The 55,816-nt window shown below is 71.3% G+C and carries 58 protein-coding genes and 2 pseudogenes (2 of these 60 running past the window's edge); 27 read left to right on the top strand and 33 right to left on the bottom strand.

Annotated features, from left to right (window positions below):
• Positions 1 to 843, bottom strand: partial view of an aromatic amino acid ammonia-lyase gene (locus BMY74_RS26190; protein WP_177229922.1) — the 5' portion only. The gene continues 654 nt to the left of window position 1, outside the view; the window shows 843 of its 1,497 coding nt (coding positions 1–843); the start codon lies at positions 841 to 843; the stop codon falls past the left edge of the window.
• Positions 844 to 906: 63 nt separating this feature from the next.
• Here BMY74_RS26190 and BMY74_RS26185 point away from each other — a divergent pair, with 63 nt between their 5' ends.
• The 6 genes from BMY74_RS26185 to BMY74_RS26160 are packed head-to-tail and all read left to right on the top strand — an operon-like array spanning position 907 to position 8,933.
• Positions 907 to 2,448, top strand: a complete 1,542-nt coding sequence (locus BMY74_RS26185; protein ID WP_089920599.1) for an NAD(P)-binding domain-containing protein — start codon at positions 907 to 909, stop codon at positions 2,446 to 2,448.
• Positions 2,435 to 3,808 (top strand): class I adenylate-forming enzyme family protein, encoded by a 1,374-nt coding sequence (locus BMY74_RS26180; RefSeq protein WP_218159750.1) that lies wholly within the window; start codon positions 2,435 to 2,437, stop codon positions 3,806 to 3,808. Before BMY74_RS26185 ends, BMY74_RS26180 begins: the two co-directional genes overlap by 14 nt.
• 11 nt (positions 3,809 to 3,819) lie before the next feature.
• Complete coding sequence (locus tag BMY74_RS26175) at positions 3,820 to 5,358, top strand: NAD(P)-binding domain-containing protein (protein ID WP_089920908.1); 1,539 nt, start codon at positions 3,820 to 3,822, stop codon at positions 5,356 to 5,358.
• A complete protein-coding gene (locus tag BMY74_RS26170) occupies positions 5,355 to 6,350 on the top strand; it encodes an alpha-hydroxy acid oxidase (protein ID WP_089920597.1) in 996 nt (331 codons plus the stop codon). The genes BMY74_RS26175 and BMY74_RS26170 overlap by 4 nt, the downstream gene beginning before the upstream one ends.
• On the top strand, positions 6,344 to 7,639 hold the full coding sequence (locus BMY74_RS26165) for a cytochrome P450 (RefSeq protein ID WP_245786365.1): 1,296 nt from the start codon (positions 6,344 to 6,346) through the stop codon (positions 7,637 to 7,639). Before BMY74_RS26170 ends, BMY74_RS26165 begins: the two co-directional genes overlap by 7 nt.
• Positions 7,640 to 7,655: 16 nt before the next feature.
• Positions 7,656 to 8,933, top strand: a complete 1,278-nt coding sequence (locus BMY74_RS26160) for a cation:proton antiporter domain-containing protein (protein WP_089920593.1) — start codon at positions 7,656 to 7,658, stop codon at positions 8,931 to 8,933.
• On the opposite strand, the gene BMY74_RS26155 is transcribed toward BMY74_RS26160, so the two are convergent.
• The 3 genes from BMY74_RS26155 to BMY74_RS26145 are packed head-to-tail and all read right to left on the bottom strand — an operon-like array spanning position 8,905 to position 12,623.
• Positions 8,905 to 10,017, bottom strand: coding sequence for a glycosyltransferase (locus BMY74_RS26155; RefSeq protein WP_089920591.1), 1,113 nt, complete (start codon positions 10,015 to 10,017; stop codon positions 8,905 to 8,907). The two genes, BMY74_RS26160 and BMY74_RS26155, sit on opposite strands and share 29 nt — an antisense overlap.
• Positions 10,018 to 10,053: 36 nt before the next feature.
• Positions 10,054 to 10,917, bottom strand: a complete 864-nt coding sequence (locus tag BMY74_RS26150) for a hypothetical protein (protein WP_089920589.1) — start codon at positions 10,915 to 10,917, stop codon at positions 10,054 to 10,056.
• Between the two features lie 53 nt (positions 10,918 to 10,970).
• Complete coding sequence (locus BMY74_RS26145; RefSeq protein WP_089920907.1) at positions 10,971 to 12,623, bottom strand: choice-of-anchor B family protein; 1,653 nt, start codon at positions 12,621 to 12,623, stop codon at positions 10,971 to 10,973.
• A gap of 133 nt (positions 12,624 to 12,756) precedes the next feature.
• Between BMY74_RS26145 and BMY74_RS26140 the strand changes: the two genes are divergently transcribed.
• From BMY74_RS26140 to BMY74_RS26130, 3 genes are all read left to right on the top strand, one after another.
• A complete protein-coding gene (locus BMY74_RS26140; RefSeq protein ID WP_089920587.1) occupies positions 12,757 to 14,202 on the top strand; it encodes a phenylacetate--CoA ligase family protein in 1,446 nt (481 codons plus the stop codon).
• A gap of 131 nt (positions 14,203 to 14,333) precedes the next feature.
• The gene (locus BMY74_RS26135; RefSeq protein ID WP_218159748.1) at positions 14,334 to 14,762 is read left to right on the top strand and encodes a peptidase inhibitor family I36 protein; all 429 of its coding nucleotides are present in this window, start codon (positions 14,334 to 14,336) and stop codon (positions 14,760 to 14,762) included.
• A gap of 181 nt (positions 14,763 to 14,943) precedes the next feature.
• Positions 14,944 to 15,867: an ArsR/SmtB family transcription factor gene (locus tag BMY74_RS26130; protein WP_245786364.1), complete on the top strand. Its 924-nt coding sequence runs from the start codon at positions 14,944 to 14,946 to the stop codon at positions 15,865 to 15,867.
• On the opposite strand, the gene lnt is transcribed toward BMY74_RS26130, so the two are convergent.
• From lnt to BMY74_RS26105, 5 genes are all read right to left on the bottom strand, one after another.
• Complete coding sequence (lnt, locus tag BMY74_RS26125; protein WP_245786363.1) at positions 15,844 to 17,313, bottom strand: apolipoprotein N-acyltransferase; 1,470 nt, start codon at positions 17,311 to 17,313, stop codon at positions 15,844 to 15,846. The genes BMY74_RS26130 and lnt overlap by 24 nt on opposite strands.
• Positions 17,300 to 18,712 (bottom strand): polyprenol phosphomannose-dependent alpha 1,6 mannosyltransferase MptB, encoded by a 1,413-nt coding sequence (mptB, locus tag BMY74_RS26120; protein ID WP_089920581.1) that lies wholly within the window; start codon positions 18,710 to 18,712, stop codon positions 17,300 to 17,302. Before mptB ends, lnt begins: the two co-directional genes overlap by 14 nt.
• A gap of 99 nt (positions 18,713 to 18,811) precedes the next feature.
• Positions 18,812 to 20,344 (bottom strand): sigma-70 family RNA polymerase sigma factor, encoded by a 1,533-nt coding sequence (locus BMY74_RS26115; RefSeq protein WP_218159747.1) that lies wholly within the window; start codon positions 20,342 to 20,344, stop codon positions 18,812 to 18,814.
• 405 nt (positions 20,345 to 20,749) lie between these two features.
• Complete coding sequence (locus tag BMY74_RS26110) at positions 20,750 to 21,517, bottom strand: SDR family NAD(P)-dependent oxidoreductase (protein ID WP_089920577.1); 768 nt, start codon at positions 21,515 to 21,517, stop codon at positions 20,750 to 20,752.
• Between the two features lie 48 nt (positions 21,518 to 21,565).
• On the bottom strand, positions 21,566 to 22,147 hold the full coding sequence (locus tag BMY74_RS26105) for a TetR/AcrR family transcriptional regulator (RefSeq protein ID WP_089920575.1): 582 nt from the start codon (positions 22,145 to 22,147) through the stop codon (positions 21,566 to 21,568).
• A gap of 53 nt (positions 22,148 to 22,200) precedes the next feature.
• Here BMY74_RS26105 and BMY74_RS26100 point away from each other — a divergent pair, with 53 nt between their 5' ends.
• Positions 22,201 to 23,223 carry an alpha/beta hydrolase gene (locus BMY74_RS26100; protein WP_089920573.1) on the top strand — a complete coding sequence of 341 codons (1,023 nt, stop codon included), beginning with the start codon at positions 22,201 to 22,203 and terminating at the stop codon, positions 23,221 to 23,223.
• On the top strand, positions 23,220 to 23,696 hold the full coding sequence (locus BMY74_RS26095; RefSeq protein ID WP_342718059.1) for a GNAT family N-acetyltransferase: 477 nt from the start codon (positions 23,220 to 23,222) through the stop codon (positions 23,694 to 23,696). The genes BMY74_RS26100 and BMY74_RS26095 overlap by 4 nt, the downstream gene beginning before the upstream one ends.
• Here the strand turns inward: BMY74_RS26095 and BMY74_RS26090 are convergent.
• Positions 23,689 to 24,528, bottom strand: a complete 840-nt coding sequence (locus BMY74_RS26090) for an MmyB family transcriptional regulator (RefSeq protein ID WP_089920572.1) — start codon at positions 24,526 to 24,528, stop codon at positions 23,689 to 23,691. The genes BMY74_RS26095 and BMY74_RS26090 overlap by 8 nt on opposite strands.
• A gap of 99 nt (positions 24,529 to 24,627) precedes the next feature.
• On the opposite strand from BMY74_RS26090, the gene BMY74_RS26085 reads away from it, so the two are divergent.
• Positions 24,628 to 25,377, top strand: a complete 750-nt coding sequence (locus BMY74_RS26085) for an SDR family oxidoreductase (protein ID WP_089920570.1) — start codon at positions 24,628 to 24,630, stop codon at positions 25,375 to 25,377.
• A 40-nt stretch (positions 25,378 to 25,417) separates the two neighbouring features.
• On the opposite strand, the gene BMY74_RS45780 is transcribed toward BMY74_RS26085, so the two are convergent.
• Genes BMY74_RS45780 through BMY74_RS26070 form a run of 4 tightly spaced genes read right to left on the bottom strand, consistent with a single transcriptional unit; the run spans position 25,418 to position 27,088 of the window.
• Positions 25,418 to 25,663 (bottom strand): hypothetical protein, encoded by a 246-nt coding sequence (locus BMY74_RS45780; protein WP_218159746.1) that lies wholly within the window; start codon positions 25,661 to 25,663, stop codon positions 25,418 to 25,420.
• Positions 25,664 to 25,683: 20 nt separating this feature from the next.
• Entirely contained in the window at positions 25,684 to 26,307 is a 624-nt protein-coding gene (locus BMY74_RS26080; RefSeq protein WP_218159745.1) for an NmrA family NAD(P)-binding protein, read from the bottom strand.
• A complete protein-coding gene (locus tag BMY74_RS26075; protein ID WP_089920567.1) occupies positions 26,304 to 26,801 on the bottom strand; it encodes a PaaI family thioesterase in 498 nt (165 codons plus the stop codon). Before BMY74_RS26075 ends, BMY74_RS26080 begins: the two co-directional genes overlap by 4 nt.
• Positions 26,801 to 27,088, bottom strand: coding sequence for a putative quinol monooxygenase (locus BMY74_RS26070; protein WP_089920565.1), 288 nt, complete (start codon positions 27,086 to 27,088; stop codon positions 26,801 to 26,803). The genes BMY74_RS26075 and BMY74_RS26070 overlap by 1 nt, the downstream gene beginning before the upstream one ends.
• An 89-nt stretch (positions 27,089 to 27,177) precedes the next feature.
• Here BMY74_RS26070 and BMY74_RS46290 point away from each other — a divergent pair, with 89 nt between their 5' ends.
• Entirely contained in the window at positions 27,178 to 27,678 is a 501-nt protein-coding gene (locus BMY74_RS46290; protein WP_245786362.1) for a winged helix-turn-helix transcriptional regulator, read from the top strand.
• The gene (locus BMY74_RS46285; RefSeq protein ID WP_245786361.1) at positions 27,678 to 28,337 is read left to right on the top strand and encodes a GNAT family N-acetyltransferase; all 660 of its coding nucleotides are present in this window, start codon (positions 27,678 to 27,680) and stop codon (positions 28,335 to 28,337) included. The genes BMY74_RS46290 and BMY74_RS46285 overlap by 1 nt, the downstream gene beginning before the upstream one ends.
• A gap of 105 nt (positions 28,338 to 28,442) precedes the next feature.
• Here BMY74_RS46285 and BMY74_RS26060 read toward each other — a convergent pair whose 3' ends face one another.
• Positions 28,443 to 28,868 carry a pyridoxamine 5'-phosphate oxidase family protein gene (locus BMY74_RS26060; RefSeq protein WP_089920563.1) on the bottom strand — a complete coding sequence of 142 codons (426 nt, stop codon included), beginning with the start codon at positions 28,866 to 28,868 and terminating at the stop codon, positions 28,443 to 28,445.
• A gap of 84 nt (positions 28,869 to 28,952) precedes the next feature.
• On the opposite strand from BMY74_RS26060, the gene BMY74_RS26055 reads away from it, so the two are divergent.
• Complete coding sequence (locus BMY74_RS26055; RefSeq protein ID WP_089920561.1) at positions 28,953 to 29,309, top strand: 5-carboxymethyl-2-hydroxymuconate Delta-isomerase; 357 nt, start codon at positions 28,953 to 28,955, stop codon at positions 29,307 to 29,309.
• A gap of 71 nt (positions 29,310 to 29,380) precedes the next feature.
• Here BMY74_RS26055 and BMY74_RS44325 read toward each other — a convergent pair whose 3' ends face one another.
• On the bottom strand, positions 29,381 to 29,665 hold the full coding sequence (locus BMY74_RS44325; protein WP_143091710.1) for a hypothetical protein: 285 nt from the start codon (positions 29,663 to 29,665) through the stop codon (positions 29,381 to 29,383).
• 113 nt (positions 29,666 to 29,778) lie between these two features.
• Here BMY74_RS44325 and BMY74_RS26045 point away from each other — a divergent pair, with 113 nt between their 5' ends.
• Positions 29,779 to 30,048, top strand: coding sequence for a hypothetical protein (locus BMY74_RS26045; RefSeq protein ID WP_177229921.1), 270 nt, complete (start codon positions 29,779 to 29,781; stop codon positions 30,046 to 30,048).
• 652 nt (positions 30,049 to 30,700) lie between these two features.
• Here BMY74_RS26045 and BMY74_RS26040 read toward each other — a convergent pair.
• The 6 genes from BMY74_RS26040 to BMY74_RS26015 form a co-directional block, all read right to left on the bottom strand.
• Positions 30,701 to 31,141 (bottom strand): copper resistance CopC family protein, encoded by a 441-nt coding sequence (locus BMY74_RS26040; RefSeq protein ID WP_089920557.1) that lies wholly within the window; start codon positions 31,139 to 31,141, stop codon positions 30,701 to 30,703.
• Complete coding sequence (locus tag BMY74_RS26035) at positions 31,138 to 31,746, bottom strand: DUF1775 domain-containing protein (RefSeq protein WP_089920555.1); 609 nt, start codon at positions 31,744 to 31,746, stop codon at positions 31,138 to 31,140. The genes BMY74_RS26040 and BMY74_RS26035 overlap by 4 nt, the downstream gene beginning before the upstream one ends.
• Before the next feature lie 65 nt (positions 31,747 to 31,811).
• Complete coding sequence (locus tag BMY74_RS26030; RefSeq protein WP_089920553.1) at positions 31,812 to 32,396, bottom strand: hypothetical protein; 585 nt, start codon at positions 32,394 to 32,396, stop codon at positions 31,812 to 31,814.
• Between the two features lie 11 nt (positions 32,397 to 32,407).
• Positions 32,408 to 32,848, bottom strand: coding sequence for a hypothetical protein (locus BMY74_RS26025; protein ID WP_143091709.1), 441 nt, complete (start codon positions 32,846 to 32,848; stop codon positions 32,408 to 32,410).
• A gap of 238 nt (positions 32,849 to 33,086) precedes the next feature.
• The gene (locus BMY74_RS26020) at positions 33,087 to 33,833 is read right to left on the bottom strand and encodes a lipase family alpha/beta hydrolase (protein WP_218159744.1); all 747 of its coding nucleotides are present in this window, start codon (positions 33,831 to 33,833) and stop codon (positions 33,087 to 33,089) included.
• Between the two features lie 190 nt (positions 33,834 to 34,023).
• On the bottom strand, positions 34,024 to 34,812 hold the full coding sequence (locus tag BMY74_RS26015) for a DeoR family transcriptional regulator (RefSeq protein WP_177229920.1): 789 nt from the start codon (positions 34,810 to 34,812) through the stop codon (positions 34,024 to 34,026).
• A gap of 153 nt (positions 34,813 to 34,965) precedes the next feature.
• Between BMY74_RS26015 and BMY74_RS26010 the strand changes: the two genes are divergently transcribed.
• Both BMY74_RS26010 and BMY74_RS26005 read left to right on the top strand, forming a co-directional pair.
• The gene (locus BMY74_RS26010; protein ID WP_089920547.1) at positions 34,966 to 35,724 is read left to right on the top strand and encodes a DeoR family transcriptional regulator; all 759 of its coding nucleotides are present in this window, start codon (positions 34,966 to 34,968) and stop codon (positions 35,722 to 35,724) included.
• Between the two features lie 200 nt (positions 35,725 to 35,924).
• Positions 35,925 to 37,058 (top strand): hypothetical protein, encoded by a 1,134-nt coding sequence (locus BMY74_RS26005; protein WP_089920545.1) that lies wholly within the window; start codon positions 35,925 to 35,927, stop codon positions 37,056 to 37,058.
• On the opposite strand, the gene BMY74_RS26000 is transcribed toward BMY74_RS26005, so the two are convergent.
• Positions 37,017 to 38,030 (bottom strand): IclR family transcriptional regulator, encoded by a 1,014-nt coding sequence (locus tag BMY74_RS26000; protein WP_218159743.1) that lies wholly within the window; start codon positions 38,028 to 38,030, stop codon positions 37,017 to 37,019. The genes BMY74_RS26005 and BMY74_RS26000 overlap by 42 nt on opposite strands.
• A gap of 986 nt (positions 38,031 to 39,016) precedes the next feature.
• On the opposite strand from BMY74_RS26000, the gene BMY74_RS25995 reads away from it, so the two are divergent.
• Positions 39,017 to 40,156 (top strand): DICT sensory domain-containing protein, encoded by a 1,140-nt coding sequence (locus BMY74_RS25995; RefSeq protein ID WP_143091708.1) that lies wholly within the window; start codon positions 39,017 to 39,019, stop codon positions 40,154 to 40,156.
• A gap of 45 nt (positions 40,157 to 40,201) precedes the next feature.
• On the opposite strand, the gene BMY74_RS25990 is transcribed toward BMY74_RS25995, so the two are convergent.
• Complete coding sequence (locus BMY74_RS25990; protein WP_089920543.1) at positions 40,202 to 40,837, bottom strand: response regulator; 636 nt, start codon at positions 40,835 to 40,837, stop codon at positions 40,202 to 40,204.
• Entirely contained in the window at positions 40,834 to 42,039 is a 1,206-nt protein-coding gene (locus tag BMY74_RS25985) for a sensor histidine kinase (RefSeq protein WP_089920541.1), read from the bottom strand. The genes BMY74_RS25990 and BMY74_RS25985 overlap by 4 nt, the downstream gene beginning before the upstream one ends.
• A gap of 169 nt (positions 42,040 to 42,208) precedes the next feature.
• Here BMY74_RS25985 and BMY74_RS25980 point away from each other — a divergent pair, with 169 nt between their 5' ends.
• A complete protein-coding gene (locus tag BMY74_RS25980) occupies positions 42,209 to 43,291 on the top strand; it encodes an ABC transporter permease (protein WP_089920539.1) in 1,083 nt (360 codons plus the stop codon).
• A complete protein-coding gene (locus tag BMY74_RS25975; protein WP_089920537.1) occupies positions 43,288 to 43,971 on the top strand; it encodes an ABC transporter ATP-binding protein in 684 nt (227 codons plus the stop codon). Before BMY74_RS25980 ends, BMY74_RS25975 begins: the two co-directional genes overlap by 4 nt.
• Positions 43,972 to 44,049: 78 nt before the next feature.
• Here the strand turns inward: BMY74_RS25975 and BMY74_RS25970 are convergent.
• Positions 44,050 to 45,308 (bottom strand): annotated as a pseudogene (locus BMY74_RS25970) (MFS transporter).
• Positions 45,298 to 46,629: an FAD-dependent oxidoreductase gene (locus tag BMY74_RS25965; protein WP_089920898.1), complete on the bottom strand. Its 1,332-nt coding sequence runs from the start codon at positions 46,627 to 46,629 to the stop codon at positions 45,298 to 45,300. Before BMY74_RS25965 ends, BMY74_RS25970 begins: the two are co-directional and overlap by 11 nt.
• Before the next feature lie 98 nt (positions 46,630 to 46,727).
• Here BMY74_RS25965 and BMY74_RS25960 point away from each other — a divergent pair.
• Together BMY74_RS25960 and BMY74_RS25955 are read left to right on the top strand one after the other, a co-directional pair.
• Positions 46,728 to 47,563 (top strand): annotated as a pseudogene (locus BMY74_RS25960) (helix-turn-helix domain-containing GNAT family N-acetyltransferase).
• Positions 47,564 to 47,690: 127 nt separating this feature from the next.
• Positions 47,691 to 48,452 carry a sigma 54 modulation/S30EA ribosomal C-terminal domain-containing protein gene (locus BMY74_RS25955; RefSeq protein WP_143091707.1) on the top strand — a complete coding sequence of 254 codons (762 nt, stop codon included), beginning with the start codon at positions 47,691 to 47,693 and terminating at the stop codon, positions 48,450 to 48,452.
• A 143-nt stretch (positions 48,453 to 48,595) separates the two neighbouring features.
• Here BMY74_RS25955 and BMY74_RS25950 read toward each other — a convergent pair whose 3' ends face one another.
• Genes BMY74_RS25950 through sqr form a run of 4 tightly spaced genes read right to left on the bottom strand, consistent with a single transcriptional unit; the run spans position 48,596 to position 51,514 of the window.
• Complete coding sequence (locus tag BMY74_RS25950) at positions 48,596 to 49,432, bottom strand: hypothetical protein (RefSeq protein ID WP_143091706.1); 837 nt, start codon at positions 49,430 to 49,432, stop codon at positions 48,596 to 48,598.
• A 24-nt stretch (positions 49,433 to 49,456) separates the two neighbouring features.
• A complete protein-coding gene (locus tag BMY74_RS25945; RefSeq protein ID WP_089920534.1) occupies positions 49,457 to 49,924 on the bottom strand; it encodes a DsrE/DsrF/DrsH-like family protein in 468 nt (155 codons plus the stop codon).
• 22 nt (positions 49,925 to 49,946) lie between these two features.
• Positions 49,947 to 50,264, bottom strand: a complete 318-nt coding sequence (locus BMY74_RS25940; protein WP_089920532.1) for a TusE/DsrC/DsvC family sulfur relay protein — start codon at positions 50,262 to 50,264, stop codon at positions 49,947 to 49,949.
• The gene (gene sqr / locus BMY74_RS25935) at positions 50,264 to 51,514 is read right to left on the bottom strand and encodes a type III sulfide quinone reductase, selenoprotein subtype (RefSeq protein ID WP_089920530.1); all 1,251 of its coding nucleotides are present in this window, start codon (positions 51,512 to 51,514) and stop codon (positions 50,264 to 50,266) included. The genes BMY74_RS25940 and sqr overlap by 1 nt, the downstream gene beginning before the upstream one ends.
• 107 nt (positions 51,515 to 51,621) lie before the next feature.
• On the opposite strand from sqr, the gene BMY74_RS25930 reads away from it, so the two are divergent.
• Positions 51,622 to 53,319 (top strand): aminotransferase class V-fold PLP-dependent enzyme, encoded by a 1,698-nt coding sequence (locus BMY74_RS25930; RefSeq protein WP_089920528.1) that lies wholly within the window; start codon positions 51,622 to 51,624, stop codon positions 53,317 to 53,319.
• Positions 53,320 to 53,324: 5 nt separating this feature from the next.
• Here BMY74_RS25930 and BMY74_RS25925 read toward each other — a convergent pair whose 3' ends face one another.
• Positions 53,325 to 53,588, bottom strand: coding sequence for a metal-sensitive transcriptional regulator (locus BMY74_RS25925; protein ID WP_143091705.1), 264 nt, complete (start codon positions 53,586 to 53,588; stop codon positions 53,325 to 53,327).
• 104 nt (positions 53,589 to 53,692) lie between these two features.
• Here BMY74_RS25925 and BMY74_RS25920 point away from each other — a divergent pair, with 104 nt between their 5' ends.
• From BMY74_RS25920 to BMY74_RS25910, 3 genes are read left to right on the top strand one after another with little or no spacing between them, the layout of a single operon-like run.
• Positions 53,693 to 53,902 (top strand): hypothetical protein, encoded by a 210-nt coding sequence (locus BMY74_RS25920; RefSeq protein WP_089920526.1) that lies wholly within the window; start codon positions 53,693 to 53,695, stop codon positions 53,900 to 53,902.
• Between the two features lie 13 nt (positions 53,903 to 53,915).
• Positions 53,916 to 54,275 (top strand): thioredoxin, encoded by a 360-nt coding sequence (gene trxA / locus BMY74_RS25915; protein ID WP_089920525.1) that lies wholly within the window; start codon positions 53,916 to 53,918, stop codon positions 54,273 to 54,275.
• Positions 54,276 to 54,289: 14 nt separating this feature from the next.
• Positions 54,290 to 54,697, top strand: coding sequence for a DUF302 domain-containing protein (locus BMY74_RS25910; RefSeq protein ID WP_089920523.1), 408 nt, complete (start codon positions 54,290 to 54,292; stop codon positions 54,695 to 54,697).
• Here BMY74_RS25910 and BMY74_RS25905 read toward each other — a convergent pair.
• On the bottom strand, positions 54,669 to 55,816 hold the 3' portion of the coding sequence (locus tag BMY74_RS25905) for a HAMP domain-containing sensor histidine kinase (protein ID WP_089920521.1). Its footprint extends 184 nt past the window's final position; 1,148 of the gene's 1,332 nt are visible here — the last part of the coding sequence; its start codon lies beyond the right edge, outside the window — the gene reads right to left on this strand; the stop codon is at positions 54,669 to 54,671. The genes BMY74_RS25910 and BMY74_RS25905 overlap by 29 nt on opposite strands.

Here is a 55,816-nt window from a genome sequence, read left to right as displayed (position 1 = left end):
GCTGTAGGGCTCCTGCAAGGCGCGCAGGCCGCTGGGCTCGGTGCCGGCCAGCGTGGAGCGCATCCACGACGCCACCGCGGCGGCGCCGGGGTGGCCGAAGGCGGAGATCAGCCTGGGGTCGGCGAAGCCGGGGTCCGCGCCCAGGACGTCCACCAGAAGACAGGTCAGTGAGGCCAGCGCTCGGTGGGAGGCCCGTACCGAGGACAGGGCCAGGGCCGTGGCCGCGGTGGTGACGGACGTGCCGTTCACCAGGGCCAGGGCGTCGCGGCCGTCCAGCGACAGCGGTTCCAGGCCCGCGGAGGTCAGCGCCTCGAGCGCGGGCAGCCGGACGCCGTCGAGGTACGCGTGGCCGCGGCCGCGCAGGGCCTGGGCGGCGTAGGCCAGCGGGATGAGGTCGCCGCTGGCGCCGACGGAGCCGTAGCGCGGGACGGCCGGGACGAACGTGGTCGCGAACATCGCCGAGAGCCCCGCGACGACGTGCGCGGACACACCGGACAGGCCCTGGGCCAGCGACCAGGTGCGGACCAGGAGGGCGGCGCGGGTGATGTCGAGGGGCAGGTCGGGGCCCTGGCCCGCACCGAGGTGTGCGAGGGTGTTGTCGCACTGGTCCGCCTCGGTGGAGCGGCCCGCGAAGCCCACCAGGGCGCCGAACCCGGTCTTGGCGCCGTAGACGGGTCGCTCGTCGTCGGCCAGCACCGTGCGCAGGTACGCGCGCCCGCGTTCGACCCGGTCCAGCACCGAGGAGCCGACCAGCACGGGGTGTGGTGTCGAGGCGCGCCGCAGGTGCGCGACGGTCAGGGGCGAACCCAGGTCCACGGACGTGTCTGATGCGGTCGTGGTCACCTGACGGACGGTAGGCAGCCGATCTCAGAAAGTTCTGAGATCGCGTGGGTAGCTTCCCCGGTCATGGCGTACGACTACCTGATCATCGGCGCGGGACCGGCCGGTTTGCAGCTCGCCGCACTGCTCGAGCGCGACGGTCGCGACTACGCCGTCCTCGAGCGCGGCAGCGGGGCGGGCACGTTCTTCACCCGGTACCCGCGGCACCGCAAGCTCATCTCCATCAACAAGGTCCACACCGGGTTCACCGACCCGGAGCAGCGGATGCGGATGGACTGGAACTCGCTGCTGCTCGACGACCCCGAACTGCTGTTCACCCGCTACACGCCCCGGTACTTCCCGGACGCCGACGACATCGTCCGCTACTTCCAGGACTGCGCGGCCGGCCTGAACGTGCAGTACGACATCGATGTCACGCGCATCTCCCGCGACGACGACGGGTTCGTCGTCCACAGCGGCGAGAAGACCTGGCACGCGAAGAACCTCGTGATGGCCACCGGCGTCTCGCAGCTGTACGTGCCGGAGATCCCCGGCATCGAGCACGCCGAGCGCTACGACACCTTCGACACGGACCCCGAGTCGTTCACCGACCAGCGGGTGCTCGTGATCGGCAAGGGCAACTCGGGCTTCGAGACCGCCGACGCGCTGGTCGAGCACGCGGCCGTCATCCACGTCGCCGGGCCGCACTCGGTGAAGCTCGCCTGGCAGACGCACTACGTCGGGCACCTGCGGGCGGTGAACAACAACTTCCTCGACACCTACCAGCTCAAGAGCGAGAACGCCGTCATCGACGGCACGATCGAACGCATCGAGCGCAAGCCGGAAGGCGGTTTCCGGATCCAGTTCCGCTACGCGCGCACGGTCGAGAAGCTGCGCGAACTGGAGTACGACCGCATCATCGCGTGCACCGGCTTCCGGTTCGACGCCTCGATCTTCGCGAACGACACGCGGCCGTCGCTGGTCATCAAGGACCGGTTCCCGGAGCTGACCCCGGCGTTCGAGTCGGCGAACGTGCCCGGCCTCTACTTCGCGGGCACGATCACGCAGTCGCGCGACTTCAAGAAGTCCACCAGCGGGTTCATCCACGGCTTCCGCTACGGCGCCCGCGCGCTGCACCGCATCCTGAGCGCCCGCAACCACGGCACCCCGTGGCAGGGCGAGGACCTGGAGCTCTCACCGGAGGCGATCAGCGACGCCGTCATCGCCAGGGTCAACACGTCCTCGTGCCTGTGGCAGCAGTTCGCGGTGATGGGCGACGTCGTGAGCGTGCACGGGCAGACCGCGCGCTACTCGGAGGAAGTGCCGGTCTCGTACGTGGCGGACGGCGGCCTCGGCCCGGCCGAGCACCGGTTCGTCGCGACGCTCGAGTACGGGCCCGACCACGACACCGTGGACCCGTTCGACATCAGCATCCCGCGCGTCGCCGAGAACGACGCCGTCAACGCCGCCGACGCGAGCTACCTGCACCCGGTGGTCCGCTACTACCGCGACGGCGTGCTGGAAGCGACGCACCACCTGGCGGAGAACCTGGAGAACCACTGGGACGTGCCCGAGGTGCACCAGCAGCCGCTCGCGGTGTTCGTGAAGGAATGCCTTGCCGGCGCGTGACGCCGAGCCGTTCCCGCGCGCGGTGCTCGACGTGCTCGCCGCCGCCGGGGAACGGCCGGTGTTCGAGCACGGCACCCGCGTGGTGACCGGCGACGAGATGCTCGGGATGGTCGCGCGGATCGCGTCCGGGTTGCGCGGGAACGGGATCGGGCCCGGGGACGGGCTGGCGCTGCTGCTCGGGGTGACCGCGGAGGCGTTCGCGGCGATCCTCGCGGGGCACGTGGTGGGGGCGCGGGTGGTGGGGGTGCGGCCGGGGCTGACCGAGGCCCAGGTCGAGCACCTGCTCGGGCTCGACATCGAGCTGGCGATCAGGGACGCGGACCTCCCGGGGCTGCTCCAGTCCGCAGACGAACCCCTGCGGTGCGACGGCCGCCCGAACGACATCGCCCGCCTCATCCACACCAGCGGCAGCACCGGCGCGCCCAAGGCGTGCGCCCAGTCCTATGCCGCGATGACCGAGGCCTGGGCCGCTCGCCCCGAAGCCTGGCCCCCCGCGATCCGGGAGCTGGCGACGCGGCTCGACCGCTACCTCGTGTTCGGATCGCTGTCGAGCCAGGTGATGTTCGAGTACGCGATGCTCACCCTGACCGCGGGCGGCACGGTCGTCGTCGCCGGCGACCCGGCCGACGCGATCACAGAGCTGAAGGCCACCGCCCGCGTGATCACCGTGCCGGGCCTGGCCAAGCTCGTCGCCGCCCAGAAGCGCGACCCGGCCGACCTCTCGACGTTGAAGGCGCTCCTGGTCTCCGGCTCCCCCCTCACCCCCGAACGCCACCGCGACGCCCTGGAAACGCTGGGGCCGGTGCTGTTCCACGGCTACGGGCAGACCGAGACCGGCATGATCTCGATGGCCACCCCGGACGATCCCCCCGGCACGGTGGGAAGACCGCCCGTGGACGTCGAGATCCGCGACGGCGAGCTCTACGTCCGCACCCCCGGCCAGGCCCAGGAGTACTGGGGGAACCCGCGGGAGTCGGCCGAGACCTTCGTGGACGGCTGGGTCCGCACGCACGACCTCGGCCGGTTCGACGACGACGGCCACCTGCGGCTGATCGGCCGAGCGCGCGACGTCGTGATCGTCAACGCGAACCTGCATTACGTCGGACCGATCGAACAGGTGCTCGCCGAGCACCCGGACGTCGCCGAGGCCTACGTCGTCGCGGTGCCGGACGACGAGACCGGTGAGGCCGTGCACGCGTTCGTGGTCCCGAAGGGCGATCGCGTGCCCCGGCTCGAAGAACTCCGCGAGCTCGTGACCGCACGGCTCGGTGCGGCCTGCGCGCCCATCGGGCTCACCGCGATCGCCGAACCTCCCGTCGCCCCCGGCGGCAAACCCGACAAGCGTCAGCTCACCGCGTGAAGGAGAACGTCGTGTCCAGCGAGGTAACGACCGAGTGTCTCGTGATCGGCGCCGGCCCGGCGGGGCTGCAGGCGTCCTACCTGCTCAAGCAGGACGGGCGCGACCACCTGGTGCTGGAGGCGGGCCAGGGCGCGGGGACGTTCTTCACCCGCTTCCCGCGGCACCGGCAGCTGATCTCCATCAACAAGGTGTACACGGGCTGGGACGACCCGGAGCTGAACCTGCGCGTCGACTGGAACTCGTTGCTGTCCGACGATCCCGAGCTGCTGTTCACCGGCTACACCCCGCGCTACTTCCCGAACGCCGACGACATGGTCCGCTACCTCGGCGACTTCGCCGTGAAGAACGACCTGCCGGTCCGGTACGACACCAGGGTCGTGTCGGTGACGCGGCCGGACGACTTCGTGGTGCGCGACCAGCACGGCGGCACCTACCGGGCGAAGCGGGTCATCGTGGCGACCGGTGTCTCGCAGCCGTACGTGCCGGACATCGACGGCGTCGAGCACGCCGAGCACTACTACGACGTGTCCGTCGACCCACAGGACTTCACGAACAAACGGGTGCTTATCATCGGGCGCGGCAACTCGGCGTTCGAGACCGCCGACGCACTGATGGAGACCACGGCGGTCACCCACGTCGCCGGGCCCGGGTCGTTGAAGCTCGCGTGGCAGACGCACTTCGTCGGGCACCTGCGGGCCGTGAACAACAACTTCCTCGACACCTACCAGCTCAAGTCGCAGAACGCGTTGCTGGACGGGCACATCAGGAGCATCCGCCGCGACGACGACGGCTTCCTGGTCGAGGTGAGCTTCCAGCGCGTCAACGAGGTCGTGAAGGCGATCCGCTACGACCGGGTGATCCTCGCGACGGGCTTCCGGTTCGACGCCTCGATCTTCGCGCCGGAGTGCCGCCCGCAGCTCACGATCAAGTCGCGCTTCCCCGACCAGACCGCGGCGTGGGAGTCGGTGAACGTCCCGGACCTGTTCTTCGCGGGGACGATCACGCAGATGCGCGACTTCAAGAAGTCGACCAGCGGGTTCATCCACGGCTTCCGCTACGGCGTCCGCGCGCTGCACCGGATCGCCGAACAGCGCTACCACGGCGTGGACTGGCCCAGCCGCCCCGTCGAGGACGTCACCGAGGCGATCATCGAGCGGGTCAACCGGACCTCCGCGCTGTGGCAGCTGTTCGGGTTCCTCGCCGACGTCGTGCTGACCGGGGAGGACGGCACCACCCGCTACCTCGAGGAGGTGCCGGTCGCGCACCTGCACGAGGCCGTGGCGCGCGGCGAGTTCGGGGACGTCGAGTCGTACCTGACGGTGACGCTGGAGTACGGCGCCGACCACGACAAGGTCAACCCGTTCGACATCACCGCCGGACGGAACTCGCAGGACGACACCAGCGGGCTCGACGGCCGCTACCTGCACCCGGTCGTGCGGCGGTTCCGCGCCGGTGAACTGGTCGACGAGCACCACGTCACCGAGAACCTCGAGAACGAGTGGGACAGCGAGACCGTCCACAAGGCACCGCTGCGGGAGTACCTGCGGTGAACCCGGTGCTCGCGGAGCTGCACGACAAGGCGCGCGCGGTGCTCGACCCCGTCCACCACGACTTCTTCGCGGGCGGGGCCGGGGACGAGGTCGTGCTCGCGGAGAACGAGGCCGCGTTCCGGCGCCTGGCGCTGCTGCCGAGGGTGTTGCGGGGCAGGGAGATCGGCGAGGACTTCCCGGTGATGATCTCGCCCACCGCGTTCCACAAGCTCGCCCACCCGGACGGCGAACTGGCCACCGCGCGGGCGCTCTCGGGGACCACGCTGGTGTCGAGCACGGCCTCGACCGTGCCGATCGCCGACGTCGTGGCGGCCGCGACCGGGCCCGTGTGGTTCCAGCTGTACGTGCAGCCGGACATGGCCGTCACGGAAGCGCTGGTGCGGCGCGCCGAACAGGCGGGCTGCCGGGCGTTGGTGGTGACGGCCGACTCCCCCGTGTTCGGCCGCCACCGGCGCGACCTCGCGCACGGCTTCCACGACCTGCCACCGGGACTGGCGGCGGAGAACATGCGCGACCTCGTCGAGCCCGGCCTGCGGAACATCGCCATGTCGCCGACGGTGTCGTGGGAGCACATCGACCGGTTGCGAGAGATGACCGCGCTTCCGCTGTGGGTCAAGGGGATCCTGCACCCGCAGGACGCGGAGCTGGCGGTGGGGCACGGGGTCGCCGGGGTCGTCGTGTCCAACCACGGCGGCCGGCAGCTCGACCTCGTCCCGGCGTCGCTCGACGCGTTGCCCGCCGTGGTCGACGCGGTGGCCGGACGGGTGCCGGTGGCACTCGACGGCGGTGTCCGAAGTGGAGGCGACATCGCGCTGGCCCTGGCGCTGGGGGCGTCGGCCGTCGGCATCGGCAGACCGGTGCTGTGGGGGCTCGCGGCGGACGGCGACCAGGGCGTGCGACGGGTCCTCGACGTGCTGCGCGACGAGTTCCTGCACGTCCTGACGTTGTGCGGCGGCGAACTGAGCCGGGACATGGTGGTGAAGCGGTGCTGAGCCGGTTGCCCGCGCGGGTGGTCGCGTTGCGCGCCAAGGTGTTCGAGAAGGTCAACGGGGACAACGCGATCACGTTCCCGAACGAACAGGTCGGTCCCGACCGCTTCCAGGAGCTCTACAGCCACCCCGCCGCGAACGGCCGCAGCCGGGGCGCCGGGCTCTCGGACCTCTTCTGGTACTGGCTCTCCCCCGGCCCCGAGGTGCACCAGGAGCACTTGGAGGCCGGGCCGCGCTACGACGACGTGGCCCGCGCGACCCGCACGTTCCTCGCCGGGCCGAGCGACGCGCTGGCGGAGGCCGCCACCCGGTGCACGGCGAAGGTGCTCGACGAGGTGCTCACCGGCCGCGTCACCGAGGTCCGGTTGCGGGACCTGATGATGCCGGTGTGGGCCGAGTACTTCTACGAACTCGTGTTCGGCGAACCGTGCCCGCGGTACGCGCGGGACCTGATCGTCGGGCACGCGAACGACGTTGTGACCTCGCTGAAGTGCACAGGACTGCGCCACCCCGCCCGGAGGGCACGGCTGACCCGCTACCTGACGGTGCGGCTCGCGGACGTCCGGCACCCGCTGCCCGGGACGCTGTCGGAGACCGAGCAGGTGCACTACCTGCAGGGCACCTACTTCAACACCGCGGTCGTGCAGATGTCCGAGGCGATGGCGCACCTGCTGCTCGCGCTGGCCCAGCACCCCGAGGTGGCGGAACGGATCGGCGACGACCGCTACTTCGCGCACGTGCTGGACGAGACGTTCCGGCTCTACCCGTTGTTCGGCATCGCCCACCGCATCACGACCGACGACATCGTGCTCGACGAGCACACGACGTTCCCGGCCGGTTCGGTGCTGTGCTTCAGCTACCCGGACTACCACGCCACCGGCTACGCCGACCCGCACGTGTTCGACCCCGGCCGCTGGGAGTCGACCGCCGCCCGCCACGAGCACCACATCCCGTTCGGTGTCGCCGCCAACCGGCCCTGCCCGGCCTGGCGCCTGTCCCCCCTCGCGATGCGCGCGTCCGCCAGGGAGGTGCTGCGCCGCGTCAGCCTGCACTCCACCGCGACGCACACCCGCTCGTTGCCGAGCCGCGGCCCGTGCCTGCTCGTCCGCGACGGCCCCGTCCCCCGGCTGCGCCTCGCCTTCCTGCGCGTGCGCGACCGCTGGGAGGACGTCTGGCGCAGCGTCGTCCAGCTCGTGCTCGGCACCGCGATGGTGCTGCACGCCCACCACCTCCGGCCGGCGGGCCGCTACTTCGACACCCACGACACGCAGGGTTGCCCGGTCCGGCACTGACCCCAGGAGATCCCCCGTGAACCAGATCCACTTCGCGTTGCAGGTCTTCGCCGCGCTGGCGGTCGTCCTCGCCGCGACCACCGTGTGCGGGCGCCTCGCGATGCTGATCAAGCAGCCGAGGGTCGTCGGCGAGATGGTCGCCGGCGTCCTGCTCGGCCCCGCGCTGCTCGGCGCCGTCGCCCCCGGCGTGCAGGCCCAGCTCTTCCCCGCCGACGTCAAGAGCACCCTGTACGTGCTCAGCACGATCGGCCTGACGTTCTACATGTTCCTCGTCGGGTCCTCTTTGGACCACGGACTCACCACAGGGGCCAACGCGCGCAAGGCCGGCGTGCTCGCCGTCTCCGGCATCGTGCCCACGTTCCTGCTCGGCGCGGGCGCGGCGGTGCTCTTCTACGACTCGCTGAGCCCCGAGGGCTCCAGCCTGTGGATCTTCATGCTGTTCGTCGGCGGCGCGCTGTCGATCACCGCGTTCCCCATGCTGGCGCGGATCCTGCAGGAACGCGGCATCGCGAACACCCCCATCGGCGGCCTGACCCTGGTCGCCGCCGCGATCGACGACGCCGTGGCGTGGGGCTTCCTCGCGCTGATCATCGCCGTCGGCGCGTCCGGCAGCCCGTCCGGCGCCGTGCGCACGATCCTCGGCGCGGCGATCTTCGCGGTGCTGATGCTGACGGTCGGCCGCAAGTGGCTCGCCAAGCTCGGGGAACGCGCCGAACGCGACGGCAAGCTCAGCCGCGACATGGTCGCCGTGATCCTGCTGATCGTCCTGCTCGCCGGCTGGTACACCGACCTCATCGGCGTGTTCTCGGTGTTCGGCGGGTTCATCACGGGCCTCGCGATGCCGAACTCGAAGGTCGTGCGCCAGGAGCTCGACGCCAAGCTCTCCGACCTCAACTCCATCCTGCTGCTGCCGGTGTTCTTCGCGTTCAGCGGCCTCAACACGCGGATCGACGGCTTCGGCTCCGGTGGCGCGCTGTGGTTCCCGCTCGCCGTGATCATGCTGGCCGCGTTCGCCGGCAAGTACCTCGGCTGCGGTCTCGTCGTGAAGGCGCAGGGCTACTCGTGGCGCTACGCCTCCGCGGTCGGCGGCCTGATGAACGCCCGCGGCCTGATGATCCTGATCTTCATCAACATCGGCCTCGCCTACGACCTGGTGACACCGGAGATGTTCGCGATCCTCGTGGCCGTCGCGATCGTCACGACGGCCGCCGCGATGCCGATCTACCGGGCGTCGCTGCCCGACCACCTGGAGGCGCAGGCCGACGTCAAACCCTCCCCCGCACCAGTGCCGTGAGCTGGTCGACGACGGCGGCCGGGTCCGGCATCCCCGTGATCTCGGACCCGGCCCTCCCCGCCACCTCCCGCACGGCCGGGTCGTCCAGCAGACGGCCCGCCGCCGCGGTGACGGCGTCCGCGGTGATCTCCGGCCCGACGAGCTTCGCGCCCGCGCCGGTCGCCTCGACCACGTCGGCGTTGACGAACTGGTCGGCGCCCTGGGGCAGCAGGAGTTGCGGCAGACCGGCCGCCAGGGTGCCGAGCACCGTGCCGGTTCCGCCGTGGTGCACCACGAGATCGGCCCGCCGCAGCACCTCCGCCTGCGGCACGAACCCCGCGATCCGCACGTTCGGCGGCACGTCACCCGGCAGCGCGCCGGGACCGAGCGCCACCAGGACGGTCACCGGGAGCCGGGCGAGACCGGCGATCGCCTGCCGCAGCACGTCCGTCGCGGTGTGCGACACCGTGCCGAGCGTCAGGTACACCAACGGTTTCCCTGAGTCGATCTCCGGCATCGGCACGTCCAGGTCGAACGCGACCGGCCGCATCCGCAGCACGGTGGGCAGGGCCGCGACGACCGGATCGCGCACGAGATCGGGCCACACGTCGACGACGGTGTCGCCCAGCATCGGGTCGGCGGGCGTGGCGCCGTCCCACAGCCACGCCATCTCCGGCGCGGCCAGGCGCAGGAGCTCGGGCGGCATCGACCGGCCGATCACGTGCGACACGAACGGGACTCCGGCGTCCCGCGCGGCCTTCGCGGCGCCGGCGTCGCTCTGCTCGTAGACGACGAGGTCCGGACGCAGCCGGGGCAGCAGACGTTGCAGATCGCTGACCGTCGCGCGGGGCAACACGTCGGCGAACATCGTGATCAGCAGCCGGGCGACGTCGTCACCGCGGTGCCGCGCGCGGGCCTCGGCTTCCGCCTCCCCGACGGAGATGCCCGCCGCATGCGCCTCGAACGCGAGAGCCTGCACGGTGTCGAGGAAACCGCCGCCGGTCGCGAACACGACCTCGTGACCAGCGCGCTGAGCCGCCCTGGCGAGGGGCACGAGCGGGAACAGGTGGCCGTGGGCGGGGCGGCACGAGAAGAGGATGCGCATCCGTCCCAGTGTGGAGGTCGTCTGCTGAGAACGGGCTCAGCCGACGTCCACCGTGAACGCCGCCCGGCGCAGCTCGCCACCGTGGCGGAACTCCAGGAACAGCCGGTACTCCCCCCGGTCGGCGAACACGGCCTGGAAGCTGAGTTCGCCGTTGTTCAGCGGGATTCCGGCCAGCTCGACCGGGTGCAGGTGCGTGGCCGAGAGCAGCATGGTGTGGAAGCCGGTCATGTGGCCGTTGGCACCGAGGTGCGGCTCCAGCGAGCTCACCGGTGTGCCGTCCGGCGCGCGGATCGACAGCCGCAGCACGTGCGCGTTCAGCGACTTCGGCTGGTCCGTGTCCACGCGCACCACGGTGTACCCGCCGGTGGTGGTGACGCCGGCCTCGGGCGCCGGCACCGGGACCACCGTCGTGTCGCCGGGCACGCTGAACGGCACGCCGAGCACCACCGGGTGGCGGGCGTCGGCCGTGTCGAGCGGCACGAACTCCGCGAACATCCGGTACGCGCCGCCGTCGGGCAGCGACAGCGACGTGCGCCAGGTGTCGCCGTCCAGCACGGGGTGCAGGTGCTCGAAGACGTGCATGTCCTCGCGCACCGAGAAGAAGTGCATCTGCTTGGTCTGGTTGTCCAGGAACCGGGTGACGGGCCTGCCCGCGCCGTCGAGGATCCGGAACACCACCGGCACGGCCTCGCCGCGCGAAGCGGGCGTGGTGACGGGGTCGAAGCGGTACCCGCTCTCCACATCGGACAGTCCGTCGCTGTGCGCGGCGGGCACGACGGCGCCCATGTTCTGGTGCTGCATCGGGGGCGCGGACCGGGCGAACACCATCACCCCGCCGCCCACCACCACGGCGACGGCCAGCAGGGCGAAGAACCAGTCGGTGACGCTGAGCTTGCGCATGACAACTCCTCACGGCGCGGGCGGGCGACCGGGGCCACCCGCCCGCGTCAGGGTCAGAACTGGAGGCTCCAGGCGTCGATGTAACCGACGTCGGAGCGGTAGAGGTCCTGCACCTTGAGCTGCCACGTGCCCGCGGCGTCCTCGGCGGACGCGTTGACCTCGTACGTGGTCACGACGTTGTCGCCCGAGTCGTTGTTCGAGCCCTTGAGCCGGAACGAGGTGCCGTCCGGCGCCACGAGGTCGATCACCAGGTCACCGCGGTACGGGTGCTTGATGTCGACGTTCACCTTGAGCGTGCTCGGAGCCTTGCCGGGCACGCCGGACACGGTGACCGGGGACGTCACCGCGGCGCCCGCGTCCGGAATGGACACGTCGGCCGCGTTCTCGAACCTGCCCCCGGTGGGCGGCGGTTCGACGGCGCCGAGGTTGGGCTTGACCACGACCAGGCCCTGCTCGATGCCGTTGACGAGCACGATGCCGCTCGCGAAGTACGGGTAGTTGCTCCACGCCCCGTTGAACTTCGCCTCGTTCGCGGCCGGGTAGATGTCGAAGTACCCGGCCTCGGTGAGCTGGGCCGAGCCGACACCGCTGACGTCCAGGATGCGCAGGCCCGCCTGGTAGTTGGCCTGGTAGGAGTACTGGCCCTTGACGTACTGGTTGTGGTCGATCGCCGTGGCGGGCGAGTTGTACACGCCGGTGTGCACGGGGTTCGCGAGCGACGCCAGGTCCCAGATGTAGGTCTTGGTGCGCTTGTCGGTGCCGCGCGACTCGTCCAGCTCGTCGTCGAGCAGGAAGTACCGCTGGTCCTCGGTGAGCCAGCCCTGGTGCGAGTACTGCGCGCCGGAGTAGGCCTTGCGCACGATCTGGACGGGGTTCGCCTTGTCGGTCACGTCGACGATCGTCAGCGTGTCCTCGTTGGAGTTGAAGCAGATCTCCCGGCCGCGGTAGGTCGCGTCCGGGCCGCGGTAGACGACGCACTGGTTGTCGTGCGTGTAGCCGTCCTGCGCCACGCAGCCCGCGTTCTTCGGCTGCTTCGGCGTGCGGATGTCGACCATGTGCGGGCCGCCGCTGCACGTGTTGGAGCCGATCGCGTACGCGTACCCGGTCTCCTCGTTGATGGCGATGTTGTGCGCAGGGCCGAAGTCCTTGTACAGGGCGTCGGCGGTGAAGGTCTGCGGTGTGGTGACGGTCCGCAGGCGCGTCAGGTCGAACACCTGCATGCCGTGGCCGGTGATGAAGTCGGCGACGATGAACGCGTGGTCCTTGTAGACCTTCATGTCGCGCCACGAGCTGCTGCCACCGTTGGACGGCAGGTTGCCCAGGAACTTCGGCGCGGTCGGCGTGCTGACGTCGACGAACGCGGTGCCGTTGGTGCGGCCGACGACCGCGTACTCCTTGCCGGAGGACGGGTCGGTCCAGCCCCAGATGTCGTTGCCGTTGCCACCGCCCATCGCGGACAGGGGCAGCACGCTCAGCAGGTCGACGTTCTTGCACGGGTAGATGTCGGCCTTGCCGTTCACGCACGGGACGCCGGCGGCGGTGCCGGAGACGGTGTGGCGGTCGGCGGGCAGGTGGTCGGCCAGGAACGTCCTGGCGGCGGCCTGCCCTTCGGCGGTGTTGGGGTCGTGGGCGGAGGCGCCCGTCATCGAGAGGGCGACCGCGGAGACCGTCAGAACGGCCAGGGCGCCCATGCGCAGGGATCTCATGAAGTTGGACTCCTTCGGACCGGGAGGCAGGGTGTTCCCGGTCAACCCCAGACGGTAGGAGCCCCGGGCACCCGCCGTGAACCCTCGAACGTCTGGTCCGGGCAGGACGAGCAGGGCCGATAGGCTCGGATGTGTGGACAGCAGCCGACAAGCCCGCGTGCGCCAGGCGTTCGACGACTTCTTCGCGCCGGGCGAACCGAGGTCGCCGAGCTGGGTGCTGGAGTTGTTCCAGCGCACCGCCGAGACGGTGCCCGCCTACCGGGACCTGCTGCGACACAACGGGATCGACTCCGCGGCGATCCGGACGTTCGAGGACTTCCAGCGGTTGCCGCTGCTCGACAAGGCGAACTACCACGAGCGGTACCCGCTGCCCGAGCTGTGCCGCGACGGCGACCTGGGCGCGCTGGACATGATCGCCGTGTCGTCCGGCTCCAGCGGCAGGCCGACGATCTGGCCGCGGTCGCTGGAGGACGAGCTGCACGTCGCCCGCCGGTTCGAGCAGGTGCTCGTGGACGGGTTCCACGCCGGCGAGCGCAAGACCCTCGCCGTGGTGTGCTTCCCGCTCGGCACGTGGGTCGGCGGGCTGTTCACGCAGGCGTGCGTGCGGCACCTCGCGGCCAAGGGCTGCCCGATCACCGTGGTGGCGCCGGGCAACAACAAGGCCGAGATCCTGCGGGTGCTGCCGGAGCTGGCGCCGCACTTCGAGCAGGTGGTGCTGCTGGGCTACCCGCCGTTCGTGAAGGACGTCGTCGACACCGGGCTCGCGGAGAGCGTCGACTGGCCGGCGTACCGGATCAAGCTCGTGCTGGCGGGCGAGGTGTTCAGCGAGCAGTGGCGGGACCTGGTCTCGCAGCGCGCCGGCATCGCGGATCCGATGACCGACATCGCTTCCCTTTACGGGACAGCGGATTCCGGTGTGCTGGGCAACGAGACCGCGCTGTCGGTGGGCGTGCGGAGGTTCTTCGCGGAGCGCCCGGAGAAGGCGCGGGAGGTCTTCGGCGACTCGCGGTTGCCGACGCTCGTGCAGTACGACCCGGCGAGCCGGTTCTTCGAGGTGCACGACGGCACACTGGTGTTCACGGCGGACGGCGGGATCCCGCTGATCCGGTACCGGATCGCGGACGAGGGCGGCGTCCTGGCGCACGCCGAGGTGCTGGAGCACTGCGCCCGCGGCGGCTTCACTCCCCCGCCCGGCCCGGAACTGCCGTTCGTCTTCCTGTTCGGGCGATCGCTCTTCACCGTGTCGTTCTTCGGCGCGAACGTCTACCCCGAGAACGTGTCGGTCGGACTGGAACAGCCCGGCATCAGCGACACCGTCACGGGCAAGTTCGTGATCGAGTCGGTCGAGGACGAAGATCGGAACCGGTCGTTGCGGATCACCGTCGAGACCGCGCCGGGAGCGGTGGCGGACCCGGCGGTGATCGCGGAGGCGATCCGGGACCAGCTGCTGCGGCTCAACAGCGAGTTCGCGCACTACGTCCCGGCGCCGCGGCAGCTGCCCGAGGTCGTGCTGCGGCCCCACGGCGATCCCGAGCACTTCCCGGCCGGCGTGAAACACAGGTACACCCGACGATCCTGAAAAGCGCTTTTGCACCACGCAGCAATAGCTTTTCGAAACTCCCCCGCCTGCTTAAAGTGGCGTCGGCGAATTCATTTGCGGGTTAGGGAGGGAATCCTTTGAGGTTCGTTCGGCGTTTTGTTCTGGCATTGATGCCGCTCGCCATGCTCTTCTCCGTCGCCCTCGCGGCCCCGAGTGCGCAGGCAGAGGCTCCTGACGCGCAGGCCGCCGCCGTCGGCGCGGCGTACGACACCGAGACCGGCCAGGCGCTCGCGGCCTGGGACTGCAATACCGGCAACGTCTGCTTCTGGAACGGCTTCGGCGGCACCGGCGGCCGGTGCATGTGGGACGTGGCGGACGCGGACTGGACCGCGGGCACCTACAAGTGCTCCTGGGCCACGACCAAGGAGGTCAAGTCCGTCTACAACCGCGGGACGTCGTCCAACTTCAAGGGCGTCCGGTTCTACCGCAACACCGGCTACAACAACTCGATCGGCTGTACGAAGCAGGGCCAGAAGGGTGACCTCGCCGGCACCTACCAGGTCCGCTCCCACCAGTGGGTCACCACCAGCTGCGGCTGATCCGCGGCAATAGCGCAGAACCGTGCGCGGGGCAATCGTCCCGCGCACGGTTTTCGTTGCTCGATTCGGCGGATCGACACGCCCAGTATGGTTGTGCGCGGTGACCTGGACTGGGGAGGTTGCTGTGTTGCGCATCCATTTTTCCGACGGTGATCTGGAGCGTACGCAGGTAGCAGAAAGGGTGGATCCGCTCTGGGAAATGGTGTTCAGCCGGCTTCGGCTGACCGAGTCGGACAGCGGGTTGTTGTTGCAGCCGTGGCTGCGCGACATCCTCCGCAACGGCGACCGGCAGGTGATCACGTCCGGCGTTCGGATGCTGTCCGTGCTCGCGCCGCTGGGGCCGTACTTCCCGGACTTCCTCACCCCGCCGGAGGGCGCGCAGGGCCTGGGGAGCGCGCTCGCCGCGATCCGGTCCACACCGCGGCACCGGCTCAAGGAGGAGTTCGGGCGCCTGCAGGACGTGCGGCCGCTCCCGGAGTGGACGCGTCCGCTGGTGGCGGGCGACGGCGAGTCCCTGGTGGAGCTCACCGAGGCGCTCACCCGCTACCACCGCGCGGTGGTCGAGCCCTACACCGACCTGATCGAGGAGGCCGTCGAGACCGACCGCGTGCACCGCAACGGTCTCGCGTGCACGGTGGAGGGTCTGCTGCGGGGCATGTGGCCGTTGATGAACTGGCGGGAACCGGTGCTGGAGGTCCAGTACGCCTACGACCGCGACCTGCACCTCAACGGGCGCGGGCTGCGGCTGGTGCCGTCGTACTTCTGCCGCCGCACCCCCGTCGCGCTCGCCGACCCGGGGCTGCCGCCGACCGTGGTGTACCCGCTGCACCACGACTGGACGTGGCAGCGCCAGATCGCGAGCGGGCGGCGTGAGCAGGGCGCGCTCGCGGCGTTGCTCGGCTCCACCCGCTCGGCCGTGCTGGCGGCGGTCGGCGCCGGGGCCACGACGACCGAGCTCGCGGAACGGCTCGGCGCGTCGCCGTCGTCGGTCAGCCGGCACACGTCCGTCCTGCGGGAGGCCGGGCTGCTGACCACGGAACGGCAGGGGCTGTCCGTGCTGCACCAGCGCACGGTGCTGGGGTCAGCCCTGCTCGGCAGGAACTGAGGACCGGCGGCGCTTCCACAGCCCCAGCGCGCACGCGGCCAGTGCCGCGCCCGTGAGCAGGACGTGGATCGCGCCGCCGAACCTCGTCGCGAAGGTGACGTCCGTCCGCAACGGCACGGTGTCGACCATCAGGTCGTCGGTGAACATCCCGGTCGCCCGCACGACGCTGCCGTCCAGGCGGACCACCGCGCTCACGCCGCTGATCGCCGCCACGACGACCGCGCGCCCGTGCTCGATGGCGCGCAGCCTGGCCATGCCGAGCTGCTGGTAGGTCATCTCGCCGCGGCCGTACCAGGCGTTGTTCGTCGGCACGACCAGCAGCTGCGCGCCCGCGGCCGCGCTTTCGCGCAGCACGTAGTCATAGGCGACCTCGTAGCAGATGCCGACGCCCACACGCGTGCCCGCGATGTCGAGCACGCCGGGTTCGGTGCCCGCGTCGAGGTCGCCCTGATCCGCGAACGGCGTGAAGATGCGGGCCAGCGGGCGCAGCGGGATGTGCTCGGCGAACGGGACGAGCTCCTGCTTCGCGTACGACTGCCCCGCGCCGGTCTTCGGGTCCCACGTGATGACGGAGTTCTTGTTGTCGCGCAACGCGCTCACGAGCGTCGGCACGCCGAGTTCGGCGATGGCGCCGTCGAGCACCGGGTCGCGGTCGCCGGTCCTCGTCGCGCTCTCCGGCCACACCACGAGGTCCGGCTTCGGCAGCGCGCCGCCGCGGACGAGCGCGGCCAGTTCGGCGGTCTTGCGCAGGTGGTTGGCGCGCAGCGTGGCGCCTTCGGACAGCAGGCCGAGACCGATGTCGGGGGCGTTGCCCTGCACGACGGCCACGGTCCGGTCACCGGTCTGGGCCTCGACCGAGATCAGCGGGGTGATCGCGAGGGAGGCGACGACCGGCACCAGCGCCCAGGCGCGGGTCCACCGCGGCAGCCAGGCGGCCAGGCCGAAGCCGGTGAACACCACCGCGAACGTCACGAGCGGCGCGCCCCCGATCACGGCGAGCCGCGCGAACGGGCCGTCGACCTGACCGAACGCGACCCGGCCCCACGGGAAGCCGTTGAACGGGATCAGGCCGCGCAGCGTCTCCTGCAGCACGAACAGCGTCGTGGCCCACACGGGTGCGGCAGGAAGCCTGCTGACCAGTGGGAACAGCGCGCAGACGGCGCAGATAAACAACGCCATCAGCGCGCTGAGCACGAGCCACGGCCACGGGCCGAAGTCGTTGCCGAGGAAGTGCTGGATCCACCACAGGTGCGGCAGGAAGAACGTCAGCCCGAAGGTGAACCCGAGGCCCGCGCTGCGCCGGGCCGTGGCGCCTTTGAGGGCCAGCCACAGCACGACGAACGCGGGTACGGCGAGCCACCAGAGCGTGCGCGGCGGGAAGCTCAGCGCCAGCGCACCGCCGGCCAGGGCCGCCGCGCCGTAGCGGGCGAGGTCAGGCTTGCGCAATGGACACCCTCGCCCGGCGCAGGACGAGGTACGCGCCACCGACCAGGGCGATCCCCACGACGTAGGCGGCGACCAGCTCGGGCACGCGTCCCGTGAAGTTTCCCGCGAGCGGCGGCACCAGCAGCGCGAACACCCCGGCGAGCACGGCGACCCTCGTCCGCCAGATCCCCTCCGGCAGGCACGCGGCGAGCGGCAGCACCGCCCACAGCAGGTACCACGGCTGGATCACCGGCCCCAGCACGACGATCAGACTCATCATCATTCCCAGCGACGTCACCTCGGAGATCCCGCCGCGCAGCTGCCGGTGCACCACCACCGCCACCCCGCACAGGATCAGCACGAGACCTGCGACCCGTGCCGCGGAAATCATCGCCTGACCGCTTTCCGGGCCGAACACCGCACCCGCCAGGTAGCCCGGCCAGTTGGTCGGCGCCATCCAGCTGTTCACCTTGGACGGTGTGCCGAGCGCCTGCACCCAGCCGAAACCGGATCCGCCCGCGAGAGACGTCACGACGGACACCGCGGCCGCCGCCGCGACCATCGCGAACCCGGCGGCGGTGAACCGGACCCAGCCGCCGCCCAGCCTGCGTGCGAGAGCGGTGCCGACGACCGCGAGCGCCACCAGTGCGGGCAGCTTGACCTGTGCGCCCAGCCCGATGAACACGACACCGGCCGTGTACTGCCACCACCTCAGTTCGGGCAACGCCTGCAACGCGACGACAGTGCCGGACAGCATGAGGCCGAGCATCAGCGCGTCGTTGTGGACACCGCCGATGAGATGCCACAGCACCAACGGGTTCATCACGCCGAGCCACAACGCCGTGCGCTCGTTCGTCCCGGCCAGTTCGGCGAGCCTGGGCACCGCCCACACGACCAGCAGCAGGCCCAGCACCGCGGCGAGCCGGTACAGGCCGATGCCCAGCACCGGGTCGCCGCCCGTGACCTCGGTGATCGCGCGTTCGACCGTGCTGAACAACGGGCCGTACGGCGACGGCGTGTCCTGCCAGTAGACGCCGACCCGTGCCACGGCCTCCGCGCTCGCACCGGCCGCCGGGCTCACGGTGTTCGGGTCGAAGCCGTTCGCCGCCACCTCTCCCTGGGCCAGGTAGCTGAAGACGTCACCGCTGAACAACGGCGGTGCGACCAGCAGCGGGGCGCACCACCAGGCCAGCGTCCGGCGCAGCCACGGGGCGTCCGGCCTGGTGCGGCCGAGCAGCGCCCACGTCAGCACGACCAGTCCGGCACCCGCGATCGCCACGCCCAGTGCCACCACACCACCGGCTCTGACGGCCCACGCACCGGCGGTGAGCAGGAGCGCACCGCCGAAACCCGTCCAGCGCAGCAGTTCCGGGGTGTCGGTCGTGACCGCGGTCGGCCAGCGGTAGGTGACGGTCTGCACGGTAGGACAGTGCTTTCCGGACAGATCGTCACGCGTCCGCCTGTGGTCGCGTTCTCACGTACGACCACAGGATGATCTTTTGGTTTTCGGTTTCGCGACTCAACTTCCGGCGAAGTCGTGCGTCATCCACACGGTGCCCTTGGCGTCGCGGACGACGACGATGCCGATGCGGGTGGACGACCTGCTGAGGATGTTCTTGCGGTGGCCGTCGTTCGGCGGCTTCTCGTCGATCATGCCCTGGGTGAGGCCGAGCGCCATCCTGGAGATCGCCTCGACGTCGTCCTTGACCGGCCCGCCCATGCCGACGTTCTCCGCGACCGAGCTCCACTTGACGCCCGCCGCCGTGCTGCGCTCGCCGAGTCCGCTCTCGCCGGAGCACTGGTGCGACAGGCCGCAGCCGTTGCTCATCATGGCCGTCGTGTGGCGTTCCGCGGCGGTGACCAGCGCGGGGTCGATCTTGAGCGGGGCCAGCCCGTCCTTCGCCCTGGTCTCGTTGATCAGCGCCAGGACGCGTTCCTCCGGCGTGGCGACGCGAACGGGCTCGGGCGCCTTGGTCGTCGTGGTGGTGGTCGTGGTCGTCGTGGTGGTCGTCGTGGTGGTGCTCTCCACCGGCTGTGAGGAGGAGGTGGTGAGCGCGAGTGCCTGGGTGGTGGCCGGACCGGCGACCGCGGCGGGCGGGTCGGACGGCATCAGCACCATCGTGCCGACCACGCCGACGAGCCCGCAGACGGCCGCGGCACCCGCGACCGCGAGGACGGGCTTGGCGGTGAGCTTCGCGAACAGGCCCGCGGGTTCGGAGAGGTGCGCGGCCACGTGCGCGACGGGCTCGACGTCACCGAGGTTCTCGAGCAGCCGCGGCAGGTACGCGGCCGGCACGACGAGCAACGCGGCCCCGGTCAGGATGCGCTCGACGGGCATCGCGTCGTCCACCCCGCGGCGGCACCGCCCGCACTCGTCGACGTGCCGCAGGAGCCGCTTGCGCCACAACGGGTTCGGCTCGCCGTTCCACCCCTGCGCGGCCTTCTCCAGCCCAGCGCACCGAGGTTCCATCGACAGCGCCCGCACCAGGTGCCGGATCGTCTCCAGCCGCCCCTTCAACCTGCTGACCCGCACCGTCACCACGTGCGCGTTGAGGTCGAGCGCGTCCGTCACCTCGCCGCGGGACAGCTGCCCGACGCGTTCGAGCGTCCACAACGCCAGCAGCTCGCGGTCGGACGGGTCGAGCCACCGCGCGGCCTCGTCGACCTCCCGCCGCTGCTGCGCGAAGTGCAGCCGCGACAGGGCCGTCTCGACGAATTCGGCCCCGGGATCGGCCCGGTCGTACTCCTCGAGCGGCGCCGGTGCCAGGTCCCGCCGCCGGTGGTGCTCGCGGACCTGGTTGATCGTGACGGCCACCAGCCAGCTGCGGAACCGGTCGGGCTCCCGCAGGGCGTCGAGCCCGCGGATCACCCGGACCATGGTCTCCTGCACGACGTCGTCGACGTCGGAATCGGCGTGCAACGCCCGACCGGCGACGTTGTAGACCAGCGGCAGGCAACCCGCGACCACGGCGTCGAGCGCCGTCCGATCACCGGCCCGCGCGGCCCGCACCTGCTCCGCGTCCACCTGCCCCAGCCACTCCCGACCCGTCACTTCCGCACCCTTCGCCGGCTTGTCCTCGCTCGTCATGGGAGACCGGCGAGTGTCGCCTCAGGTCACAGAAAGCGGGCGGATAGGTGACCGGGGTCACACGCGGCGGGCGGAGTGGGGCGAGGTGCAGGGGTGGGTGGGGTGGGCGTGGCGGACTGGGTGGGCAGGTGGGCGAGGTGGTGCGACAGCCGAGCCGCCCGCGGCAGGAGTGGAGCGGCTGCGGGCGGCCAAGCCGGTGGCCGCCAAGCCCGGCGCGCCTGACCTGGCAGCGCCACGGCGCTGCCGCCCGCCTCCGCCCCGCCGCCGCAGCGCTGCCGCCGCACCTGCGCTGCCCCACCTGCTGCCGCCCACCTGCTGCCGCCCTAACTGCGCCACCCCCACCTGCGCCACCCCCTCAAACCGCCACCCTCAAGCCGCCACCACCGCCACCCCGGTCCGCCCGCCATCCACGTCCAGCACGATCCCGTGCACGAACGCCGCCTCCTCCGACGCCAGGTACACGGCCGCCGCCGCGATCGCGTCCGGGTGTCCCGACCGGCCCGCCGGCGTGCCGTGCATCATCACGTCGGCCGCGGCACGGGTCGCGTCGTCCCAGCCGTCGGAGGCGATCACGCCGGGCGAGATGGCGTTGACCCGGACTCCCCGCGGCCCGAACTCCGACGCCCACGCCCGCGTCAGCGTCTCCATCGCGCCCTTGCTGGTGCTGTAGATCGAGCCGCTCGGCACGCCCAGCCTCGTGATCCACGAGCCGAGGTTGATCACCACGCCTCCGCCCGCCTCGACCATCGCCGGGACCAGGGCCTGGGTCAGGAAGAACGGTGCCTTCACGTTGACGCCGAAGACGCTGTCGAACGTCTCCTCGTCCGTCGTCGCGGTGGAGGAGGGCGGGTAGATGCCGGCGTTGTTCACGAGGACGTCGACCCGGCCCAGGAGTTCCGTCGCCTCGGCGGCGAGGGCGTGGCTGACGGCGGGGGTGCCGTCGAGGTCGGCGCGGACGAAGTCGGCCTCGCCGCCCGCGGCGCGGATCTGCGAGACGACCGCGGCGCCCTTGGACGCGTCGCGGCCGGAGACGACGACGTGGGCGCCTTCCGCGGCGAAGGCGACCGCGATCGCGCGGCCGATGTTGCTGGTGGAACCGGTGACGAGGGCCGTCTTGCCCTCCAGTCGCTGTGTCATGTGCTCGACGGTACGAGCCACTTTTTGGACCAGCAAGTCCAGAAAAACTCAGCCTCGGAGGTGGGCGATCAGGGTGTCCAGGGCGGCTTCGAGGTGGGTGGTGCTGCCGGTCGACATGAGCACCAGCACGCCGCCCTGGATGCCCGCGATGAACGCCGCGGCGACCCGGTCGGGGTCCAGGGCGGGGCGCACCAGGCCCGACTCCTGCATGTCGGCGATCCCCTTGCGGACGTGGTTCTGCCACTGGCCGAGCAGCGTGGTGATCACTTCCCGCGCGCCCGGCGTGCTGCCGACCTCGCCCATCAACGTGCCCAGCGGACAGTGCCGTCCCTGCAGGCGGTAGCGCGTCACGATGGACTCGCGCCAGCGGTCCCAGGCCGCCCACGACGTGAGTGCGCCCAGGTGCGGCTGCTGGTCCTCCAGGACGCGGGAGGCCTCGTAGCGGGCCACGGCGAGGAAGAGCTCCTCCTTGCCGTCGGGGAAGTAGTGGAAGATCTGGCTCTTGCTCGTGCCGGTGATGGCGCGGATGTCGTCCAGGGTCACGCCGACGGGCTCGTCGCTGCGCAGGTAGGCCGCGGCGCCCTCGATGATGCGCTGCCTGGTGGCGCGGCCCTTCGTCGTCAAAGCCATGGGTCGATGCTAATTTTTCTGGACTGGCGAGTCCACTGTGGTTGACTGGCGCCATGCTGCCCTGGGAGGGACCACTGGCCGGCCGGCTCGACCGGCACACCGTCGACTCCGCGTTGTTGCGGGACAACCCGCTCGGCGATCCGCACCAACGGCCGTTGTGGGTGTACGTGCCGCCGGGCTACGACGAGAGCGCTGAGCGCTATCCCGCCGTGTACATGATCCAGGGTTACACCGGGCATCTGCAGATGTGGGCGAACCGCACGCCGTTCCGCCAGCCGTTCATCGAGACGGCGGACGCGGTGTTCGCGAACGGGGCCCCGGGCTGTGTGGTCGTGTACGTCGACGCGTGGACGTCCTACGGTGGCTCGCAGTTCGTCGACTCCCCCGGCACCGGGCGCTACCACTCGTACCTGTGCGACGAGATCGTGCCGTGGGTGGACGCGCACTACCGCACGATCCCGGACCGGGAGTCGCGGGCGATCGCCGGCAAGTCGTCGGGCGGGTTCGGCGCGATGATCACGCCGATGCTGCGGCCGGACCTGTTCGGCGGGTTGGCCACGCACGCCGGTGACGCGCTCTACGAGCTCTGCTACCTCGCGGACTTCGGCAAGGCCGCACGGGCGTTGCGCGGCTACGACCACGACATCCGGAAGTGGTGGGAGGACTTCACCACGCGCACGGCGTTCACGAAGCCCGCGGACATGGACCTGCTCGGGATCTACGGTGTGGCGGCGTGCTTCTCGGCGAACGAGGACGGCACGCCCGAGCTGCCGTTCGACGCCGTCACCGGCGCGCCGAGGCCCGAGGTGTGGCAGCGCTGGCTCGACTGGGACCCCGTGCGGATGGTGCCGGCGCACGCCGACGCCGTCCGGTCCCTCCGGGCGGTGTGGATCGACGCGGGCACGCGGGACGAGTACTTCCTCGACCTGGGTGCCGAGGCGTTCCGCAAGGAGATCGCCCGGGCCGGGCTTCCCGACGAGCGGGTGCACTTCGAGCTCTTCGACGCGGGCCACGGCGCGATCGACTTCCGATATCCCCTCTCGCTGGCCTGGCTCGCGACTAGGCTGGCTCGATGATCCGTGAAGTGGCGTTGCGCGGCCTCGAGGATGCTGATCTCGACGTGCTGTTCGAGTTCATGCGCGATCCCGAGGCGGTCCGGATGGCCGCGTTCACCGCGGAGGACCCGGACGACCGCGCGGCGTTCGACGCGCACATGCGCAGGATCCGGGCCAACCCCGAAACCTTCAACCAGGTCATCCTCGGTGACGGTGTGGTCGTGGGCTCCATCGCGAGCTTCGTGCTGGACGGCGACACCGAGATCACCTACTGGATCGACCGGTTGGTCTGGGGCCAGGGCGTCGCCGGCCGCGCGGTCGCGTTGCTGCTCGAGCACGTCACCACCCGGCCGTTGCACGCCCGCGCCGCCAGTGACAACGCGGCGTCGCTGCGGGTGCTGACCAGGGCGGGCTTCCGGCCGGTCGGCACCGACGTCGGCTATGCGAACGCGCGCAAAGCCGAGATCGAGGAGACGATCCTCGTCCTCAGCTGACGAACGTCTCCGTGCCCAGCACGCCGAGCAGTTGCAGCTTCTCGAACGCCTCGGTGCGCGGCGGCGCGGTCAGCACGAGCAGCGCCTGCGTCTGGTCCTCGGTGAGCAAGGCCTGGCAGTCCACCTCGATCTCGCCGAGCTGCGGGTGCACGAGCACCTTGTGGTCCTCGAACCGCTTGCCCACCTCGTGCAGCTCCCACAACGCCGCGAACTCCGCGCTCTCCTTCAGCAGCGCCTGGACGAGCTCGCCCGCCCGTGACTGCGCGCCCATCGAGGCGTAGGCGGCACGCAGGGTCGCGACCTGGGCGCGGCCCTGCCGCTCGCGGTCCTGTTCCCGGTAGACCAGCCGCTCGCCGGGGTGGGTGAACCAGCGGTAGATCCCGCTGCGAGCCAGTCCGGTGAAGTGCGAGGAGTCGCCGTACAGCGCCTCGGCGAACCGGTTCTGCACCAGCACCTCGCTGAGGTTCGACAGGATCAGCGCAGGCGTGTCGTTCAGTCGGTCGAGCACCCGTTGCAACGCGGGCGCGACGTGAGTCGGCACGGCGGAGCGCGCGGGGGCGTTGCGGCCCGCGACGCGGAACAGGTAGTCGCGTTCCTCGACGCTCAGCCGCAACGCCCTGGCGAGCGCGGCCAGCATCTGCTCGCTCGGCTGCGGGCCGCGTTGCTGTTCCAGGCGCGTGTAGTAGTCCGTGGACATCGTGGCCAGCGCCGCGACCTCCTCGCGCCTCAGCCCCCGTGCCCGCCTGCGCGCCCCCGCCGGCAGGCCGACGTCCTCCGGCCTCAGTTCCTCCCGGCGGCGGCGGAGGAATGCCGCGAGTTCGACCCGATCCATGGGTCCAGTATCCGTGGACCGGGGACGCGAACCAGGGACTGCCGATCCCCCGACAAGGGCTCTCTGCCGCGAGATCGGCGATCGGCAGACATTGGGTGCATGCAGATCACCGGAAACACCGTCTTCATCCCCGGCGCCACCAGCGGTCTCGGCCTGGCGCTCGCCCTCGCCCTGCGCGAGCGCGGCAACACCGTGATCGTGGGCGGCCGGCGCACCGAGCTGCTCGAGAAGATCGCCGCCGAGAACCCCGGTGTCGAGACCGTCCGCATCGACACCGCCGACCCCGCGAGCGTCGAGGCCGCGTCCAAGGACGTCCTCGCCCGCTTCCCGTCGGTCAACGTCCTGATCACGATGGCCGGCATCATGCGCGTCGAGGACTGGCACCGCCCCGAGTCGTTCCTGGAGTCCGCCGAGAGCGTCGTGACCACGAACGTGCTCGGCCCGATCCGCCTGATCGCCGCGTTCGTCGAGCACCTCCAGGCGCAGCCGGACGCCACGATCATGACCGTCTCGTCCGGGCTCGCCTTCACTCCGCTGACGATCACGCCGAGCTACAACGCGTCCAAGGCCGCCATCCACATGCTCAGCGAGTCGCTGCGCCTGCAGCTCGCCGACACGTCGGTGAAGGTCGTGGAGCTGGAGCCACCGGCCGTGCGGTCGGACCTGCTGCCGGGCCACAAGGAGAACGAGCAGGCCATGCCGCTCGACGAGTTCATCACCGAGGTCGTGGAACTCATCGAGACGCAACCCGACGCCCGCGAGATCCAGGTCGAGCGCGTGAAGTTCCTGCGCTACGGCGAGGCGCGCGGCGACTACGACCAGGTCGTCGCGGCGATCAACGGGCACTGAGGCGGACGGGGTGCCGGGGACGTCGGTCCCCGGCACCCGCTCACAGGGTCCGGGCGAACTCGCGGAACGTCAGCGGAGCACGGCCGATGAGGCGCGCCAACGCGCCCAGGTCGGCCTTCATCGTCGAGCCGTGCACCGCGACCCGTTCGGCGACGGCCGTGATGCGCCCGGCCATGTCGGCGTTGACGAAATCCTCCACTTCGGACAGTGCCACCAACTCCTCGCGCCACCGCTCGGCGGAGACCGGCTCGAACCGGACGGGCCTGCCCCACTGCTCGGCCAGCACCGCCGCGATCTCGTGGTGGGTCAGCTCCTCCGCCCCCAGGGGTGGCAGACCAGGCCGTCGAACCTCTCGGAGTGCAGGAGCGCGGCCACCGCGAGCTCCGCGGCGTCACGCCCGTTGATCCAGGCGACGGGGCCCTCACCGAAGCAGTTGCGGATCACGCCCTCCTCCCGCGCGGACCGCCCGTGCAGTGCGGGGACGTTCTGGTGGAACGCCGCCGCCACACGCAGGACCAGCAGGTCGAGTCCTGCCCACCGGAGGACCTCCTCCGCGAGCCACTGATCGCGTCCGCGGCCGCTGGGGTGCCCGGGATGAGCGGTTCCCATGGACATCACGACCGTGCGGGGCGAGGCACCGGACTCCCTTGCCGCAGCGGCGAAATTGGCGGCGGCGCCGATCACCCCGGCGTCGATCGGGTACGTGAAGTAGGCCTGTGCGACGCCTTCCAGCGCGGGCACGATGCCGCGGCGGTCCTGCAGGTCACCGATCACCACCTCGGCGCCGATCGCTTCGAGGGCCTCCGTGCGGTCACCGCGGGTGCGGGCGAGCACGCGGACGTCCCTGCCCTCCTCGCGCAGCCGTCGCACCACGTGGGCGCCGGTACCGCCGTGACGGCCGGTGACGCCGGTGACGAGGATCGAGGTCACCTCCCCACCTCCTGGATCAGGCAGGTGCTGGTCGCGGTGGCGAGCAGGCGTCCGGCGCCGTCGACGAGCCGTGCCTCGGCGAGCGCCGTGCGCCTGCCGTGGTGCACGAGGTTCCCGAGGCAGGTGATCGTGCCGGTGTCCGTCCTGATCGGACGGAGGAACCGCACGGCCAGGTCGAGGCTCGTGTACCCGGTCCCCGCGGGCAGTGCGGAGTGGACGGCGCAGCCCGCCGCGGTGTCGAGCATCGTGGCGTGGATGCCGCCGTGCACGGACCCGATCGGGTTGTAGTGGAACTCCTGCGGATCCAGCTCGAAGGTGACCGAGCCCTTGTCCACGGACACCATGCGGGCGCCGACGAGCTGGGCGACGGGTGGTGGCGGGATCTCGCCGGAGGCGATGCCGCGCAGGAAGTCCAGGCCGTCGAGCCGCCTGGCCAGTGCGGCGGTCGTGCGCGGGTCGGTCCAGGTGACCGTCCGCGTGCGTTCGTCCGGCATCAGGCGACGGTGCCCTTCATGAGCCAGGTCGGGCCCTCGGCGTACGTGCTCGCCTCGGCGAAGAACGCCCCGAAGTGCGGACCGCTCGCGTGGGCGTTGAACGCGTCGACGTCGGCGTAGACCTCGTTGAGGTAGAAGAGGTCCGGGTTCTCCTCGTCCGCGATGACCTCGAACCGCAGCGAGCCGGGCTCGTTCGCGAGGGAGTCCGCCGCAGTCTTGCGCGCGACCTCCACGAAGTCCTCCCGGTGGGCGGGATCGACGGTGAACGACACCAGGAACTGGTACATGGCGGCCCTCTCTCGGAATCGGCAGTTCATTCACTGAACTGGCCGAACCGTAGCACGGGGAGTTCAGTGAATGAACTACAGTGGGAGCCATGGCACTGCCCAGCACCTACGCGGACCGCAACTGCTCCCTGGCGCGAGCGCTGGAGATCGTCGGCGAGCGGTGGACGTTGCTGATCGTCCGCGACGCGTTCTTCGGCATCCGCCGGTTCGGCGACTTCGCCTCGCAGCTCGGCATCCCGCGCGCGGTCCTGACCAACCGCCTGAAGTTCCTCGTGCAGGAGAACGTGCTCGAACGCGTCGACGGCGAGTACCTGCTCACCGCCAAGGGCCTGCGGCTCTGGCCGGTGCTGCGGGCGATGATGGCCTGGGGCGACGAGCACTACTCCCCCGGCGGCGCGCGGCGCACGTTCCGGCACGACGCCGACGGCGGTCTGCTCGACACCGGCGACCGCTGTTCCACCTGCGGCGAGGTCGTGTCCGCACCGGACGTCCGCATCGAGCCCGGCCCCGGATTCGACCCCGGCAACGCCACCCCCGACCCCGTGTCCGCCCTGCTGAACACCCCGCGCCGACTCCTGGAGCCGCTGTAGTGCACCCCCTCGACGACCCCGCCCGCTCGGCCCTGACCGGACCGCACGCCCGGTTCGCCGAGCACAAGGGCACCGTGCTGCGCTACCCGTCCGACATGTCGCCCTTCATCGCCATGCCGCCGGACCCGACCGATGCCGACTGGCTCACCCTCGCGGCACTGGACCCGCGTCCGACGGTGACCGGCCTCGAACCGCCGGACGGCTGGCAGGTCGAGGCGCGGTTGTCGTTGCGGCAGTACGTCGGCGAGGACGTCGCGGCGGCACCGGAACCCGAGGCCGTCCGGCTGTCCACTTCGGACGTCCCGGAGATGATCGCCCTGGTGGAGTTGACGAAACCGGGCCCGTTCCTGCCCCGCACCATCGAGATGGGCACGTACCTGGGCATCCGGCGCGAAGGCAGGCTGGTGGCGATGGCCGGGGAACGCCTCCACGTGCCCGGCCACACCGAGATCAGCGCCGTCTGCACGCACCCGGACGCGGCCGGGCAGGCCTTGGGCACGAGGCTGCTGCTGGCCGTCGCGCACGGCATCCGGGAGCGCGGCGAGACGCCGTTCCTGCACGTGCTGACGTCCAACACCGGGGCCGTCCGGCTGTACGAGAGGCTCGGCTTCCGCCTGCGCCTGGAGACCGAACTGCTGGTGCTCAACCCCGGCACGTGAGTTCAGCGACGGCGCAGGGCGGGCCGCGGTGTCGGCGGCGTGCGGGGACCGATGATCGCCGAGGTGACGGCCGGGTGTTCCTCGTGCCGCGACGTGCGATCCCGCTCAGTAGCTGAACCGGCGCACTTCCTCCGGGTGCAGCACGAGGCGGACCTGGTCCGCGTCGAGGATCTCCGCGAGGTCCCCGGCACGGGACGGGTCGCCCAGGTCCCAGTAGCGGGCGGCAAGGCGCTCGGCGAGGTCGTGCGCACCGGTGGTCTCCACCTCGACGCGACCCGCGACCGACACCCAGCGCTCGCGTTCCGCCACCGGGGCGGCGACGACGAGCGAGGCACGGGGGTCGCGGCGCAGCCGGCGCACCTTGAGCGAGTCCGGGGCGGTGAACAGCTCGATCGTGCCGGCGGCCGTGGCCTCGAACCAGACCGGCCGGGGCTGGGCGGGCACCGGCCCCGCCGCCACGGACAGGAACCCGTGCAGCGGGCGGCGCAGGAACTCGAGGTCGTCGGCGTTCAGCGCGGTGTCGGCGGTCATGAGATCCACTCTGCCCCAGCGGCGGACGGCACGCAGGGCTCGCCCGGCTTCCGGCGCCACGCCGTGTTCTCGTAGGTTGGGGCCATGCCTCAGATCACCGTCGAGTACTCCGCCGAACTGGGCGGGGCGCTCGACCGCCGCGCCCTCGCGCTCGCCCTGCACCGGACCGTCGGGCCGCTGGTCAGCGCGGAGGTCGAGGCGGTCAAGACGCGGTTCCGGCAGATCGAGGAGTCGGTGATCGGCGACGGCTCCCCCGCGGCGATGGTCCACGTCAGGATCGGGCTGCTGACCGGCCGGTCCGTCGAGCTCAAGCAGGAGGTCGGGCGGGTGGGCATCGGACTTGTCCGCGACCACCTCAAGCCGGTCGAGGGGCTGCCGACCCAGTTGACGCTCGAGGTTTACGACATGGACCGCGACCAGTACCAGAAGGTCGTCGTGTGACATAGGTGTTGCGCTGAACTGCGGAAATACGTCTTCACGCAGCGCCAGCGGCAACACCACGACCGCGACCATCAAGCCTGCGACGAGGTCTCCAGGGTGTGGCGGTGACCCAGTCCGCCTCGACCGGCAGGACGGCTCTCACGCGGAGTCCTCGCGCTGCTGGGCCAGCAGCTCGTTCTGCGGGCTCTCCCCTCCTCGGGAGGATCGACCACCACACCGTGCCACCCGGCCAGCCGACGCAGGTTGGCCAGGTCCGCTCCGTGCACCTCAGCGGCGTACACGTCCTCCTGCGCCACGGCGAGGCGCACGGCCTCCTGGGCCTGACCGACGCGCAGGCTCTCCTCGAACCCGTCCACGAAACCACGACCTGCCGAAGCGACGAAGTGGGACGTGTGTGACCGGTGCTCGGAACGGGTAGTGAAGCTCGACGAGTACCACCACCGCGAGGTCCGGCTCACGAGGAACGATCATGAACACGTGCACCGCCCAGGCGCGAGCCGGCACCACCGCCTCCGACGTCGTCGCCGGTCAGTGGTTCTGGCACGAGCCCTGGCCCGGCTACCGAGTACCGCTCCGGGTCGCCGCGACCAGCCGGCATGGTCGTACCGTCCGCATCCTCACCACCGACCCGGATCGCGAAGTCGTGCAGTACCGCCTTGATCGTCCCGTTCGCCTCTTCGAGGACGAGGACTGGGGTACCTCGTTGAGCGGGGTTCTGCCGCTCGACGAGGTCGCCTGAGTCCTTCGGGGGGCGACCTCAGTCGATCCCAGGGCAGCGGTGGTGATCAGTTGTCCTGCGCCGTGCGGACGAGTGGCAGGTGCAAGGTGAAGGTCGGCACGTCCGGGCCCGACTCGTCGAGGACGATGTCCCCGCCGTGAGCCCGGGCCATCTCCCGGCTGAGGTAGAGCCCCAGTCCGTGATCTGCGCGCCTCGTCCTGCCCTCCCCGGCTCCGGAAAGGCACCACGACCACCGAGCACCGTGACCTGTCGCATCGATCCGGCATGCTCGCTCACCGCTCCCGCTGTCTGCATGGTCGTCGGTGCCCTCCTGGCTCCGGAGATCCTCGGGGCGTCATGCCGTTCGATCCACTGCGAACCGTCCACTGCGGACCGTCCGTGCGTTGGCCTTGCGGGACACGGCCGTCACGGTCGAACCGATCGCCGGGCGTCCGTACGGGGTGTCCGGCGGAGGTATGGCGAAGTAGTCACGGCGTGGATGTGGCCGCATACCGACGTGCGAGTTCGCGGCACGCCTCGACGAGCACGGGGCGGGCGCCGCGGCACCCTCGCGCAGAACCCGTCGGCGACCCCGGCTCGGGTAGGCGATGCGCCCGAGCGCCCTGGCCGCCGTGATCGAGGTGGGGCGTCCGGCCTCACCCCGTCGACCACCTCAGCGTCGAGCCAGCCGGTAGGCCGTTGCCGCCACGGCGACGACCGCCGACCCGATCAGGAGCCAGCTCCACCACGGGGGCGAAGCACGGTCTCGGAGCACGAACCGGTACTCCCCCTTCAGCGGCACGCCGTCCGGAGGCGTCAGCTCGTAGCTCACCAGGTAGTCCCCGGCCGGCATCGCGGGGCGCAGCGGCACGGCCAGCACGGTGTCGTCAGCGCCGATCATCGGCTCGGTCCACTGCCGGCCACCCCCGGTCACGGCGATCGAGTAGGGACCGGCGCCGGCGATGGTCCGGTCGAAGGTCAACCGCAGGATCTGCGGCGCGACCGAGATCGTCGAGTCCTCCGCCGGGGTGGCGTTGACCAGAGCGGGCGACGCGGAGGCGGGTGGTGCCAGGCAGAGAAGGAGAAAGGACAGCACCAGCAGCACGCGCGTCATGAGATCCCCTTGCGGCGGAGGAGGACGAACCCGCTGACGGCCAGCAGCAGACCCACGGCCAGCAGACCCACCACCGCCGCCCAGGGCACGTCGGCCCCGGTGGCGAGGGTGGCGTGGTGGCCGTGCCCGGAAGGCTCGGCGAGCGCCACCACCGGTGCCGGACGGCCCGGTTGGTCGTCCCACCTCACGCTGCTGCCGTCGGAGAGGAACTGGGTGGCGGGAACCAGGACGTGGTCGGCGTCGGCGGGCAGCGGCCCGAGGGTGAGGCCGAAGTCCTCGTAGTGCTCGTTCCCGCCGGGGATTCCGCTGTCCGAGCGGGCTGTCCAGACGACGGAGGTGACGACACCGCCGTCGCCGCGCCGCACCGCGGCGTCCCATCCGGGAACAGGACGGGTGCGCGCGGTCGTGATGCCGAAAGCAGGCGAGAGGGTGACTTCGAAGCGTGTGGTCGACGACATCTCCTCGTTCGGCACGCGCAACACGACGGTGCCGTGCCCGCCCTTCTCCGGAGGGCCGTCCGGAGCGTGTGCGGTCACGTGGGCGGAGGCGGTGGCTGTGCCCAGTGCGAACAACACGGTCAGGCACGCGAGCGACTTGATCAGCATGGTGGACCTCGCGGGACGAGGGGCCCCGGCCGGGAGAGTGCCGGGGCCCCGGTGGACGACGGGACTCAGCAGACCGCGTTGACCTGCTCGGATCGGATGTCCCACGCCTGACCCTTGGTCTGGCCCTCGACGCTGCCGTTCACGTACCAGTAGTAGTGGCCGTAGTAGCGGCTGCCGAAGTGGATCTCCCACGTGCCGTTGACACGCGACTTCTGCTTCGACGCGTAGATGTTCACCTTCTTGCGGGGCGCGATCTCCTGGCGGACCTCGTCGGTCTTCGTCTCCGAGAACGACCACTCGCGGGAGTAGCTCACCTTGATCGACGCCGTGAAGATCTCGCCGAGTTCCACGCTGCCGCTGATCTCCACACCGAACGTGTTCTTCGTGCCGGTGGTCGCGGAGTAGTTGATGACCCTGGTCATCAGGCCACTCGTGCAGTTGGTCCCGCTGCCCGCCAGCTGGCGGGAACCGCTGAAGATCTCCATGGCGCCGTAGGGCTTGAACTGGCAGTAGTCCGCGCTCGTGCACCTGTACATGAGTTCCTGCACGGTCGGTTGGCCGGCGTGCGTGGCATTCGCGGCCGGCAGGGCCGTGAACATGGCGGCGACCGCCATCGCCAGTGCCGCCAGGACCTTGCTCCTGCTGATCATGTCGTGCTCCTTCAGCTCAGGCCGATTCGGGAGGTGCGGTACCCGGCGAAGGTGAGGTCCGGGTGGTTGGCCTGGAACGGACCGTCGCGGTTGCCGTCCTCGCGGTAGAGCCAGATCCAGCAGGTCGAGAACGCCTGCGCGGAGTTGACCCGGTTGCGCCACGAACTGCTGTTGAGCGCCAGGAAGTGGTCGACCCTGTCGTTCTTCGGGCACGGCTGCGGCACCCAGATCGTGAGCATGTCGCCGGTGTAGTCGGTGCCGGTGTAGATGCGGGCACCGATGACGTCCGAGCTCTTGCGGACGCTGTTCGCGCCGGTGCAGCCGAACTTGCCCGTGCTGAAGGAGAAGTCGCACTGCTGTGCCGCGCTGGCCGCGCCCGCGGGCAGCAGACCGGAGATCGCGGCGCTCACGGCCAGCACGGCCGCGACTTTCCGCGAGAACATCGTTTTCATACCACTGAACCCTTCTGCAGAACACTTGCAGGGGATCCGGCACGGAATTGCCTGCCCCACGGAGACCGAAGCCCGAATTGCGGACAACGCGTTCCGATTCGTCAATTCCCACTGGATCAGATCTCGGCCACTCCATTCACCGGAGATCTGTGGCGAACATTAGCGAGACGGCGGCGGCGATCTCCACGGAAGTGCCGTCCACCGAAACAAGAACTCGCCGGCCGATGTCGGATGCCGGTCAGCCCCTGAAGCAGTCCAGCGTGATCTGCCTGCCCTGCAGGGCGTCCTGGACACCGCTGTACACCGCTCCGTCGAACGGCATCCCGAGGTGCACCACGGCGCGGTACGGGCACTGCGACTGGACCAGGACGTTCGTGGCGCCGTCGCTCATCCGGGCGTTGTCGATCGGTCGCACGAGCGCGTCGAAGCCGGTGTAGAGGTTGGTGTAGCGCACCGCGCCGACCGTGTCGTCGCCCGCGTTCAGACCCTCCAGGAAGGTCGATCCCACCTTCATCTGCTGACAGGCGACGATCCTCAGGCAGTCGCCGCCCCCGAAGAAGTCGGCGATGTTCGCGACGACGGTGCCGCGGTTCGGCGCCGACAGGTTGACCAGGTTGGCGACCTCACGAGCACCGCCCTCGTTCTTGATGTACTGCCGTGCGACCAGACCGCCTTGCGAATGCGCGACGAGGTCCACCTGGCTCGCGCCGGCAGCGGCGCGGACGTTGTCGACGAACCTGTCGAGATCACGTGCCGAGACGCGGATGTCGGCCGTACCGAGTCCGGTGAGCTGGAAGACCGCGACCCGGCGTCCGTCCGCACGAAGCCGGCCGGCGAGTGGTTCGTAGAAGAAGGCGGGTCCGAAGGTGCCCGCCACGACGACGACCGGACGCTCGGTGGCGGCGGTGGCGGTGGCGGGAAGCGCTGAGATGGCGCAGGCGACCACCAGAGAAGAAATGCAGACCGCGGAGATTCGTCGAACCACAAGGCCTCCTTGCCCAGGAACGAGGAAACGCCGTAAATCCCACATTCGGCAGAGTGCGGGAGAAAAGAGATCGGCGAGTGCGTTCCGGACGCTAACAAGGCCTGCCGGGCAGAAGAGCCCGCGTTTCACCCAGCGGCACAACTTCGCGCACCGCATTCGTGCCGCCGCCCCGGAAAGGCGCTCCGCCGGGTCAGGTGACGGCGAAGATCCGAAGCCCGGCCGCGCGCAGCGGTCCGGCCACCGCTTCGTCGAGGGCCTGGCCGGTGATGCAGGCGTCGACGTGGTCGAGCGAGCACACCAGGTGGTCCCCCGGCGCGTCGAAGGCGTCGGGCGGGACGACGACGATGCCCCTCCTGGCCGCGAAAGCGGCGCGGCGACGGGCGAAGGCCTCGGGTTCCGTGCGCGCGAGGATTCCCTCGACACTGACGCCCGCGCACCCGAGCACCGCGAGATCCGCGTCGACCTCGGTCTCGCGATCGGGGACGACTCGGTGGGTCGCGTCCAGGGTGCCGGTGGGCACGACGACGGTGAACCGGTCGGAGTGGCCGGCGAACGGCTCGAGCGCCCGGAGCGACTCGGTGTGCACCACGACGCCGGACAGGTCGCGCCGGGAGACGAGCGCCTCGGCGACGGCGCGGATGCCGGGGGCGTGGTCGAGGACGAGAACGTCACCGCTGCGGACGAACGCGGCCACCGTGGTGCCCACCGCGGGGTCGGCCCAGTCGGCACGTGCCCGTCGCGACGGGACGGCCGTGCCGGGGGTGGCCGAGCCGGAGGTGGCGGCCGCTCCCCCGCGAACCCGGTGCAGCGCGCCGCACTCCTCGAGCGACCGCAGGTCCTGGCGGATCGTCACCTCGGAGACTCCGAGGTCGTGCGCGAGCGGGCGCACCTGGACGAACCCGAGCCGGTGGACCAGCGCGACGATGCGCTGCCGCCGTTCGGTGACGGTGAGGTCGCCTGGTGCCTGCCCGGTGGCCACAGCCTCTCCTCCCCGTCGTTCCGTCCCCGCCGACCGCACGAGCCTTCACATTCGAAGGCCGGGATGTTGAAAACTAAATGTACACTGGGTGAGCGGAGTCTCCAGGACGCTCACGGCCCGTGGCGGCGTTGACCAGTGGCGAGGGAGGGCGGGATGGCGGGACGACCACCGTCGGACCGTGTCCGCAGGCAGGGACAGCTCCTGGAGATCGTGACGCGGGCGGACTTCGTCGGCATCGCGGACCTCAGCCGCCGGCTCCGGGTTTCGGAAGTGACGATCCGGTCGGACCTGCGCGACCTCGAGGCGGCAGGGCACGTGCGCCGGGTGTGGGGAGGCGCGCAACCGGCCGCGCACGCCGCTGTCCAGGACCGCCGCAGCCCCGGTGCGACGGCGGTGATGGCCGCGGCGCTGCTGCGCTCGCACGACGCCGTGTTCCTCGGCGCGGGCAGGCTCTCGGCCGACGTGGCCGCGGCGTTGACCCAGCGGCCGGACCTCACCGGGGTCACGGTCGTCACGGGCGATCTGCCGGCGTGCGAGCAGTTCGCGGACCACCTGGACCGCTTCACCGTGCGCGTCACCGGGGGAACGCTGCACGGCGAGGTGCTGACGCCGGCTCCGGAGGACGTCCGGCACGACCGCGTCGACCTGGCCTTCGTCCCGTGCCACCGCGTCGACTCCCACGGCGTGGCACATCTCGACGAGGGCCAGCTGGCCGCCGTCGCGAGGTGGTCCACCGTCTCCTCGGGACGCACCGTCCTGCTGGCCGCCGCCGACGTGCTCGCCGCAACCGGGGGAACACCCTGGCTCACGCTGGGCGAGGAGCACACCCTCATCACCGCACCGCCCCAGGACCGCCGGGCCCTCGAACGACTGCGCGCCACCGGAGTGCAACTGCTCGCCGCAGCGTCCTGACCTCCACACCGGTTGGTGAGAGCGCGCTCACCGCCGGGAGGCAGCGGATGCACGACCACTCCCGGGAATCAACTCGTGTGCCGCCCGGTGGAACATCTCGCACTCCCCGGCCAGCTACCGGCCACAGTGGACAGTCAACGCAAGTCCACCTGGACCGATGCGGTTGCGTGCCCGTTCGCCGTGCACGAGGATGACCACCCGTGTTCGAGAGCGAGTTCGCCGAGGACCCCCTGATCGCGCAGTTGCGGTGTTTCCTGAGCGCCTGCCGGTTCATCGAGGTCGTGGACCGCACGGACGATCTCGCCGCAGAACCGGCCTGTTCGGCTTCGCGAGCTCGTTGGCGCGAACTGCTTCGCCTGCGACTGACGGCGTTGGTCGTGCTCGTGCGCTACGCGGAGGCCGAGGACGCCTGCCGACTGGTTCTCGAGTCCGCGGAGGCCGACGACGACCACATGGCCCGTGCCAGGGTCCTCGGGTACGGGCTGGCCACCGCGTACTTCCTCGGCAAGACGGAGGAGGCGGTGGGCCGGCTCGACGAGGTGCTCGCCACCGCGGAGGACATGCCGGCCGGGCCCGAGCGGATGTCCACGGTGGCCGCCGCGGCGATCGGATCCGGAATGATCGGCCTGACGGAGCTGAGCGACCTGCTGCTCAGTCGTCTCGTGGAGCAGGTGGCCACCGCTCCGGAGGGAGTCGTCCCCGCGGGAATCGTCGCGTTCCTGCACGCGCTCATGACGACACGCCGCTGTCAGCTCGCGATCGAACTCGAACAACGGGAACCCGCGAAATCGGCAAGCCTCTACCGCAGCGTTCTCGACCTGGCGACCAAGATCGGCGTCGACCTCCGCGGAGAGCGGCCGAACGGATCGCTGGCGGCGCGGCCCGCCGAGTTGTACCTCGCTCACCTGTGCTTCGCCAAGATCGCGATCGGCGAGGCCGCCGAGGTCGAGGAGATCGTGCGCTCGGTGTCGGTGACCGGGGTCGTGGAACCCTTCGACGCCGTGGGCGCGACCACGGAGATCATGTGGGGTCTGTGCCAGCTGCGCATCGGTCTGGAGGACGGCGCGATCGACCCCGCGCGCTGGGGATGTCTGACCGACCGCCTCACCCGGCTCGCACACCGCACCAGAACACTGGTGCTGCAAGCGGAAACGGCTCGCATCCAGTTGGAGGTCACCCGACTCGGCGGAGACCCGCTCCGGTGCGCGGCGGTGCGAGAACGGTACGAAGCTGCCCTCGACGAGCTGGATTGGACCGCACGGCTGGAACGAGCGCGGTTCGCAGGGCTTCGGTCACGGACCATGCGCGACGTCGTCCGGCGCATCGCGGGATGACCGGAGGCCGGGCTGACCGCGGTGACGGTCGCCGTCGCCGGGCAGAACTCCGGTCGACGGCGGTCGCGGGTCGTCCGGGAAGCCGTGGACGGGTGCGCTGCGGATGCTCTGGTTCAAACCTTGACACGCCGCCACGACCGCGGAGCGCAATGCCGGCACGTTGCAGCCGGGGGCCCGCACGACGACGGTGAGCGAAGCGATCACCAGACCTCTCCGGTCCACCACCGGTGCGGCCACCGCGGTGTGGGCTTCGGGCACAGCGCAGCTGACCACCGCCACGCCCTCGTTCCGCACCGCCGCCAGACGCGTCCGCAGCCGTCGAGGACACGTCGGGACGTTCTCCGGCACAGCCACCAGTTCGCTCGACAGGACCTGCTCCTGCAGGGTCGCCGGACTGTGTGCCAGCAAGCACTGTCCCTGTGCGGTCGCGTGCAGGGGGAACCGGCTGCCGAGGCGGTACGGGATCCGCACCGCACCAGGCGCCGACAGCAACTCGGTCGTCACCGCCTCCACGCCGTCGAGCACGCTCAGAACCACGTGCTGCTCCGTCACGCCGTGCAACTCCCGCATGAACGGCAAAGCCCTGCCTCGAAGTGCTTCGACACGAGGTGCGAGCGTCGCGAGTTCCCACAGGCCCAGCCCGATGGTGTAGCCGCCCTCGGCACACCGTTCCAGCGCTCCGAGGCGCACCAGCGTCCTCGTCAGTCTCAGCACGGTGGACTTGGGCAGCCCCGAACGCGCGCTCAACGAGGTCAGCGTCAACGGCCGCTGCTCCGCGCCGAACGTGCGCAGTACCCGGAACGCCCGTTCGAGCACCGGTTCACCGACGGGCTTCGTCTCGTCCACGTCTGCTCGCACCTCCATGCGTCCCGAAGTGGTGGCGGCCACACCCGCGCCTCGCCGCGCCATCTCGCTGGTGTCCACGAGTGCGCCCGACCACGGCTGACCGGTTGTCACGACGCTTTCGATCACTTTCGAAACTGTAAGTTCAAGTTTTCCGACATGTCAAGAAAACGGAACTTCCGTCTCAAATGGAAGATCGGCAGGAGATGAGGAGCGCTCGCACAACCAGTGCCGCACGTCGGCTCCGAACCCCTTTTGAGCGCGGAAAAGTGCGCTGCAGCAGGGAAACAGACTTGATGAAGCGTGCACGCAGGTTCTGGTCACGCAGACCGGATCAGACGTGCACACCGTGGCCTGTCCACATTCCCGTGCATTTCATTTTCGAAAGAACTTCCCGACTTCCGCGGCAACTTGGTCGACCACTGGGCAACCAGGACTGCCGATGTGTCACCGCCGCTGGAGCGGGGCGGAGCCGGCTGCCGCGGAGTCCGGGGCGGACGGTCTCCGAGGTGCGACTGGCACCGCCGCACAACGGCCCGCGGGGTGCAACAGGCATCGCGGTGCCACGGACTCCGCGGTGGCAACAGCCCGCGGGGTGCAACGGGTTCCGCGGCGCAACAGGCTCCGCGGTGGCACGAACAGGCGGCTCACCACTCCGTTGGCCTGGCCGGTGCACCCCCGCCCCCGGCGAGGGACCTCGGCGTGGAGGAGCCCGGTGGCGTCCTCTCCAGCCGTCGCGTCCGGCCGCCGAGCCGCCTGCCCCGCGGCACCGCTCATCATGCACACCCGAACGCGCGAGGCGACGATGATTCCATTGCTGACGGCGACACCACTCCACCACTCCCGCACGGCGCAGTGGGCGGTCGGCGCAGCAGCGGTCCGACCTGGACGCCGTCGCGGAGTTGCACCGGGACCGCCGGGATGACCGCACGTGCGCGGCCGCCGGCCGAGGTCCCCACAGGCACTTCTCCGCGCAGGTGCGCCCGCCGGGTAGCGGGTTCGTGTCGCCGCGCGACCGCAACGGCGCCCTGTCACCCGTTCGTGCAGTTGGTCGGGCCGACCGGAGGTTCTAGTTTCGAAGACTGCCGTGCCGACAGCCGAACAGGAGCTCATCAGTGGCGATCCCGGACACCGGCGTGCGAGCGGGCCTGCTCTCGAAGCGGACGCTCGTGGTCGCGTCGCACGCGGTGGAACAGGCCGCGCTGGCGGGTGAGCGCCATGAGCCGGTGATCGTCCTCGCGCTGTTCCAGCGGCTGCCGTACTTCCAGCGCGAGGCCGAGGTGTACCGGCGGATCGCGGCGCTGGCGTCGGTGACGGTCGTCGGCATGGTGTCCGACGCCCGTCCCGACCTGCCGCTCGGTGTCACCCCCGTGCTGCTGCGGCCGGAGGAGGACCTGGCCAGGGAGTGGTCGGTGGTCGTGCTCACGCCGACGTTCGGCGCCTGTGTCGTCGCGATCGACCTCGAGGAGCTCGATCCGGACGGCGTCACGCTCGAAGCCAGCCGGTTGTTCCGCGGGCGGTGGGGGTTCCGGCGGGAGGAGGCGTACGCGGAGGCGGTCCGGTTGCGCGACGCGCTCGGCGACCGCGTGCCACCGGACGTGCGCAGGCGCTTCGAGTCCGTCCTGAACAGCGTCGTGGACCCTCCGTCCGGCGAGGTGGAACGCCGCGCGGAAGCGGTGGTCCGGCACCTGGCGACACGACTGGTGGACGCCCGCGACGCCACCGAGCACGCGGTGTCCAGCGCCGTTGACCAGGCGCGGGACGCCCTCGACCCGTGGACCGGTCTGCACACCTTGGACTCGGTGAACGCGTGGCTGGGCAGGCAGGTGGCGGACACCGTGCGGATCGGGCTCGTGGTGATCCGCGTACCGGGTCTGAGCAGCTTCCCGGACGTCCACGGTCCCAGTGCGGCGGTCCACACGGAGAACAACATCGCCGATGTCCTGCGCGTCCACCTGCGCCCGGTCGACCGCGCCGCGAGGCTGAACGGCGACGAGTTCGTGCTCGTGCTGCCGGGCTCGTCGCCCCTGGCGACGCAGGCCGTCGCGGACCGCGTGCTGGACGCGTTGAGGGGACTGCACAACACCTACCCCCACCTCCCCGTCACCGCGGAGGTCCGCGTGCGGCACACCCGTGACCGTCCGATCGACGTCGGCGGGCTGGGCACCCGGCGCGCCCCGGTCACTCCGGAGCGGCCCTACACGCTCTCCGGCACGTTCGACGAGGAGGAGTGGGCGTCGTTCATCTCTCTCTGACGTCCTCGCTGACGTCCTTCCCGCGGGGCGTGGAAGGCGTGGTGCTCATCGGCGGATGAGGCCGAGGTCGGTCGCGGTCGCCACGGCGGCCGTGCGCGAGTCGACGCCGAGCTTGGTGTAGCTGCGGGCGAGATGTGACTTCACGGTGCCCTCGGTGAGGTGCAGGCGTGCCGCGATCGCCCGGTTCGACAGTCCGGCGGCGACGAGGGCGAGGACCTCGGTCTCGCGGCGGGTCAGCGCGGTGCCGGGTGCGCGCATCCGGGTGAGGAGCCGGTCGGCGACGGCGGGGGCCAGAGCGGATCGTCCGGCGGCGGCGGTGCGGACGGCGGCGGCGAGTTCTTCGGGAGGGGCGTCCTTGAGGAGGTAGCCGGTGGCGCCCGCCTCGATGGCGGGCAGCGTGTCGGCGTCGGTGTCGTAGGTGGTGACGACCACGACCCGGGGTGCGCCGGGACGCGCGGTGATCGCGGCGGTGGCCTCGGCGCCGGTCATCCCCGCGCCGAACCGCAGGTCCATCAGGACGACGTCCACGTCGCCCTCCGCGGCACGGGCGACGGCGGCTTCGGCCGTCGCGGCCTCGGCGACCACGACCAGGCCGGGTTCGGTCTCCAGCACGGCTCGCAGGCCCGCGCGCACGACGGGGTGGTCGTCGGCCAGGAGGAGGCGGATCGGGTCGCCGGTCACGGGCGGACCTCCGCGGATCGAGGCACGGGCAGCCTGGCGGTCAGGGCGGTGCCGTGGCCGGGCGACGACTCGACGGTGAGTGACCCGCCCAGTGTTCGCGCGCGGGTGCGCATGGCCTCCAGGCCCACCCCTCCCTCGCCGGGGTCGGAGGCGGGAAGGGCCTCCGGGTCGAAGCCGGTTCCGTCGTCGACGACGGCGAGCGCGATCTCGTCGCCGAGGTGGCTCAGGGTGATCTCGACCGTGGTGGCGTCCGCGTGGCGGACGGTGTTGGCCACCGCGGCCTGGGCGATGCGCAGCAGGGCGACCTCGTGCGTCGTCGGCAGCGGGGTGGGACCGCCGGTGAGCCGGAACCGCGCGGTGATCCGGTGGCGGGTGCCGGTGGTGGCGCACAGGCGTTCCAGCGCCCCTGCGAGGGTGGTGCCGTCGAGGGCGGGCGGGGTGAGCGCGGCGACGAAGCGGCGTGCCTCCGCGAGGTTGTCCGCGGCGGCCTGGCGGGCCTGGCCCACGTGGCGGGCGGCGTTCCCCGAGTCGTCCGGCAGGGACCGTTCGGCGGCGCGCAGCAGCAGCTGGATGCTGGACAGGCCCTGGGCGAGGGTGTCGTGGATCTCGTGGGCGAGGCGTTCCCGTTCGGCCAGGACCCCGGCGGTGTGCTGGGCCTCGGCCAGGTCGGCGCGGGTCGCGGTGAGCTCCTCGATGAGGCGCCGGCGCTGCTCGCTCTCCCGGTACAGCGCCTGGTAGCCACGGACCACGGCGACCGCGACGGCGGCGCCCAGCGCCGGACCGATCGCCGCCACCGGACTGAAGACCCCCTGGTGCGCGGCGAACGCAGTGATCGCGGCCAGGGCGGTGACGGTCACCGCGACGAGGCCGGCCTGGCGCGACAGCAGGTGGAGCTGGAGGAAGTACAACGGGAAGGCGACCCACACCCCGTCCGCGGTCAGCACCACGAGGACCAGCCACAGTGCGCAGACGACACCCAGCCACGCCGCGGCGGCCCGCCGGGACGTGCGGACGCGGGACCACAGCGGTCCTGCCGCATAGGCCACCCCGCAGGCCACCGCGACCGCGACGACCGCCGCCGCCCGGGGCTGGTCTCCCGCCACGGCCCGCACCGCCGCCAGGACGAGCAGGGCGGCGAGCAACAGGTGCAGGCACCAGGTGAGGACCCGGTTGGTCGGCGTCAGAGCGGGAGCGGCGTTCACGGTGGACCAAGGCTACGCGGAGCCCGCCCGAGCCGCCTCTGTCGAAAGGTGGAGATGAGACGCCGCCTTCCGGTTCCGCGAGTGCCATCGACGGCCAGATGTGGCACCGGGGTGCCGGAGACCACTGTGGACTCATCCGCTCCACCCTCTGGAAAGGACAGTCGAGGCCGTGTTCACAGCCTGGAGAGAACTCCGGTTCGCCCGAGGGCGCTTCGCCCTGATGGGAACCGTCATCGTGCTGATCACCCTGCTGGTCGTGCTGCTGTCCGGCCTGACCGCCGGGCTCGGCCGGCAGAACGTCTCCGCCATCACCGGCCTTCCCGCCGACAGGATCGCCTTCGCCGCACCCGCCGGTGACCGGTCCCCGTCCTTCGCGGACTCCTCCGTGACCGAGGCGCAGTGGCGGCGCTGGGCCACCACCCCCGGTGTCACGAACGCCGAACCCCTGGGCATCACCACGACGAAGGCCACCTCGGGCGACCGCAGCACCGGGGTCTCGGTCTTCGGCGTCCGCGCCGGATCCCCGCTCGCCCCGCACGGCGATCGGCTCACCGCGGACTCCGCGGTGCTGTCCGGCGCCGCCGCCGGCGAACTGGGAGCGAAGCCCGGTGACCAGGTCGTCGTGGGCGGACGGCGGATGACCGTGGCCGAGGTGTCCGGCGAGGCCTCCTTCAGCCACACCCCGGTCATCTGGACCACCCTCGACGTCTGGCGCGCCACGGCACCTCCCACCGGCGCAGGACCGGCGGCGACCGTGATCGCCCTGTCCACCACGCCGGGCACCGACCTCTTCGCGACCGACGCGGCGGTGGGCACCCGGACCGTCACCGTGGACGAGTCCCTGCGGGCGATCGGCTCCTACAGCTCCGAGAACGGCTCGCTGCAGCTGATGCGCGGCTTCCTGTTCGCCATCTCCGCCCTCGTCATCGGGGCGTTCTTCACCGTCTGGACCATCCAGCGCAGTGGCGACCTGGCCGTCCTCAAAGCCTTGGGCGCCACCACGGCCGGGCTGCTCGCGGACGCGCTGGGGCAGGCGGTCGTGCTGCTCGCGGCCGGCACCCTCACCGGCACCGCACTCGCCGCCGGCGTCGGCGCGCTCCTCGCCGGTTCCGCCGTCCCGTTCGTCCTCACACCGGCCACCGTGCTCGTCCCGGCCGTCGTGATGGTGGTGCTCGGCACGCTGGGAGCCGCGCTCGCGATCCGCCGCGTCACGTCCGTGGACCCGCTGACCGCCCTGGGGAGCTCCCGATGAGCCTCACCCTGACCGACGTCACCCTCACCTACCCCGACGGCGGCACCCGCCTGACCGCGCTCGACCGGGTCGTCCTGGACGTCCCCCGAGGCAGCCTGACCGTCGTGGCCGGCCCGTCCGGCTCCGGCAAGTCCAGCCTGCTCGCCGTCGCCGCCACCCTCATCACCCCGGACTCGGGCACGGTCACCGTCGACGGTGCCACGACCACGGGCATGACGCGGGGCGAGCTCGCGGACCTGCGACGCCACCGCATCGGCATCGTCTTCCAGCAACCCAACCTGCTGCCGGCCCTGACCGCCGTCGAACAGCTCCAGGTCATGGCCCACATCGACGGCCGTTCCGCGGCCAGGGCGCGCACCCGCGCGACGGAACTGCTGGACGCGGTAGGCCTCGCGGCCGTGGCGGGACGACGGCCCCACCAGCTCTCCGGGGGCGAACGGCAGCGCGTGAACATCGCCAGGGCCCTCATGAACGACCCCGCCGTCCTGCTGGTCGACGAACCCACCAGCGCTCTCGACCACGAACGGGGAGCGGCCGTCATCGCACTCCTCCGCCGCCTCACCCACCAGCGGGCCACCGCCACCGTCCTGGTCACCCACGACCGCGGCCACCTCACCGAGGGCGACCAGGTCGCGGAGGTCCGCGACGGGCGCCTGAGCCTTCGGGAAGGAATCCGCTGACCCCCGCGGGTCACCGAGCTCGCCGAGTCTCGGACGGGTGCGTCGTGCCGAGCGCGGACACGTCGTCAACGCTCTGCGTCACGCCACCCAGGCGCGGCCGGGACCCGGCCGACGCGTGCCGGACCTCGACAGGCCGTGGAGGTCCGGCACGCCGGCGGTCGACAACGCGGCCGCCAGCACTCCGATCGCGCCCAGCACCACGAACACCGCCGGGTACCCGCCGAGCCGTTCGGCCAGCGCGCTCCCCGCCCACGGCGCGATCGCCGCCGTGAGCATCACCGGTGCCGTGAGCAGGCCGTTGAGCCGTCCGTAGTGGGTGGCGCCCCAGCGGTCGGTGATCGCGGTCGCCTGCACCAGCGTGAAGATCCCGCGCGTGACTCCCGCGAGGACCGAGCCCGCGACCAGCAGCGGCGCCGGACCGGGCACCACGCCGAGGGCCGCGGTCACGGCGGCGCCGACCAGGAGGACCACGAGGGTGCGGACGCGCACCGAGGTCCGCGCGGCCAGCCGGGCGCAGCCGAGGCGGCCGAGGACCTGACCGACCCCGCCGAGGCCGAGCGCGACCGCGGCGGCCGAGGTGGTCATGCCGCGTTCCGCCAGCAGCGGCACGAGGTTGACGACGACGACGTAGACGCTGAACGCGGCCAGGCTCATCGCGACGACGAGGACCAGGAACGGTCTGCTGCGCGCCACCTCCCCCGGTGCGTGCGCGGTCCCGTGCTCGACTGCGGGCCACGGCAGGCGCAGACCAGCAGGTGCAGCGGAATCGTGGTGACGGCGAGGAACCCGGCGAGGGCGAGGTAGGTACCGCGCCAGTCCAGGAGGTCGTTGAGCACGGCCGTCAGCGGCGCGAACACGGTGCTCGCCAGGCCCGCCACCAGGGTGAGCGCGGTCAGCGCGGACACCCGCCGCGGCCCGTACCAGCGCGTCAGCGCGGCGAACGCGGGCGCGTAGAACACCCCGGCCATCGCCACGCCGGCCAGCAACCACGCCGCGGTGAACCACACCAGCGACGTCGTCCGCGCCAGCGCCACCAGCGCGAGCACGGCGAGCACGGCGAGCACCGAACCGGTGGTCATGATCGCGCGCGGCCCGTGCCGGTCGAGCACCCTCCCGACGGGGACCCCCACGAGACCCGCGACGACCTGGCTCGCCGAGAACCCGGCCGTGATCGCCGTGAGCGACCACCCCGTCCGCGAGCCGATGGTCGGCAGCAGCACCGGGAACGCGTAGTACAGGACTCCCCAGCTGATGATCTCGGTGGTGCACGACACGACCAGCACGCGACGCGGCCCGGTGCCGACACCCGGCCGCGTCGTCGCGACGTCAGCGGGCACCGGGCGCGAGGCCGATCGTCACGCCGACGGTCTCGGGAGCTCCGCAGCAGCCACCGCTGTTCTTCTGCTCGTCCGGAGCGTCGAACACACCCGCGCCACCGCACACCCCGGTCTCGGGCAGCACCAGTTCGACGCGCGCCGCCGCCTCGTGGTCGCCCGCGATCGCGGCCACGACGGAGCGGGCCTGCTCATAGCCCGTGAGCGACAAGAACGTCGGCGCGCGGCCGTAGCTCTTCATGCCGACCAGGTAAACACCCGGCTCGGGGTGCCGCAGCTCGGTTTCACCGTGCGGGTAGACCGTGCCGCACGAGTGGACGTTCGGGTCGATCAGCGGCGCGAGCTTCGCCGGCGCCTGCAGCACCGGGTCCAGGTCCAGCCGGACCTCCGACAGCCACGACAGGTCGGGACGGAACCCGGTCAGCACCACGACCTCGTCCACGCCCTCGACGCGGTCCCCGTCGAACGACTCCAGGGCCAGTCTGCCGTCCGCACCCCGCTCCACCGCGGCGGTGCGGAACCCGGTGACGGTCTCGACGTGCCCCGCTTCGGCCGCCTTCCTCGCCCGCATCCCCAGGGCACCACGCGCCGGCAGTTGGTCGGACTCGCCGCCACCAAAGACCGTGCCCACCGCACCGCGCCGCAGCAGCCACACGATCTGCGTGCCGGGCTCCTGCTCGGCCAGCGCCCCCAGCGCGACCAGCGCGGTGAGCGCCGAATGCCCGCTGCCCGCCACGACGACCCGCTTGCCCGCGTACCGGGAGCGCTCCGCGACGAGGTCGGGCACGCGGTAGGTGATCCGGGCGGCCGCGGCCTCCTCCCCCACGGCGGGCAGCCCGTCGCCGCCCAGCGGGTTCGGGGACCCGAACGTGCCGGACGCGTCGATCACCGCCCGGGCCGTGAGGCGCTCCTCGCCGTCACCGGTCCTGACGTGCACGGTCAGCGGCTCGACCTCACGACCGGCGTCCACCACCCGGTCGCGCCCGCGCCGGGCCACGCCGACCACCCGCGCGCCGAAGCGCACCCGGTCGCCCAGGGCGTCCGCCAGCGGGGTCAGGTAGAGGTCGGCCCACTCCGCCCCGGTCGGGTAGGAGTCGCCCTCGGGCCGCGCCCAGCCGGTTCCGGCCAGCAGTCGTGCGGCCGCCGGATCGACCAGTTCGCTCCACCGCGAGAACAGCCGGACGTGGCGCCACCGCGACACGGCCGCGCCGGCGCGCCCGCCCGCCTCCAGCACGAGCACCCGCTCTCCCCGTTCGACCAGATGCGCCGCCGCGGACAAACCCGCAGGCCCGGCACCCACCACGACGACAGGAAACTCGCTCACCACACACCCCTTGTATCGAAGTATCTCGAATCAGCGAGTGAGACTGTATCGACCGCCATCGATTGACGCAACCATCGATGACGATCGATACTTCATCCATGACGACCACCGCGCCCACGCCGGCCGTGCTCCCCGCCGAGGACGCGCGACCTACGCCGTCTGGTTCGCGTGCCTGGCGGAACCGACCCGCGTGCGCCTGCTGCACGCCGTCGCGACCGCGGGCCGAGCACTGACCGTCGGCGAACTCGCCGAGCTCGCGGGCATCAGCCAGTCCACCTGCCCGCACCACGTGCGCAAGCTCGTCGAGGTCGGTTTCCTCCGGCAGCACAGGGAAGGCACCGCGACCCACGTCAGCGTGAACCCGTCCTGCTGCACCGGCCTCCCCCACGCCGTCGACGTCGTCATGTGCGTGCTCGCACCGAGGCCCTGCTGTCCCGGGGACCTCCCGGCGGACGTCCGGGTCCGGCCGCTGCACGGGGACGACTGGAACACCGTGCGCCGCATCTACGGCGAAGGCATCGCGACGGGGAACGCGACCTTCGAGACCGAGGTGCCCCTGCGCAGGGCGCTCGACGTCAAGTGGCTCCCGGGGCCACCGCTGGATCGCCGAGGTCGACGGCCAGGTCGCCGGCTGGGCCGCCTTCACCGCGGTGTCCACAAGGGACTGCTACGCCGGAGTCGCCGAGAACTCCGTGTACGTGGGTGCGGACTTCCGCGGCCGGGGCGTCGGCAAGGCCCTGGTGCACCAGCAGGTCACCGCGGCCGACGACGCGGGGGCTGGACGCTGCAGAACTCGATCCTCCCGGAGAACCGCGCCAGCCTCGCCCTGCACCACTCCGCCGGCTTCCGCCCCCTCGGTGTCCGCGAACGCATCGCCCGTCACCACGGGATCTGGCGCGACACCGTCTTCCTGGAACGCCGTGCCTCCGGCTGATCACCACCCGAGCACCGGCACCGGCTCCAGAGGCGTTGGCGGGCCACCGCTCGGGACGTTCGGCCCTGCTGCGCACCAGGGCACGGCCGGACGATGACCGTGCGCTCTGGTGACACGAGGAGGCTGGGTGAGCGGGCAGGTGGCTTCGGTGGGGGAAATCGCGATCACCACGACGGGCCAGGCGGCTGAGGACGCGCGTGAGCTCGTGCGGCCGCAGGTCGCGGCGGTGCTCCGCGACCTGCGGGGCCGGTGGTCCGCGGCCCGGGTCAGACTGACCGCCGACACCTCGTCCGGCGTGTCGTGGCCCGCTCTCGCCCAGGTGGACCTCGTCGTCGACGGACGATCGGTGCGGGCGCAGCTGGGGACCGCCCGGTGGGAGGAGACGAGTGGTCTGCTCGGAGTCCGGCTGGGCGAGCAGGTCGCGCGGCTGGACGCACCATGGCGACCCCGGCGGTGGCCGGAGCCCGGCCACCGGGGACGCCCCCGGCCGTCCGCTCGGCCGGCCGAGCAGCGGGAAGTCCTGCGCCACAAGGAGGTCCGGCCGGCGCGCTGCACCCCGGACGAGGCGGCCCTGACGATGGACCTGATGGACTTCGACGCGCACCTGTTCATCGACAGCGGCAGCGGGCAGGACAGCGTGGTCCACCGGATCGGGCCCACCGGCTACCGGATGGCACGCCTGGGCTCACCGGCTCCGCCCGTGACGCCTCCGCGCCTACCCCTGACGTTCACCCCGCACCCGGTGCCGGCCCTGTCCGGCGACCAGGCCGTGCACCGGCTCACCGACACCGAGTACCCGTTCCTGTTCTACCGGGACGTCATCACCGGACGGGGACATGTGCTCTACCACCGCTACGACGGTCACTACGGGCTGATCACGCCTGTATGAACGCGTACCGCGCGGAGCGTGCGCCACACGGCGAATCTCGCGGTGCGGCCCGTCCGTCCGGGGGTGTCCCCTGGCGCAGAACGCGAGAGGTGAGGCTCACCAGGTAGAACGTCACCTCTCGCGAAGAACGCGGGGGTGGTCGATCACGGGCTCCTCCTGCGTCCGGGCAGCACCATCGCGAGGAGCGCGACCACGAACGCCGCGATCACGAACGGTTCAGCCGGGTCGAAGCCCCGTGCGCCCGGGATCCCGGCACGGAGCTGGAACACGAGCGCCACGACGTAGTTCACCTGGTAGAGCGACCCGAACACGAGCACGGCCGTGGCGAGGACGAAACCCCGGGGATCACGCCGCCACAACAGGACCGAGGCGAGCACGCACAGCGGCGCGAAGAAGGTCAGGTCGAGCACGTACGCCAGGTGCACCGCCTGCATCAGCAGCACCAGCTCGGTCTCGTCCGGAGGCGTGCCGGTCAGGGCGAACCGCACCGATTGGAAGACCCACGTCCCGGCGAGGCCCACACCGGCGAGCACCAGCACCGCGCTGATCACCCGCACCGGTGTGCCCTGCCGGAACCGGTCGCGGACGCCCGCGGCGTCGATGTCGCGCATCAGGAGCACCGCTCCCACGACCGGCAACGGCAGCAATGCCGCGTGCAGGAGGAACAACCCGTTGAACGCCGATCCGAAGGCGTAGATCGCGTAGTTGTAGCAGGCGTACATCAGCAACCCGAGCCAGACCGGCCGTGCCAGGGCCGAACCCCTCCGCGCCGCCACCAGCGAACCGATCAGCAACGGGGTGGCCAGCACGAGGCTGACGGTGTCGTAGGCCCGCAGCGCCGCGACGACCTCCGGCGGGTCGCGGTAGAGGCCGGGCACCAGCAGGCCGGCCGCGGACGACGCGGCCATGAGCGCCACGACCACCGCGGACACCAGCCTCGCGGCGTCGAGGTCGCCGGGGCGCACGTCTGTTGCGCTCATCTCGGCTCCCGTCCGGTCCGGCGGTCAGGTGAAGATGATCTGTCCACCCGCCGCGAGGTCGTAGAACTCGCCGACCGTGATGATGTCCCGCACCTGGTCGACGAAGTCCTCCTTGGACAGTCCGAACAGGTCGACCGAGGCCTGGCAGGCGTAGAGGCCGGCGCCCGTGTCCGCGATCAGCTCGACGAACTCGGGGATCGGCGGGATGTCGAGCTCGTCCATCCTGCGCGCGAGGTAGTGGGTCATCACCGCGGACATGCCGGGCAGTCCGCCCGCCCAGGTCGCGAGGTGCAGGCCCGGGTTGCCGACGGTGGCGAGCTTGATGTGCTCGTGCTTGGCCTTGTGCACGGCGTCGAGGCCGAAGAACGTGAAGAACAGGTTCGCCTCGATGCCCTCGGCGCGGGCGCCGTTGGCCATGATGAGGGCCGGGTAGATCCCCTCCAGCGAACCCTTGGAGACGATGACGGAGACCTTCTCGATCTTGGCGGTCATCGCGGACCGTCCTTTCTCGCGATCAGATGCAGCCACGCGGCTTCGGGATGCCCGCGATCCGGGCGGCGAGCTTCGCCGGGCCCTTCGGGAAGAGCTGGTAGAGCTCCTTCACGCTGACGCCCGAGGTCTTGCCGAGCGCCCGGACGGTGGGCCCGCTGCCCTTCTCGGCGAACTCCGTGCGCATGAACTCGATGACCTGCCAGTGCCGCGCGCTCAGGTCGCCGATGCCGGCCTCCCGCGCGATCTCCGGCGCCATGTCCTCGTTCCACTGGCCGGGGTCGGTGAAGAAACCCTCGTCGGTCACCGTCACCTCGGTCCCCGCGTACAGCTTGGTGGGCATCAGCTTCCTCCCTGGGCCACTTCGAACCGCTTGCCCGCTCTGGGCATCGCGGTGGACACGCCCGGCAGGTTCCGTCCGGGCAGCAGGCTGTGCCAGTACAGCCAGGAGAACATCAGCTTGCCGAGGTGGTTGAGCCTCGACTCCTTGAGCAGCGGCAGCCCCACCGAAGTGGGGTAGTGGCCGGGCACCGGCTCGGTGTCGTAGTTGAAGTCGATCAGCAACGCCTTGCCGAAGCCGCTCTCGACGAAGCAGTTGGTGTGGCCGTCGAAGCTCGCGTCGAGCTCCTGTCCCGCCAGGTACCGCTCGACGTTGCGGACGAGCACCTCTCCCTCGAAGTGGGTCACCGACCCCGCCTTCGACGTGGGGACCGCGGCGGCGTCGCCGATGACGAAGATGTTGTCCCTCACCTCGGACTGCAGGGTGTGCTCGTCGGTGGGCACGAAACCGAGCGCGTCACCCAGTCCCCAGGAGCGCTCCACGCAGTCGGCGCCTCCGTGCACCGGCACGACGACCGCCAGGTCGAACTCGACCTCGCGCCCGTCGTAGGAGACCAGCTTCCCCTCCTCGCCGTCGACCTCACCCGTGTTGAACTCGGTGACGAGCTCGATGCCCTTCTCCTGCAGCATTCCGGCGAGCGACCGGGCGGCGACGGGGGTGGTGAAGGCGCCGTCGAGCGTCGTCACGTAGGTCAGCCGGACGCGGTCGCGGATGCCGCGCTCGTGGAAGTACCAGTCCGCCAGGAAGCAGAACTCGAGCGGTGCGACCGGGCACTTGATCGGCAGGTCCACGACGTTGACGACGATCCGGCCGCCGGTGAACTCGCGCAGCGCCCGTGCGAGCGCCGTCGCCCCGGGCAGGTCGTAGAAGCTGAAGGTCCTCGACAACCAGCCGGCACCGGTCAGGCCCTCGGTCTCCTCCGGCGCGAGCCTGGCGCCGGTGGCGATGACGAGGACGTCGTAGCCGAGCACTTCGCCGTTCGCGAGGTGCACGACGTTCGCCTCGACGTCCACGTGGTCCACCCCGCTGTCACGGTAGGCGATGCCCTCGCGCAACTGCCGTCGCCGTGACCGCACCAGGTCGTCCTCGTGGGCGAGCCCGAACGGCAGGAACAGCAGCCCGGGCTGGTAGACGTGGTCGTCGTCGCGGTCGACGACGGTGATCTCGCACTCCGTGTCCAGGGCACGGCGCAACCTGTTCGCGGCGAGGGTTCCACCGGTGCCACCGCCGAGGATCACGATCCGCTTGGTCATGGTCACAGTCTTCGATCCGCGGGGAGGAGCTCCCAGGGGCCAACGTCCCCGCACGAGCGGGCCCATCGACCGCGTCCCCGTCGTGCGGCCGGCTCCAGGATGGAACCGTGACGAGCAACGTCCTCGCAGCACCGGCACCGCCTCTGCTGGAACGCATCCGCCGCGGGCTCATCGGAGACCACGACGTGCTCGACGGTCCGTACGGCCCGCGCCGGATCATCTACGCGGACTACACCGCGTCGGGCCGGGCGCTGGACTTCGTCGAGGACTTCCTGCGCGCGCACGTCCTGCCGCGCTACGCCAACACCCACACCGAGAGCTCCGGCACCGGCCGGTACACCACGAGGCTGCGGGAGCAGGCGCGGCGCCTGATCCGCGACTCGGTCGGCGGGACCGAGGACGACCTCGTGATCTTCTGCGGTTCCGGCGCGACCGCCGCGATCAGCAAGCTCATCGGCATCCTGGAGATCAGGATCCCGGCCGGGCTGGACCAGGAGTACTCGCTGAGCCGGCGCATCCCGCCGCACGAGCGACCGGTCGTGTTCGTCGGCCCCTACGAGCACCACTCCAACGAGCTGCCGTGGCGCGAGTCGACAGCGGACGTCGTGGTGATCGGCGAGGACGACCACGGGCACATCGACCTCGCCGAGCTGCGCAGGCAGCTCGTCCGGTTCGAGGACCGTCCACTGAGGATCGGCAGCTTCTCCGCGGCCTCGAACGTGACCGGCGTGCTCACCAACACCGACAGCATCGCGGCGCTGCTGCACGACCACGGCGCTCTGTCCTTCTGGGACTACGCCGCGGCGGCCCCGTACGTGCCGATCCGCGTGCGCGAGAGCGCTCCGGGCCGTGGCGACCACAAGGACGCCATCTTCCTCTCACCGCACAAGTTCGTCGGCGGTCCGCAGACCCCCGGGGTCCTCGTCGTCCGGCGGGAGCTCGTCACCAACACCGTGCCCACCGTGCCGGGCGGCGGCACGGTCGCTTTCGTGCGGCCCGACGGTCACCGCTACCTCGACGACCCCGTGGCGCGCGAGGAGGGCGGCACGCCGGCCATCGTCGAGTCCATCAGGGCGGGCCTGGTGTTCGCGCTCAAGGACGCCGTCGGCACCCGGACGATCCAGCACCGCGAGGAACGCCTGTGGCGGCACGCCTTCGCGACGTGGGAGGACGAGCCGGGCATCGAGATCCTCGGCGACCACGGCGCCGCGCGGCTGCCGATCGTGTCGTTCCGGATCCGCTCGGGCGACCGGTTCCTGCACCACAACTTCGTGGTCGCCGTGCTCAACGACCTGTTCGGCGTCCAGGCGCGCGGTGGCTGCTCGTGCGCGGGACCGTACGGCCACCGGCTGCTGGCCATCGACACCGCGCACTCCCACGGCTACGACCACGAGGTCGCCATCGGCTGCGAGGGCGTGAAGCCCGGCTGGGTGCGGCTCGGCTTCAACTACTTCATCACCGACGCGGTCCGCGACTACCTCGTCGAGGCGGTCCGGCTCGTCGCCCGCCACGGCCACCGGCTGCTGACCGACTACGTCTTCGACCCCCACACGGGACTCTGGACCCATCGTGGCGCCGCGACGATCCCGCTGGGGCTGCCGGACCTGCGTGCGGCCGTGACCGGGGACGTCCCCGCCGCGCCGGCCCGCGCCGACGACGCGGCGCTCGCGACTCAGCTCGACGAGGCCCGGTGCCTGTTCGCCGCCCGCGCCGACCTCGTCGACGACGGGCCCACCGGCCTGCCGGAGGACTTCGAGGCGCTGCGCTGGTTCGTCCTGCCGCCCGTCTGCCTGCTGGCGCCGTGACCGGGTCAGGCCAGTGCGAGGAACAGCTTCTCGAGCTGGGCGCGGTCGGCCACCGCCTGCTCGGAGTCGTCGGAGACGCACTTCTCCAGACCGCTGGCGATCAGCTTGAAGCCGGCCCGGTCCAGTGCTCGCGACGCGGCCGCCAGCTGCGTGATCACGTCCTTGCAGTCGCGGCCGGACTCGATCATCTGCACGAGCCCGCCGACCTGGCCCTGCACCCGGCGCAGCCGCTTGACCACGTCCGCGAGCACGTCTTCGTCCATCTCCACCGGCTACCTCCTCAAGTACCCCCCAGGGTACCTGAAGGGGAATGGAGGACCGCCGGGCGACGTTGGACAAGATACCCCTGGGGGTATGTGACCGGAGGAACCAGATGAACGACGGCGAACCGAAGGTGATCACGACCAGGTGCGGGCGCCACATCACCGTGGGGCACGCGGCCATCCCCGCGAGCTTGATCCGCTGGGTGACCGTGCGGATCTCGTCCGGTCACCCCGGGCACCGCAGCGAGTGGATCAGCCTGAGCCCCGCCGAGGCGTCCGAGCTCGGTGCGGCGCTGATCGCACGCGCGGCCACCAACTGAGAAGGAGACCGCTGTGGACACCATCGAACTGAACAAGGACAACTTCACCGACGTCACGACCCGCCCGGGCACGGTCCTGGTCGACTTCTGGGCGTCCTGGTGCGGCCCGTGCCGGGTCTTCGCACCGGTCTTCGAACAGGCCGCGTCACGGCACGGCGACCTCACGTTCGGCAAGGTGAACACCGAGACGGAGCCGGAACTGGCGCAGACGTTCGGCATCTCTTCCATCCCGACGCTGATGGTCATCCGTGACGGCGTCGTCGTCTACTCGCGGCCCGGCGCTCTTCCCGCCACCGCTCTCGAGGAGCTGATCACCAAGGTCGGCGAGCTCGACATGGACCAGGTGCGCGCCGCCGCACGACCCCGCCGCTGAGAGGAGCGACGACCGTGAAGTACGACCTGACCGTCACCCTCGACCTGCCTCACGACGACGCCGTGGCAGCCGTCCGCACGGCTCTGAAGGACCAGGGTTTCGGTGTGCTGACCGAGATCGACGTCCGGGCGACGCTGCGGGAGAAGCTCGGCGCCGAGATGGAGCCGTACGTGATCCTCGGAGCCTGCAACCCACCGCTGGCGCAGCGGGCGCTGGACGTCGACCGGACGATCGGCCTGCTCCTGCCGTGCAACGTGGTCGTCCGCGCGGACGCCGGACACACGGTCGTCCAGGCCCTCGCGCCGGACGTGATGACCGAGATGACGGGGCAGGAGGGACTGCGTCCGGTCGCCGAGGAGGCGGGCGTGCGTCTGCGCGCCGCGCTGGACGCGCTCACCGCGCAGGTGACCGAGGCAGGGTGATGGTGAACAGGGTGCCGTCACCGCCGGACGTGGCGGTGACGGTGCCGCCGTGGGCGGTCACGAGTTCCTTGACGACGGCGAGCCCGATGCCGGTTCCGGCCGTGCCGCGCGCGGAGTCCCCGCGCCAGCGCCGTTCGAAGACGTGCCCGAGCTCCTCCGCCGGAATGCCGGGTCCGGTGTCGTGCACCTCCACCAGCGCGGTCTCGCCGGCGCGGCGGACGCGCACCGTCACCCTCGCGCCGCGCCGGGCGTGACGCGCGCAGTTCGACAGCAGGTTGCCCAGCGCCTGGTGCAGGCGGTCGGGATCCGCGCGCACCACGACTCCGGGTTCCAGTTCGGTGACCACCTCCAGGCCGGCGGCGCGCAGATGGGCGTCGTGCGCGCGCACCGCCGTCCGCGCGACCTCGGCGAGGTCGGTCTCCCGCCACTGCAACGACAGCGCCGCGCTCTCCGCCTCGGCGAGCTCGGCCAGGTCCCGCACGATCCGGCCGAGTCGCTGCGCCTGGTCGTGCAGGGCGCTCAGGCGGGCGGCGTCCGGCTCCGCCAGCCCGTCCCGCAGCTCCTCCAGGCCCGCCTGCAGCGCGGCCAGCGGCGTGCGCAGCTCGTGCGCGACGTCACCGGTCAGGTCGCGACGCGTCCGCTCGGCGCGCGCGACCTCCTCCGCCATGTGGTCGAACGCGGTCGCGAGCTCACCGAGCTCCCCCGGTGCGTGCACCCCTGCGCGCGCCGAGCGGTCCCCGGCGGAGATGCGCCTCGCGGCGCGGGTGAGACGGGCGAGCGGCACGACGATCCGCCGGCCCACGAACCACGTGGCGAGGCCGGCGACCACCAGGGCGACGCCCGCCGCGAGCAGGATCCAGCCCCAGGCGACGTCCCGCGCGGCGGGATCGGACGGGGAGCCGAAGGCCAGCAGGACGGAGCCCACCACCGCGCCGCCCGCCACCACCCGCGTCTCGACCCGTCCCGCTCCGGTCCCGGTGTTCATCGGCATGCCGCGGCCGTGACCGGACACCGTCACGCCGTCGGCCGTCCTCACCACGAGGCGGGCCCCGGCCCCCGTCGCGAGGTCGGCGGCCGCGGCGAGGTTCACGCCGCCCCACCCGCCCGCGGCGGTGTAGG

Origin of the sequence: Lentzea albida, assembly GCF_900111005.1 — a bacterium.
GTDB classification, from domain to species: Bacteria; Actinomycetota; Actinomycetes; order Mycobacteriales; family Pseudonocardiaceae; genus Lentzea; species Lentzea albida.
The sequence above is the reverse complement of the archived record's forward strand: the minus strand, read 5'-3'. Positions and strand labels throughout refer to the sequence as shown.

Bases quoted from the DNA above. Each gene is read 5' to 3' on its own strand.
- BMY74_RS26185 (WP_089920599.1), top strand. From the start codon at position 907: ATGGCGTACGACTACCTGATCATCGGCGCGGGACCGGCCGGTTTGCAG.
- BMY74_RS26155 (WP_089920591.1), bottom strand. From the start codon at position 10,017: ATGCGCATCCTCTTCTCGTGCCGCCCCGCCCACGGCCACCTGTTCCCG.
- BMY74_RS26150 (WP_089920589.1), bottom strand. From the start codon at position 10,917: ATGCGCAAGCTCAGCGTCACCGACTGGTTCTTCGCCCTGCTGGCCGTC.
- BMY74_RS26145 (WP_089920907.1), bottom strand. From the start codon at position 12,623: ATGAGATCCCTGCGCATGGGCGCCCTGGCCGTTCTGACGGTCTCCGCG.
- BMY74_RS26135 (WP_218159748.1), top strand. From the start codon at position 14,334: ATGCCGCTCGCCATGCTCTTCTCCGTCGCCCTCGCGGCCCCGAGTGCG.
- BMY74_RS26110 (WP_089920577.1), bottom strand. From the start codon at position 21,517: ATGACACAGCGACTGGAGGGCAAGACGGCCCTCGTCACCGGTTCCACC.
- BMY74_RS26105 (WP_089920575.1), bottom strand. From the start codon at position 22,147: ATGGCTTTGACGACGAAGGGCCGCGCCACCAGGCAGCGCATCATCGAG.
- BMY74_RS26100 (WP_089920573.1), top strand. From the start codon at position 22,201: ATGCTGCCCTGGGAGGGACCACTGGCCGGCCGGCTCGACCGGCACACC.
- BMY74_RS26095 (WP_342718059.1), top strand. From the start codon at position 23,220: ATGATCCGTGAAGTGGCGTTGCGCGGCCTCGAGGATGCTGATCTCGAC.
- BMY74_RS26090 (WP_089920572.1), bottom strand. From the start codon at position 24,528: ATGGATCGGGTCGAACTCGCGGCATTCCTCCGCCGCCGCCGGGAGGAA.
- BMY74_RS26085 (WP_089920570.1), top strand. From the start codon at position 24,628: ATGCAGATCACCGGAAACACCGTCTTCATCCCCGGCGCCACCAGCGGT.
- BMY74_RS26075 (WP_089920567.1), bottom strand. From the start codon at position 26,801: ATGCCGGACGAACGCACGCGGACGGTCACCTGGACCGACCCGCGCACG.
- BMY74_RS26070 (WP_089920565.1), bottom strand. From the start codon at position 27,088: ATGTACCAGTTCCTGGTGTCGTTCACCGTCGATCCCGCCCACCGGGAG.
- BMY74_RS46290 (WP_245786362.1), top strand. From the start codon at position 27,178: ATGGCACTGCCCAGCACCTACGCGGACCGCAACTGCTCCCTGGCGCGA.
- BMY74_RS26060 (WP_089920563.1), bottom strand. From the start codon at position 28,868: ATGACCGCCGACACCGCGCTGAACGCCGACGACCTCGAGTTCCTGCGC.
- BMY74_RS26055 (WP_089920561.1), top strand. From the start codon at position 28,953: ATGCCTCAGATCACCGTCGAGTACTCCGCCGAACTGGGCGGGGCGCTC.
- BMY74_RS26045 (WP_177229921.1), top strand. From the start codon at position 29,779: ATGAACACGTGCACCGCCCAGGCGCGAGCCGGCACCACCGCCTCCGAC.
- BMY74_RS26040 (WP_089920557.1), bottom strand. From the start codon at position 31,141: ATGACGCGCGTGCTGCTGGTGCTGTCCTTTCTCCTTCTCTGCCTGGCA.
- BMY74_RS26035 (WP_089920555.1), bottom strand. From the start codon at position 31,746: ATGCTGATCAAGTCGCTCGCGTGCCTGACCGTGTTGTTCGCACTGGGC.
- BMY74_RS26030 (WP_089920553.1), bottom strand. From the start codon at position 32,396: ATGATCAGCAGGAGCAAGGTCCTGGCGGCACTGGCGATGGCGGTCGCC.
- BMY74_RS26025 (WP_143091709.1), bottom strand. From the start codon at position 32,848: ATGAAAACGATGTTCTCGCGGAAAGTCGCGGCCGTGCTGGCCGTGAGC.
- BMY74_RS26010 (WP_089920547.1), top strand. From the start codon at position 34,966: ATGGCGGGACGACCACCGTCGGACCGTGTCCGCAGGCAGGGACAGCTC.
- BMY74_RS25975 (WP_089920537.1), top strand. From the start codon at position 43,288: ATGAGCCTCACCCTGACCGACGTCACCCTCACCTACCCCGACGGCGGC.
- BMY74_RS25950 (WP_143091706.1), bottom strand. From the start codon at position 49,432: ATGAGCGCAACAGACGTGCGCCCCGGCGACCTCGACGCCGCGAGGCTG.
- BMY74_RS25945 (WP_089920534.1), bottom strand. From the start codon at position 49,924: ATGACCGCCAAGATCGAGAAGGTCTCCGTCATCGTCTCCAAGGGTTCG.
- BMY74_RS25940 (WP_089920532.1), bottom strand. From the start codon at position 50,264: ATGCCCACCAAGCTGTACGCGGGGACCGAGGTGACGGTGACCGACGAG.
- sqr (WP_089920530.1), bottom strand. From the start codon at position 51,514: ATGACCAAGCGGATCGTGATCCTCGGCGGTGGCACCGGTGGAACCCTC.
- BMY74_RS25920 (WP_089920526.1), top strand. From the start codon at position 53,693: ATGAACGACGGCGAACCGAAGGTGATCACGACCAGGTGCGGGCGCCAC.